Genomic DNA, 45908 nt, shown 5'->3' on the forward strand with positions numbered 1-45908 from the left:
AATCATAGTCTAGTGCCCACAAGAGATATAAGCAAATCGAAACCTAATAAAACAACACAAGGGAGCTATCCCAAAAGTAGGTTTAGTGTCAAAACTAGAAATAGCAGTGCAAGGAAGACGCCCCCTGCACCGCTTGATCCTGCCGCATTCTATGACCGTATCTCATGTGTAATAGTGTCATGATGCGGAATTCCTGAAATTGCTGCAAATGTGCAGGCTTTGATCATGTAAAGCCTCTAAATGCCCTAAATTGCTGCAAATGTGCAGGCTTTCTCTAAGGATTCTCTTCAAACTAGTCTATTCTGAACAATATTGCTGCAGTTTTGCAGGCTTTTGTTCATCCTTTCATGGCTACTTTAAAAAAACTGTATTTTTGCATCCTTTTCCTGATATCTTGCCTTTACACTACAAAAAAAAAGCGTCCCTAAAAGTTATCTAAGATAACTTTTAGGGACAGCCCCTTCTTTGCCAACAGCTTTCTATTATTGATAGCCCCAGATCATTGTAAACAAAGTACCAAATACTGTTACAAGACCAACAAACAGAGCGTACACAATGTTAGTATATAACGCCGTCTTCGAGCCGTTTTCTCCGATATGCATGAACAGAAAGAGCTGAAGCGACATTTGGATAGCAGCAGCGATAACCAGAATGGTCATTCCTACTGCTAAAGATAAATCCCAGAACACGACTGCTAGAGCGACAACCGAAAGGATAAGCGAGAAGACATATCCCATTACGTGATGAGTTGGGAATAGTTTTTTCATATCACATCAATCCTTTCAAATATACGAAGCTGAAGATGAAGATCCAGACTACGTCGAGGAAGTGCCAGTATAGCGAGAAAATAAATGATTTATTCGCTGTATCCAGCGTAAAGCCTTCACGTTTGATCTGAATCAGCAACCCGCCGCCCCATAGCAGCCCCAATGTTACGTGAGCACCGTGGGTACCCAGCAAGACAAACAAGCTGGATAAAAACGCGCTGGTCTGCAAAGTCGCACCTTCATGAACATAAGTTACGAACTCCATGATTTCCACTCCAAGGAATCCGAGACCCAGAATCAATGTGATGATGAAAAATATCATCATCGGTTTCTTTAATCCAAGTCGCATAGCATTGATCGCCAGACCAATAGTGAAGCTACTAGTAAGCAGCAAGAACGTTTCAATTAACACCGGACCAATCTCAAAAATCTCTTCCGCTGAAGGTCCATTTCCAGTACGAGTCCAGAGCGTAAAGTAGACGGCGAAGAGAGTCGCAAACAGAACAATTTCAGCACCAAGGAAAATCCAGAAACCAAAAATCCGATTGCTATTCTCTTCTGAACGATATTCTAGCGGCAGCGTATTATCTAACTTCATACCCCTTCACCCCGCAATTTAGCTTCTGTCTTTGTAATTTCTTTTACTGATATATGATGGCCATGATCACGTTCAAACGAACGAACTGCGAGCATAATAACAATACCTACACCAGCAATAATCGTTGGAATCCACCAGCTGAATACCATAAAGAATCCGAAGAACAAGAAGATCATTCCGAGAATAAACGGTTGTCCGCTGTTGTTTGGCATATGAATTTCTTCATATTGACCTTTAAACAGAGATTTACCTGTTTTCTTAGCTTCCCAGAACGGATCAAGTTCATGAACCTCTGGTACAATCGCAAAGTTGTATTCCGGAATAGGACTGTGAGTGCTCCATTCCAGTGTACGTGCATTCCATGGATCACCTGTAGTATCTCTTGGAGCATAACGGAAGCTCCAGTAGATGTTGTATACGAGCATGATAAAGCCGATCGCAAGACCAACAGCACCAATTGAAGCAATCAAGTTAAGTGGACCAAAGCCCGTGCTTTCCGAATAAGTGTACATACGACGTGTCATCCCTTTTAGACCAAGGAAGAACAGTGGCATGAACGTAACGTTGAAACTGATTGCAATCGTCCAGAACGCAGCTTTACCCTGACGTTCGTTAAGACGGAAACCGAACAATTTCGGGAACCAGTAGTAGAAACCAGCGATTACCGCAAATACAGTACCTGGGATCAGAACGTAGTGGAAGTGAGCTACCAGGAACATCGTATTGTGGTATTGGTAGTCAGCACTTGCCATCGCAAGCATAACACCTGTTACACCGCCGATCGTAAAGATCGGAATAAATGCAAGAGAATACAGCATTGGAGTCGTAAATTCGATCTTCCCCTTACGCAGCGTAAAGAGCCAGTTGAAGATTTTAACCCCTGTCGGTACGGCGATCGCCATCGTGGTAATCGAGAAAACACCATTAACCATTACGCCATGACCCATTGTATAGAAGTGATGCGCCCATACGATAAAGGACAAGAGCGAGATAACGACCATACTGTAAACCATCGATTTATAACCATACAGATTTTTGCGAGAGAACGTTGAAATAATTTCACTATAAATCCCGAAGGCTGGCAAAATAACGATGTACACCTCAGGATGGCCCCATACCCAGAACAGGTTGGCCCAGAGCATATCCATACCACCGTTGGCCATCGTAAAGAACTGTGATCCAAACAGCCGGTCGAATGTCATCAATGCCAAAGCTATTGTCAATACCGGGAATGCAAATACGATGATAACGTTAGTGATAAGTACAGACCAAGTAAACATTGGCATTTTCATCAATGTCATCCCTGGTGCACGCATTTTAAGGATTGTTGCGATAAAGTTGATACCGGTCATCAATGTACCAATACCGGAAATTTGCAGTGCGATAGCATAATAGTTATTACCAACCGTCGGACTGAACTCGATACTTGCCAATGGGAAGTAAGCAGTCCAACCTGCGTCCGGCGATCCGCCGATAACGAATGAAATGTTGAACAACATTGCCCCAGCAAAGAACAGCCAGAAGCTGACAGCGTTAAGCCGAGGAAAAGCTACGTCGCGAGCCCCGATTTGCAGCGGAATTACAACGTTCATTAATCCGATAACAAAAGGCATCGCCATAAACAGGATCATGATGACCCCGTGTGTTGTAAAGATTTCGTTGTAATGCTGACCATCAAGCAGCCCGTTTTCAGGCATAGCCAGTTGTCCCCGCATGAGCAGTCCATCGACGCCACCACGGAACAGCATTATTAATGCAGCAATAATATACATGATACCGATACGCTTATGGTCGACAGTTGTCAGCCATTCGCGCCATAGGTAGCCCCATTTTTTAAAATAAGTAAGTCCGACAACAATTGCTATCGATACAAGTACAATGCTGACCATCGCACCATAAATCATCGGCTCACCTGTGACGAAAAATTCGTCCCATTTCATGACTAGCTAACTCCCTTCTATACTTTAGTTGCCGTGCGAAGAATGATCTGAATTCTCAGAGTGCTCCATTTCAGGATGATCCATTTCGGAGTGGTCCATTTCGGAATGATCCATCTCTGTATCTGTGGAGTCTCCTCCATGGTTGTGTCCTGCATTGTCTCCCTCAGGAGCAGGGCTAAATGACAAATGTGTTGATGTATAAGTTTTTCTTCCGACATGCTTTGTTTCCAGCAGAGTATTGAATTCGTCCTCTGTCAACTCGGAAGCTGTGCTTTTAACCTCATCGACCCATTTTTCATATTCAGCAGGTGACATAGCCAAAGCTTCAAATTCCATATGTGCAAAGCCTTCACCAGAGAAGTTAGCGTTTTTGCCCATATAAGATCCCGGTTCTTCAGCTAATAAATGAAGCGTATTGACCATATCGCTCATTGCATATTTCTGACCTCCCAGCTGTGGGATCCACAAGCTTGAAATCGGGCCATAGGCATATAACTTGAATTCAATCGGACGGTGAGTTGGGATATTAACATAGTTAACTGTCTCAATACCTTCTTCCGGATAGCTAAAATGCCATTTCCAGTTTGAGGATGCAGCATAAATAACAAGCGGTTTTTCATTTTCATAGCCTTCTGCTACTTTCTCAATCGCGCTTGTTGAACGTACAGTAACCACAGATAAAATGGCCACTATAATGACCGGAATCGCGATCCACGTAAATTCCAGCCACTTATTGCCTTCCTCATGCGGCGGTTCATAATCCGGTGCCGCCTTGGAGGCTCTGTATTTGGAAAGCATAAAAACAAATAAAATGTAAACAACTAAAAGTATGATCGCCATCACCAGGATGGAGAACAAAATAACACCCGATTGCGTCTTGGCCACCGGCCCTTTCGGATCCAAAACGGTCAACGAACTACAGCCGGATAAGAGGACAAGAAGCGCTGAAAAAACAGCAAGCAGCAATCCTTTCCTTTTCATAGGATTCTGATACCCCTTTCTACATTGTGAACATCACCAAACATGGGATGATTTCAACATTCCAGATAAGATTAATGTTAGGCAAACACCAAGATGATAACAATTCATAGAGTTAGTCAAATTTGCAAATATTTTACAGTTATTTCAGCGTCATCGCCCCCTATCTATGCACCAAAAGTTGATTTAGCGTCAAATTTGATCAAAATCAGCCAAATTCGTCGATTTTGATAATTGTTCACAATGATAGAGTATTGGCGATAAGTTCGCAGAATTGTCATAATAAAATCGCTATTTTTAGATATATTGTGATTTTTATCACTTATCATTCTAAAATGACCTCATTCGAAATTGTTTGTATATACCTGCTAAAAATTAAAGTTGCCTAGGCCGTTGGATACAAGATCCTTGACCTGGCAACTTTAATTTTTTATTCAAACGACTCATTAGCGGTTTGCTGCTCAATAAGCCATTCGTCATTAATTTGCTTGATTTGTGCTTCAAATTCTCCGTCAACTTTCATTTTGCCCGCATACATCTGCTCATAAAAAAGCCTTTCTAATTTAATAATTACATTGTTAAGTCCAGGTACACTTGTAACTAATCCTGGGCCTGAAGTCACTTCATTGCTTTTGTTTAATGCTCCTTGGACAGTTTCAAAGTCTCCTGAATCTGCGAATCTCTTCTCAAAGGCATCAAATACCTTTTCATCCGAAGTAGTTGGAAGTGTTACTCCACTCCTAACCAACAGTTCTCTAGCCGCAGTATCCGTTGTTAAATATCTCAAAACTTCTAACGCTTCTTCTGGATGCTCGCTTTTGCTAGAAATCCCAAGTGATTCAATAAAACTGATCCCTTGCTGCGAGCTCGGTCCTTTTGGTAACGGAGCTACCCCATAATTAGGGACCTTTTCATATTGCATATTTAGAAATCTGGAGCTATTAACCATCATGGCTGCCGTTCCATTTTCAAAGCTAGGCACTGTCACAGCTCTCTCTGAATACGTTTCTCCTAATCTTCCATCAATTTTATTATTTCTAAATGCATTCGTTAAAAACTCGATCCCTTCTAGGGCATCTTCTTCAGCTATGGCTAGTTGTATACCATTCTCATCCTCATTTAATGTATTTCCCCCATAAGCTCCTGGAACTGAATAATAAAGAAACCCACCATTCAGTAAACCAACCACTTTGTCTTGTACACTGGTCAGACCTGCAGCCATATTTACCAAATCCTCATAGGTCCAATCTTCAGTCGGATATTGAATCTGATATTTATCAAAAAGGTCTTTATTGTAATAGATTAATGTATTATTCAATAAAAATGGAACAGTATAGAGCTCGTCATTATAACGTTGGCTTTCTAGATCGACATAAAAATCATTAAGCTTAAGGCTGTCCGAGTGCTGTTCCAGCGATTGAACATACTTGCCAGCAACCGCCTCTCCAATTCCCATGTATGATGACAGCCAAAGCAGATCGACCTGTTTATCACTTTCCTCTAGCTGCTTCAGCAATCCAACTACACTTGGCTGATTGGGTGCATTTCTAATTAAATTAACCTTAATTTCCGGATGCTCTTTATTAAATTGCTCTAATACATTTATTACAGCCTTTGCAACTTCCGGGTCCTGATTATACGTATACAGCGTTAATTCCGTTGTCTCTTTTTTCGACAATATGTTGGAAGAACAACCTGAAATAATAACAATACAAAACACTAAAAATAAAATAATCCCTTTTCTCATAGGTCACCTCAATCTCAATTATCAAATTCATCTGAAGTCATAATAATTTTGCCTTCTTCGAGTTCAAGCTTTACCTTGTTGTTCCTTACATTGATTGTTTCAAGATAGTTTCTCGGCACCTGCAAACGTCCAGCTTTATCCAAAATGGCATACTCCACATGAGTATCTTCTTCGGATTGAACCAATCCTTGCTCTATTTCTGCAAGCTCCTCGGCATAAGATTTACGACGTAACATCTCTGAGGATATTTTACCATCCCTTATTGCCACTACCCGATCAACCTTCTTGGCCAGGAGTGGATCATGTGTAACAATAACGATCGTAACTCCTATAGTCCGATTCAATTCACGAAACAAATCAAGAACCTGATCAGACATTCGCGCGTCCAAAGAACCTGTAGGTTCATCCGCTAGCAATAATTTAGGTTCGTTAGCCAGCGCAATGGCGATCGCAACCCGCTGCTGCTCTCCCCCTGACATTTCGTGAAGCTTATTATGCTTGCGATGCGACAATCCTACAGCTTCCAGCAATTCCAAAGCGCGCTCCTTGCGCCGTCTGGATTTCAACAAAATCGGCAACTCTACATTTTGAAGAGCTGTTAAATACGGAACAAGGTTACGTGCGTTATTCTGCCAGACAAAGCCGACGCTTTCCCGCTTGTACTTCACAAGATCACGTTCGCTCATCTTTAGCATGTCGTTCCCATTAACAGTGAGCTTACCCGCCGATGGGGTATCCAGCCCGCCTAACATATTCAGCAAGGTGGATTTCCCGCTCCCGCTGTTCCCGATGATCGCCATTAGTTCCCGTTCCTCAACGATAAGATCAAGACCTTGGAGGGCAAACACTTCCAGATCTGCGGATTTGTAAATTTTAACAAGTCCCTCACAATGGATCATCTGCTAATCCTCCCCTAGCTTCAGCGCTTGATGAATTCGGGTACGGGACAGCATATAACCAAGAATCGCCAACCCGATCGATAACATAATTCCAATTACGATATACAGACGCATGAAATCCACTGATTCAAATACGACACGGAAAGGTGGAACTAATAAACTCGGGTTAAACGCAATTTGAAAATTAGGCACGAACATTCTGCCCGTTATATTTCCTATTACGATACCGATCATAACAGCCACACCTGATGTAAGCAGTTGCTCGATCGCCAGCATGCCTATCAATTGCCGCAGGGATAGCCCCAACGCCCGCATTACTCCATTTTGCAGAGCTCTACCACGCAATGAGAGTACCCAATACAATAGAAAACCAACAAATGTAATAAATATGGATGAGAGGAAACCCAACGTTAACATCCCGTTAAGAGCCATTAAAAAAGGATCGTTCTTAGCCTTTACAAGCTCTTCCCTCGTGTTATGAATATTAATGATATCCAGCTTGGCCAGCTTGATAGCATCATACAATTCAGCTGTTGTTGAATCCGGACGCATTTTAAGCCAAATTTGATAAGGCTCAAGTCCCAGCTGCAGCTGTATTCTGGATAAATGTCCTACGATCAGCATAGGAATCTCTTTATCTTTGTTCTGAGGATTAGGATTGAAGGTTGGGAAATAATCAACAACGCTGTAGACGATAAATGGCTGATGATCCACACCCTCCCAACCAACCCAAATCGTATCCCCAACTTTAACCTTCTTTTGATCCGCCAGAGTCCTAGAGATGATTACTGCTCTGGAATCTGAAGCAATCAGATTAAGATGTTCATTTAGAGGATTCCTCAAAAGCAGATTCTGGAACCATGCCGTTCTTCCAAAATCGTCTGTATCGATCCCCATCAATACTGCGCTTCCCTGCGAATCTCCTATCTGAAACATTGCCTCTTCCTTCACAAAAACTTTAGCTATATCCTCAACACCCGGCAGGTTCATATATGGCTCGAAAGGAGGCTCATGATATTGGATGACATTTAGCGTAGGAGCATCCCCATTTGATGAAGAAGGTTGCGGAGCTCCAGCAGCACCAGGGCTTGATACAACAACTGGCTTATTGCTAGGCCATTCCGATTTAATCACAATATCAGATCCGCCTGAGTACAGTATTCGCTCCTCTGTATTGTTATTAATTGTTCGGGCTGCCCCTGCACTGAATACACCAGTAGCAATTGTAATGACAAAAAATATCATCAAAAATTGGTACTGGTTGCTGGAGCGACCTACCTGAATTAGCGTGGCATACCAACCCGGCGTCCAGATCTTGCTTCCAGCGCGATAGATTATCCTCAGGATTAAAGGATAGAGCCGAAGTATCAACAAACCACCCCCTACAATGAAGAGAGCAGGAACAACAAACTGTAAAGGATCGATTTGTAAATCATTAAAACTCAGGCCCAGATTTTTCATTTCCGCTAATCTCTTCTTGAACGCATAGTACCCGTATATCGAAATACCCAGCAGAAGAACATCCAGATACATTTTGTGCCAGAAAGGCAGCTTTTTTATTCTTGCCTGTCCTTGCTTATGTCCGACTATGGAGACGCGAGTAGCAAAAAAAACAGGAGTCAGTATCATCAGAAACACCGTTATTGCAGCCAATGCACCAAATTGATAGGATTGTGCATTTATATATAGAGGCAGACTGGATCTTTGGACGAATTCAAGAAAACCATTTGATGCACCCAGCATTTTCGTTAAAAGCAGGCCCAAAAACGGCCCCACCGCCCATGCAATACTGCACAGTATTGCAGCCTCAACCCCATAGGATGCCATGATTTGCAAGCGTGAGGCTCCCCTACTGCGAATTACAGCAATTTCATTCTTCTGACGATCGACGATGAGATTAGATACCATAAACATGTAAAAGCCGAGCATGATCAATACAGGCACATTAAGCGACCACATAAAGTTGGACAACCGTTTCGAACGGTTAAAATACTCTTGAATCTTATCCTCTATCGGCACCGTACTATCCACTTGAAACCGTGACGTTGCACTGATAGCCTCTTCCTTTATTTTTTGAGAAGTGCTCAGAAAGTCCCCTAGGTTACGCAGCTCCATACGAGAATAATCAAGCACAAAATACCACCAAGCAGACGATACTTTAATCTCATCATTAACCATAAAATAACGTTCGAACGTTCTTTCCGGGACAACGAACGACAAATCATAGTTTTCTAACTGAGGTGACCGAAAATATGGATCATCGACCTGCTTTTTTTCAAACATACCTACCGGTTTAACTTCAGCAACAACTTTCCCTTTCGTATTAAAGAGCTGAAGTTCCGTTCCAAGAACAACGTCTAAATTAGACATAATCTTGTTATTCACCAGGACTTCGTATACTCCGTTCACCGGTTCTTCGGCAGGCATTTTTCCATCAACTAAAACAATATGATCTTCAAATTGAGATACAGACTTAACAGACGTAATCTGTTTACGGTCTATACTATCGGCATCTATCCCTTTAGGAATTACCTGCAAGCTAGCCGTCTGAAGCTCCACCACCAAATTTTTAACTGGAATCCCAAACCCGTTCTTCTCGGTTTCTTTCATAAACTCATTTAATTTTACGATTCTTTCCTGACGTTTCTTTGTACTTTCATTTTGGAAACTCAGCTTCGTCAAATGTGCGCCAGGATATGCATTCGTTTCATTCTGAAACGCTTCCAAATCTTTGACCAGCATTCTTGACAAAATGCCCTCAGAATAGATGGGAATCGTACTAACGAGTCCAACTGTCATCAAAGTACCGAGAAATAATGTAGATACCAGCCATTTGTTCTGCAGCATTTTCCTGAGAATCATGAAGAATAAGGACACACAGAAACCTCCTACAACATATTATTGCAAAATAACAACTTGCCCTTCTTCTAGCCCTTTCACAATCTCCACCTCAGTACTGCTTTTAATCCCCGGTTCAACATCAATTTCTCTTAACTTGGAACCTTCTTCAAGAACACGGACAAAATTCCGTCCTCCAAACGATCGGAGACCCCCTTTGGGGATTTTGATAACATCATCACGTTGTTCAGTAATGATTCTTACATCGATAAGCGTACCAATATCTGCATCAGGAGGAAGCTCGTCCATTTTTATGTATACAAATCTATTATTTCGGTTTATTTGCTCTTGATTCTGAGTTATTGGTGCAGATAATGGAGATTGAACGACGATCCCATTAAAAGTTTTACTTTTATAGTTCAATAGAACATCGGACCCTACCGCCACGTTGTTATCGCTTGAATTAACCTCCAAAACCACTCTCAGTTTCGTAGGGTCTGCTACAGATACGATCGATCGGTAAGGTTCGATAAGATCGCCTTCCTTCAACGTATCAACGAAAGTAACTTTACCATTTACCTCTGAACGAATGGTTCTGCTGTCATATTGCTTACTTAAGCGATCGTACTTTTTTTGTTCCAATTTGTACTGCAGGGCTGCTAATTCGAACGTTTTTTCATCGTTTTCTTCATTCAATTTGGCTTCACGCAGGGCATATTCAGCTTTTTCCATAGCAAGCGCCTGCTCTTGTACCTGAATATCCAATCCATCGAGAAGTAGTTCAACGAGAATATCTCCCTTTTTAACTACATCACCAGATACCACATGAATTTTGCTTATTCTACCGTTCTTATCCTTATATATAGCTTCATCCTGTGCTGTCGATTCAAATCTTCCATTTCCTTTAATCTCCTGAGTAATCGTACCCTTCTCGGCTTTCGCCGTACTGTAATTCTCTTGAACAGGCTCTACAAGCGGTGGTGTTAGCGCTTCCTCTTCCTTGGGAAGTAAAGAACATCCCGATAAGACAACAGAAAATAACAGAAATAATTTAAGCACAGTTAAACGGTTACGATCGCGAGACAATAAGCCCATCCTCCAGTTCATAAACTTGATCTACAATCTCGATAATTTCCGGGTCATGACTTGTTAAAATGATAGATACGCCGTATTCATTTATTAAGTCGCGAAAAACTTTCATAATTTTAATGCCTGTAATACTATCAAGTTCCGCTGTTGGTTCATCGGCAAGAATAAGCTTGGGCTTATGAGCAATTGCTCTTGCAATCGCGATACGCTGTTGCTCTCCCCCTGACATCTCAAACGGTCTATGATGCATGCGCGAAGTCAGTCCTACTTGTTCCAATGCCTCAAGCGCAGCCTTTTTTCTCTCTTTTGCTGAATAACCTGCAATACGAAGTACAAATTCGACATTCTCATAAGCAGTCATTAACGGAATTAGTGCAAACGATTGAAATACAAGCCCTATTTGGCTACGGCGTAGCTGTTCTCGTTCCTTATCAGTCATCTCTGTAATGACTTGATTATCGATCTGAATCGATCCCTCGGTGGGTTGATCCAATGCTCCCAGCAGATTGATGAGTGTCGTTTTTCCAGAACCAGAACGTCCGATAAAAGCGGTCATTTGTCCCATAGGTATTGTCATATCTACACCTTTCAGAACCGTCACTGCACCCGATCCACGGCCAAACACTCTTGTAATGCCAACGGTCTGTATACAGCTTCTTTCATTCAACGAATCTACTCCCCCCCTTATTCCCAAATCATTATTTCCGCACAAAATCATAGGTTATGGCTAGGCATACACATATTTCCACAATACTTTATTTATAGCGTTTTTTCAACAACTCATATAGCCCAAAATTCATAAAAGCACAAGGATAATTTGACATCCATTGTGCTTTTATGACTTGACTTTTATGCATTGAAATGAAAGGCCTGAACCTACAGTAATTCTTTACGAAGCTCTTCAGGTGATTTAGGCGACAGCAATCCGAACGGAATATCAAATACTGTCTTCGCTCCGGCTTGCCCTGCTTGAGACAGCTTATATACAGCGCGAGCATAAGCCACAAGCACACTAGCTGTAAATTCAGGATTGCTATCCAGCTTTAATCCGAATTCGATAATTTGTGTGCTGTTTTCACCAGTACGTCCACTTCTCAATACAGTTCCACCATGCGGCATTGTCGAGTGGTTCTTTTTCAGCTCATCTTCATTGATAAAGTTTACAGTTGTTACATAATCAGAGAAATAGTTAGGCATTTCTTTGATTTCACGTTCTATTTTCGCCAGATCCGCGCCCTCTTCAGCAACGACGTAACATTCGCGAAGATGCTTCTCTTTTGTGCTCAGTTCTGGGTTTTCACCTTTACGCACACTTTCTACAGCAGCTTCAACCGGTATTGTGTACTGCACTCCATTTTTAACGCCTGCAACACGGCGAATCGCATCGGAGTGGCCTTGGCTAACGCCTTTACCCCAGAAAGTATACTCTTTACCTTCAGGCAGAACAGCTTCCGCCAGCAAGCGGTTTAAAGAGAACAAGCCTGGGTCCCAGCCCGTTGAAATGACGCTGACATTTCCGCCTTTAATCGCAGAAGCGTTCACTTTCTCAAAATATTCTGGAATTTTTGCATGTGTATCAAAGCTGTCTACTGTGTTAAACAATGCAGAAAGCTCAGGACCTTGCTCAGGAAGGTCGGTGGCCGAACCACCACAAAGGATCAATACGTCGATATCGCCCTTGTACTTCTCAACCTCGGAAATGTGTACAACGCCGTTGGCTGCTGCCACATCATCGGGATTTCTTCTTGAAAAGATCGCGCGTAATTCAAAATCCGGATTTTGCTGAATTGCTTTTTCCACACCACGACCTAAATTTCCATAACCTACGATACCTACTTTGATGTTCGATGCCACTAACATGTTCCTCCTTCAATTCTTGTATGACAATCATTTTATATCAGTCTTGTACATTTTTAAATATCTAACATTTGAAGTTACAAATAATACATTAAATAATACAAAGATTGTACTAAATAGTACAAATAACACGTTAAAAAACCTCCAAAACAAGTCAAAAAAACTCGTCTCAAAGGTTTGTTTTGTACTAAGTATCCCTTATCCATTCCCTATGACTTTCGACTTAGCCTCCGAAGAAGCACCGAACAGACACAAGAGTGCTAATAGCATTCCTAACGATGCACTTATGAACAACGCCGGATATCCGAAAATATCTATGAACAGTCCCAGTAGAGGAGGTGAGGATATAGCTGCAAGGGAAGAGACGAAATAATAAATCCCTGTGCGCGTCCCAATACTTTCTTCATTTCCCGTAGCCACAATCCATGGGTAGGAATTAATATTGATACATGCCCAAAAAATCCCGCCGATCACTAGTAGCAATCTAAGTATCAATGGAGAATCTACAAAAACAAGAGAGCCGAAGATGACAACCAGCCCTATCACACCGATCGTAATGATTTTTTTCTTGCCGAATTTGGACCCTAGCCATCCGCTTGGAAGAGCAAATATGAGAAATGCCAACGAGAAGAATACAAGTGAAAATGATGCGGCATCCTCTGTCATCCCGATATACTTAGTTCCATATAACGTGAATAAAGCTTCAACACCTTGATAAGAGACGAACCAGAAGAAAATTGCTGCCAAAATAAAAATCGTCGTCTTATCAAGTTGTTCCTTGATTTTTACCGGCTTGCGTGGCTTTGGATTCTCATTGCTTATAAGTGTAATGGGTTCTTTAATTACAGCCTTGAGAACAAACATCGACATCAGCATAATGATACCAGCAAACAGAAATGGCATGTATGAGCTAATACCATATAACTTAGATCCAACCCCGAATGCTAATACAGAGCCAAGTCCGCCCATAAAATTAATAACTCCATTTGCCTTCGTACGATCCCGTTCAGGTGTAATGTCCGGCATAAGAGCAACCGTTGGTGAACGGAACAAACTCATGGATAAGTTCATTAACACCATAAAGATCACTAACATTACAAATCCTGTATGTAAAGGAATGAGCGATGCAAATACCGCACCCAAGGGCATACCAATAAGCAGATAAGGCATTCTACGACCGAATCTTGTGTTCGTTTTATCGCTCCGGTGCCCAATCCATGGCTGCAGGAAGATCGCAAAGTAATTATCTATTGTCATCATAAATCCGATCATAGCAGCACTCTTTAAATAGTTGCTCAAAAATAACGGTACAAACGCATTATAGAGTGCCCAGGTCAAGCTGATACTAAAAAAACCTAGTCCCAGCAGCCATGTTTTCTTCATTCATTCACGCTCCTTAACTGGATAAGAGCTCTGCCAAACGATCAGGATAATCTGTAATAATACCAGCAACTCCCGCCTCAATAAGAGCTTTCATTTCATATTGTTCATTTACCGTAAACGGATGATATGGCACTCCTTCTTTGGCAGCAGCTGCTACCAGCTCAGGCCGCAGGGCATGCTTAAAAGCATGTAGTGCATCTGCACCAATACGTTTGGCATAATCCCATGGCTCATAGATTCCTTCCATGTACAGAATACCTGTACGAATCTCTGGAGCTATTTTCTTGCATTCCACCAAGGAGTAGTGATTGAAGCTGGAAATGATAATGCGCTCTGACAATCCGTACTGTCTCACCATCTCAATGACTTTACTTTCCAATTCAGGATAGAGCACAATTCCATTTTTTAACTCAAGATTTACAATAGTATCCTTGTCGCGAACCAGATCTAACAGCTCTTCCAAAGTTGGAATACGTTCACCTCTAAAATCATCATGATACCAAGATCCCACTTCGCGTGATTTGATATCATCCAATGTTAAATCCTTAACCCATTCAGGTGACCCTGCTGTGCGATGCAGAGTCTCATCATGAATCAGGACCAAACGACCGTCCTTTGTCATCTGCACATCCGTCTCAATCCCCGTAGCTCCAAATTCCAATGCTCGTGTAAAAGAAAACATTGTATTTTCTGGACAATGTCCCGCCGCTCCTCTATGCGCAAAATTAATAATTTCAGTCAATGGAACGTCCTCCTTGATTGTATTAGTTTAATTTTAATATTATCCATCCTCTTACTATAATCCTGCTATGTTAAGACCATATTAAGAAAAACTGAGGATTTATTAGCCATGTTGTCTAACCAACTCCAAAAAAATATCCTGTGAGTATAGTTCATTCCAGATATACTGGATGCAAACCTCCCCACAAGATACCTTAGTATTTGTTCACTTCAATTTACTATTTCATGTATCATTGTTGTCTTAATTCTTCATTAAGCCATTCAGCTTCCTTGGCAGCACGGGTATCCTTGACGATATCCCCCGGTTTGCTGGCTTGCCCAATAATATAGCCTTGAAATGGCAGATTCACAAAGTCAAACGTATATTTAAACTGCTGTATTAAAGGAAGTGCCTTTATTCTAGGCTGATCTCCCCCTACTGCAATGACATAAGCCCTTTTTTGAGCTATCAGCGCTTTGAAATCATATCGCTCATCCCTCAAACTCTGCGACCAGCGGTCAATGAAGTTTTTGAGAATCCCCGTCATTCCATACCAATAAACCGGCGTAGCAAAAATCAACACATCATGCTCCAGCACTCTCTGAATAACCTCGTCATAATCGTCTTCTACGGGACGAAATCCTCCCTCGGCATGCCGCAGATCATCAATAGGCAAAATTTTCTTATCTCTCAGCAAAATATTGTCATGCGGAATTCCTTTCAACACATGCTCAGCTAATTGTTCCGTATTTCCGTCATCCCTCGTACTTCCATGTAAAACGATAATGCTCATCCAAGCACTTCCTTTCATCGTAAGGTTATTGTAGACAATACCCGAATAAAGCTGCCTATTATGCCCTATTGTTATACTACCTTTCATTATATTTATTTATGCCAAACTATGTAATCTATATATTCCCGGCCTCCTGTCCGGGGTGCAAACCCGACTTAGGTCCAGTCTACAAACAGTCTCTGGCCTGTTACTCCACAATCTCAATCCATTTAAAATAAAGACATGAAATAACACCGGTACCGAATGAGTTCAAAATAAATTTAATGAAAAAATGAAAAAGTGAGTGGTTGCTATGAAATCATTATATCGTTCAACGACTAATAAACAGATCTCTGGATTATGCGGAGGAATTGCTGCCTGGTTAGGGATTGACTCCACTGTTGTACGTCTTATCGCTGTTGTTGGAGCTTTGATCAGCTTCGGAACTGTAGTAGCCCTTTATCTGATCGCCAGCCTAATCGTACCAAAAGAACCCGTCGGCGATTTCAGATACAACGATTATTTTACAAATTACTAATCCAAATTAAATCCAAGGAGAGATTTCAATGAGCCTATTTGATCGAATTGCCAACTTAACAAAAGCTACCCTCCACGAAGCATTAAATAAACTGGAAGACCCTGTATTAATGACTGGACAATATCTACGGAATCTTGAAGAGGAGATTCATTCTGCAGAGAAAATGCTCAAAGAACAGCAAATGACAGCATCCATTCAGCAGCGCAAAAGCGAGGATGCCGCTCAGTTAGCGAAACAAAGTGAACTGCGTGCTATTGCGTCACTCGAGAATGGAGACGACAACGCGGCACGTCATGCGGCGGCCGCCAAGATCCAGTACGAGGAACAGTCGCAGCAATATGCTGCTGAAGCTACTGCGGCTAGAGACAGAGTTCTGGAGCTTGAGCTTCGAATTAAATCTGCGAATGAAGAATATGAACGCCTTAAAGAAAAACGCAATGAACTTGCAGCGCGTGCTCGTAAAGTAAATGATAATTCCAAAATGAAAAGCAGTCATATAAGCTACGGTTTTGAGACTGGATCTGCTGCAAAAGGCTTTGAACGTATGGAAGAGAAGATTCTTGAATGGGAAGCAGGTCAACAGCTTGCAGGTGAATCCTTTGGAAATGGAACTCCTGGCAGCACATCAGGAGCTTCCGAATCAGCGGCCGTGAATGCTGAGCTCCAGCGGATGAAAGAGCAGCTTAATTCCCGTAGCAACCAGGACAATAACGCCTAAATTTATGAAAAGAGGCGGTCTGGCCGAGTCATTTCAGACCTGGCAGACCGCCCCTTACTATTCAATCCATAATTGATCTATAAAGATCGAACAATTATTTGCCTTCCTTACCTGCCTTGAACACTTCGCTTATCGCTCCAAGGCTGCCCAGCGTTTCAATAGCATTGGAAGGAATAAATACTTTGTTAGCAGGCCCTTTAGCCACTTCCTTCAAAGCTTCAAATGATTGATATGCAAGTACCTGCTCATTGAGTGCCGCATTACGGAGCATTTCAATCCGCGCTTTTTCCGCTTCAGCTACAGCCTGGATCGCTTTGGCTTCCCCAAGTGCTTCCAACTCCTGAGCCTGACGCAAACCTTCTGCTTCGCGAATACGCGCTTCTTTATCACCTTCAGCCTTGAGGATTTTACTTTGCTTATCCCCTTCTGCACGCAGAATCATATCCTGCTTTGCCGCTTCCGCTTCAAGGACAATAGCACGTTTATTACGTTCAGCCTTCATTTGTTTGTCCATCGCTTCCTGAATATCAAGAGGCGGCTTGATGTCGATGACCTCTACGCGCTCAATCCGTACTCCCCATTTTTCAGTTGCTTCATCAAGAGCAATACGGATTTCAGTAGAGATTTTTTCCCGACCGGACAACGTTTCATCCAATTCCAGCTTACCGATGATTTGACGCATCGTCGCCGTGGAAATGTTCCGAACCCCATATACATAATCGGAGATGCCGTATGTTGCTTGTTCTGGACCAACTACTTGATAGAATATGATCGTATCAATTTGTACCTGAACATTATCCTTTGTGATCACTGTTTGCGGCGGTACATTCGCCTGTTGAATCCGCAAGTCATGATTTACCCGCACTTGATCTATTACCGGGATCAGAATATTAAGCCCTGGTGTCAACAGACGATGAAATTTACCAAGACGTTCTACGACCCCTACCCGCTGTTGAGGTACAACCTTGACCGTAAGCGAAATAAATACGACAACAACAACTACAATAACAACTGTAATAGCCCAGCCCATTAAATTAATTCCTCCCATCTTTCTACTTCGATAATACTACTACCACGCTTGATTACCCTTACTAGCTCGTCTCGATCAAGCTTCTGGGTAGATGTAGCGCTCCAGGTATCTCCTCCAACCTTAACAATACCATATTGCCCTTGTTCGATTGACTCTACAACAATACCTTGCTTCCCTACAAGTTCGATACCAGTATCCTCATACCCTTTTGCACTGTGAATTTTTCGGGTAAGAGGTTTGGTAAAAATGGTAAGAACCAACGCTACCAACGAGGCTAAAATCACTTGTAGCACATATGCATCAGGAGCAAACAAAGAAATGATTCCTCCTGCAACCGCCCCAATACAAATCCAGAGGAGATAAAATGTAAGTGTCATCATTTCCAACACTAATAATATCCCGGCGGCAATCAACCAATATGCCCATGGTTCCATGTGTCAAATGCACCACCTTTTATCAGTATAATAATATATACGAGACCCACATAAAAAAGTATCAAAAAATGTGCTACTTAAGACTAACCAAGTGGATATCTCATTTTAATCATACTATGACTCTCATAATAATAAAACGTTTTCGAAAATAAAAATCAAAGAAAAATTTAATAAATTGAAAATATTAGAAGTATTCGGGTTTAAATATTGTAATAGTATTACATATCGGTTATATTTGATCGATTATGAATAAATATAGCCGTGCAAACGTTTTAACAAACTCCTGATTTTAGGTATGATGGAAAGAACAATAAATTTATTAGAAGGAAGGGATCTTGTTGTTTATTAAGAAAGCATCGCCCCTCTCTCAGCACTCATTGAAATGGTTTGGAAGCGCTACACTAGCAATTACTCTTCTGCTTTCAGGCTGCACATCGGGTCCTAATTCACAAAATGTTAACAATTCTAATGAAACGACTCCAGAAAATGTAGCTTCATTGTCCATTAATGAAAACGCATCCAAGACAAATGCAACGAACAATTCATCTCTAGACACCCAGCCCTCCAGCGGTGTATTCTATGAGATTTTTGTCCGCTCGTTCTATGACTCAGATGGAGATGGAATCGGAGACTTTAAAGGACTAACTCAAAAGCTTGATTATTTAAATGACGGTAATCCAAATACGACAGAAGATCTAGGTATCGGTGGTATTTGGCTCATGCCGATCAACCCTTCGCCCAGCTATCATGGATATGATGTAACGGATTATCGTTCCATCAATCCCGAATACGGTACCATGGATGACTTTAAAAAGTTTTTAGATGAGGCACACAAGCGGGGAATCAAAGTTGTTATGGACCTTGTAGTGAACCATAGTAGCTCAGAGCATCCATGGTTTATTGAAGCATCAGAAAACAAAGACAGCAAATATCGCGACTACTATACCTGGGCCGAGGATCAGAATATAACTGTCGGCGGATCAAGCGCTGCCGGTTCAGGAAATCCATGGCATGTATTGAATGGAAGCCACTATTTGGGTACCTTTTCACCAGTTATGCCTGACATGAATTTTGATAACCCGAAAGTTAGAGATGAATTTAAAGACATTGGCCGCTATTGGCTTGACCTCGGATTGGATGGCTTCCGTCTAGACGCTGCCAAGCATATTTATGAGAATCTATTCACGGACAAAAGTCAGGAAACAACTGATAAAAACGTTGCATGGTGGCAGGAATTTCGTAAAGCTTTACACGAGACCCATCCTGATGCATATCTAGTGGGAGAAATTTGGGATAATAGCGCTACAACAATAGCAAGTTACGTAAATGAAGCAATGGATTCAGGATTTAACTTTGGATTGTCCAGCATAATGATTCAATCAGCAAAGAGTGAAACAGACAGTAAACCTGGATTTACGCTCGAAAGAACTTACACCCTTTATTCCAAAACATCCAATGGCAACTTTGTTGATGCACCATTCTTAACCAATCATGATCTTGTCAGAATTATGACCCAGCTTGATGGGGATACCAACCATGCAAAAATGGCAGCCAGCCTTCTTCTAACACTGCCGGGAAATCCATTCATCTATTACGGTGATGAAATCGGGATGCTTGGCGCTAAACCTGATGAAAGTATTCGTGAGCCAATGCAGTGGTACAAAGGAGGCAGCGGAGAAGGGCAGACTACGTGGGAGCTTACAACCTATAATACCGGACAGCCAGGTTCCAGCGTGGAGGAGCAGACGATTGACCCCGACTCCTTGCTATCACACTACCGCATGATCATATCCTTCAGAAATACTGTTCCTGCGTTAAAGGACGGAGATATTCGCAATTACTCTTCCGGCGTAAAGGGGGTAACCACCTTTGTCCGTCTTACTGAAGTACAAAAGGTGCTCGTAGTGCACAATTTAACTGGAAGTGAGCAAATTGTCGAATTAACTGACGAACCTGAGAAATATAGTTTTAAAGATATCCTAAAGACAACAAATAAAGAGGCGAAGCTAGAAGGAAGTAAGCTCACGATTCCTGCGTATTCAACCACTATATTAGAGTAGTCGTAGTACGATATAAGAAATTAGTGTTAATACAAAATAGGACCGGACAGTGGCTATTAATCATACCACATTTGCCCGGTCCTATTTGTTATGTGATTACTCTTTATCTACTATAAAGACACTGAGTGATTCCCTCAAGGTCTCAGACAGAACCTCAAGCCGATTAGACAGCTGTACCAGTTCCTCACTGACCTTATACTGCTCTGAGGACATCGATGCCACTTCCTGAGTAGAAGCATTTGTCTCTTCCACAACAGCACTGACATTGGCGAAGAAATCTCTCAATACAGATTGAGAATTGTTCAGCTCATGGACAGATGCAGATGAACTTTGTATATCGCCTACAAAACTCTCCATCTCACTCATCACATTTTGGAAAATCTGCAGCGCTTGTTTAACAGAAACAAGTTGTTCATCAAACATCGGAGTGATAGTTGTTAGAACATTTACTGTATTCTCTATAGCTTCCTGGATTTCTTCCGTTATAGTTGATACGGTTTGAATTGAATTGTTTGATTGCACCGCAAGATTGCGAATTTCCTCAGCTATAACGACAAATCCTTTTCCGGCAGCTCCTGCTCTTGATGCCTCAATCGAAGCGTTCAGAGAAAGTATGTTAGTCTGCTTTGTCATTTCCACCATAGGCGCCAAAATATTACGAATCGAGAATGTGCTTCTGCTGAGTTTACCGGAATTTTCTTCAATCAGCCCCGTCATACGAGAAACCGCTTCCGTTTTTTCAACTAGACTAGCCATATACTCTTTACCCTGCTGGCTTACGCCTATTACCTTCTCTACCGATTTATCCATTGCAGAGTTCAAGTTCATGACGTTCTCCATTTGATGGCCAATTTGATCTGCAATATCTACACCTTTATCCGCTTCTTCGGCCAAACTGGTCGCTCCCATCGCGATTTCACTAGTAGCGGCAGCAATTTCCCCTGCATTACGTGAAGTATCCTTGGAAGCCATTGATAGGTTTTCGGCCGTATTTAGAAGTTCCTCAGCGGACAGATTCGTCCGTTCAACAAGAGCGGATATTTGCTCCATCATCCGGTTGAAGCTATGTCCTAATCGTCCTATTTCGTCATGTCCTTTGAACCGGGTACGAACATTTAAATTTCCTTTTTCGCCCTCTTCCATCAAATTACACAGCTTTTCAAGTGGCTTGCCTATAACGCGGACTAAGTATATACCAATTAACAAAGCTACAATAACTGCAAGTAAGAGAACACCTGCTGTCACATATAGCAGCTTGTCCGCTGCGCTAACAAAGTCACTCTCAGGTGCATATCCAATAACTCTCCAATCAACGGTCTTAAGCTGTCTGTAGACAACTAGCTGCGTAACCCCAGCGTCATCTGTTGTAAGGAACGAAACATCGTCACTTTCCAACTGGGCTGCATCAAGCCCAATAAAAGATTGCGATTCGATTAATGAGCTGTCCGTAGCGTGTACGATCGTACTATCATTAGTAATAACTCGTACTTCTCCTGCTTTACCAATCTTTAAATTGGACAGGATATCCGTGATAGACTTATCTTTAACCTCAATTAAAAGATAAAATTCTCCATTCGGGTTTTTTAGATTTTGCAGCAGTCTGCCCATCGTTAAGGTCGGTTCATTCGTTGAATCAAAAAAACCTTTTTTCATTGTCGGGAGCCATAACGGCTTGCCTCCAGCAGCTTCGATTTTATCGAATGCAGCCTGAGCGTACTCAGTATTTTGAGTACCGCTGGATCCTCCTGATGAATAAGCCTTTGACAGATCCTTCTTTGTAAGTCTGATCCCAAATAGACGACTGTCTGATCCTTTCATAGCGTCCAATTTACTTTTAATCCGAGTTTCAGCTTCCGTTCTTTTTACTATATCAATGCTAGAGTTAGTAACCAATTCCAGATCTGCTTTTAATGTTTGATCTACGGCTAATTGTCTGGAAATCGATTCATATTCGGTAAAGAGAAAATCCAATTTATCTGCTGCCTGCTCAATTGCCTGGGAGGAAGCTAATCCGACCTGACCACGAATAATTTCTTTTGACATCAGATACGAACTAACACCAAGAACAGTTGACACGAGAACTACCGTTGCAAACAGAATTATAAAAATTTTCATCCCGACTGACTTAAACTGAATGCGACCCCACTTCATAATTGCCACCTCTTCTTTCGTTAGGACTACGAAACATTACAGCTAATAACAAGATTCGCCAAAAACCGAGGAATACCCTGCAAATAAGGTGGCTTCTCCCTCGGATTTTATAAATATAGGCGATCAACGAAATCAACCATTCATTTTTAGCAAAAAGGTATAGTCCCTCCCCTTAAGAAAGGCTATACCTTTTTGGTGAAATCATTATCCTTTACTTGCCCCGGAAGTAAGTCCGTCTACAAGCAATCGCTGCATGAACATAAATAAAATCGTAATTGGAACTGCGATTAATACTGCACCTGCTGCAAACACCGTAAAGTTAGTGTTCTGAGCGTTATTAACCATATCCCACATCCCTACCGCTACGGTCCAGTTCGGCTTCGAACGCAGGATCAATTTGGCGAAGATAAAGTCTACCCAAGGCCCAGTAAATTGCAGAAGTGCAAGATAGGTCAAGATTGGTCTCGACAACGGTAATATAATCGAAGTAAATATTTTGAAATTACCAGCTCCATCAATCCTCGCTGCTTCATCCAGCGAACGAGGAATCGTGTCGAAGAAGCCTTTCGCAATAAGTGTTAATCCTAAAGGTGCACCAGCGGCATACACCATTATCAGGGCAAGATGCGTATCCAGCAATGACAATTCTTTAAGCAACAGGAATATGGCGATCATGCTCATAAATCCCGGGAACATACCAAGTACCAGCAATATGGACATGAAGTTCTGACGTCCACGGAAACGGAATCTTGATAAGGCATAGCTTGTCAGCAGTGTTAAAAGCACACCCAAAATCATGGAACAAATGGACACCTTCAATGTATTCATATACCATTGCGGGAACAGAATTTGTCTGGAATTGAACAGTTCACTAAAGTGATCAAGTGTCAATGTTTCAGGAAATAAAGTTTTACTATATAGCGACTTACCCGGACGTAATGCACCAAGTAAAATCCAAAGGGCTGGATATATCGCAGCAATTGCCAAAATAACTAAAATAGCGTAGCTAGACGTCAAGCGAACGACATTTCGAACTTTGCGGCTGCTCATTGGATCATATCCTCCTCTTTAAATGACTTGGTTCTGCGATAGTTGTAAATGGAGAATGAGGCGATGATCAGGAAGATAATGATACCTATTGCGGAAGCCATATTGTATCGATTGGATTGCAGAGTCAGCTTATAGAGCCAAGTAACGAGCAAATCAGTTGAACCCGCAGTTTGATATTTCCCGTTAACCGGATCGCCATTAGTAAGAAGGAAAATAGTATTAAAGTTATTAATATTTCCGGCAAATTGTGTGATTAATGTTGGAGCAGTTGTAAACAGAATCATTGGTAGGGTGACAATTTTAAATTTCTGGTAGCCCGTAGCTCCATCAACCTCCGCAGCTTCGTACATATCCTTCGGAATCGTAGTCAATACACCCATAATCAAAAGCATGGAAACAGGTATACCGACCCACATATTAACAAGGATTACCGTTACCCTTGCCCACATTGGCTCAGTCAGCCAAGGAATAGCATCTAACCCAAAGTATCGTAAATATTGATTAATTGGACCAAATTGTCCGTTAAACATATTTCTCATAACAAGCAGCGAAATAAGCTGCGGGATTGCGTAAGGAAGAATTAAAATCGTTCTCCAAAGGCCTTTTAATTTAATGCCCTTCTGATTAATGAGCAATGCGACAAGCATACCACCAAAGTATGTAGTTACAGTGGATAGTACCGCCCAGATGATCGTCCAGGTTAATACACCGTAAAAGGTATAACTCCAGCTTTTCAGAGCCAGCAAGTTTTTGAACGTATCAAATCCGACCCAGTCTACCAGCATGGCTGGAGGAATATGTTTTGGCGCCGAATAGTTCGTAAATGCGATCATTATCATGAAGATAATCGGCATAACGGTGAAGAACAGAATACCAAGTGAAGGAATAGTTAATAATGTTACTGAAAATTTATAATCCAGAACATAACGAATACTTTCCATGAAGTTATTCGCCTTTTTGCCCGATTCTCTTAGTTGACCGACCTTTCTGGCATCTTTAACGTTTAAGTAATACGCGATCAGGAAGACTATAAGATAAATCAAGGTAATCAAGCTTTGAATCAAAATAAAGATCGAATGATCATAACCTTCGTGAAGGTTAGCTGATGTTCTCGGAGTCTCACCCAATGTAGTAATTCCCCACAAAGCAAAACCTAAGTTATTGATAAAATAATAAACACTAACAGCTTCAAATGCTAGAAAGAGTAATCCTTTGGTAAATTGGCGGTTATATATTTGACCCAATCCCATGCACAGTATCGACAGTATCGTTGCTTTGTTCCGATGCTGGTCCATTTCCCTTCCTTCTCCTCTCCCTCGGAAATCAAGGTTACCCGCCGCTATTAGCGGCGGGTGAAAACAATTCCATTTGGTTAATCAGAATTATTCCGCAGCAACCCCGTTGTTCAAATCAGTAATTTGTTTAACTGCATTTTCTAAAGCAACCTTAGGATCAACATTGTTGTTCCAGATTTCAGGAAGCGCTGCGTTTGCAGGACCCCAAACGTTGTTCATTTCAGGAATAGAAGGCATTGGTTGAGAGTTTTTAGCTTGCTCTGCAAATGCAGCGATATATGGATCGTTTTTAATTTGATCAGCTTCCAAAGCTTCAAGGTTAGTAGGAACTGAACCAACTGATTTGTTCAAAAGCAATTGAGATTCTTTGCTTGAAGCAAAATCAGCATACAATTTTGCAGCATTTGGATATTTAGTAAACGAGCTTACAACATAACCTTTGATACCGGAGAACGTAATTGCAGTTTTTCCAAGCACTGTTGGAACCGGAGCAACAGCAAGGTTGTCGCCGATAGCTTCTTTATATGCTGCAAGCTCCCATGGACCGTTAATGTCCATTGCTACATCCCCAGCAGTGAAGAGACCACGTTTGATATCACCGTTGATATCGCCACTTGGTACAGGCAGGATTTCTCTCAAATCTTGGAACACCTTCATACCTGCAAGAGCTTCAGGAGTTGCAAGACCGATATCGTCTTTGTTCGTACCGTCGTTACCGAACAGGTAGCCGCCGTTACTTGCGATGAATGGGTAATTGTAATACAGGTTACCGGTTTCCCACATAAGAGCGTATTTTTTCTTAGCTTTATCAGTAAACGTTTTACCAAATGCAATTACATCTTCAAAAGTTTTTGGTGCTTCTGCAATAAGGGACTTGTTGTAATAAAGAGCTGAAGTTTCAGCCGCTCTTGGGTATCCATACAACTTACCGTCATAAGACATACCAATAGTAGAAGCTTCAGTGTTTCTCGACTTAACTTGTTCACCAAGTACATCATTCTCGAGAAGCAAACCGGAATTCACTGCATCGCCAAGATGGTCATGTGGCAGTACCAAGACGTCTGCGCCCAGTCCGGACGGACCATCAGTAACCAATCTAGCTTTTTGGTCAGGGATAGGAACTTCTTCAATGTTAACTTTAACACCGTATTTTTCTTCGAATTGTTGAGCGATTTGCTCAGTAAATACTACTTCTTCTCTACTTTCCCATACGAGAAGTTCTGCGCCTTCTTCAGGTGCCAAAGCTTCTGGTTGAGCAGCAGGGTCAGTACCAGTATTCTCTTGTGTGGTATTGGCTGGCGCTGGAGCAGCATTCCCATTGTTACCAGCATTGTTCTTGCCGCATGCTGTAATGGATACAACCAGTGACAGAGCAGCGATCAGAACTAACAGTTTTCTAAATTTCATAAAGCTAACCCCTCCTAAAATTTATACGCTTACGGAAATTTGCGCAAACGATTTCAGAGAATCCGGTTTTCTAAGTTTTTTATATGTCTCAGCTAAGAAAAAACCAGATTTTTTGATTGGAAAGCGCTTTATCCTCGAAAATATAATACAACATAGGCAATACATTGTAAAAACGTTTGCACACGTGATTATTACTATATTTACCCCCACTTTCTCTATTTTTCTCTCGAATACTCCGTATTTCGCATTTTGCACTAAAATCATATCCTTTTTTTTTGCAATTTTTAATCTAATGATAACTACAGCCTTTTAAATCTATATGATACCTTTTAAAAAAGTTGATAAAATGTTAATCACCATAAAAGTATATCATTTCAGGTGGATTTCCGTATCTTGTGCAAAGGTTTGAACAATGCTATAATCCAACATTGAAATTACAAACAACTTGCACAGTTACTATCTTGTTTCGGCTACAAAACTCGAAGGCACTGTTATCACTAAGGTACATCCTCGGCCTGTTGTGTTGGCCCTGATGTACCTTTTTTGAGTATAAGAGGTTGCTTGAACAGTCAATTGGAACATACCGATTTATGAAGTAGTTACTCAACTTTTTTTGCTCATAGCAGTGTATTAAGGAGATTTAATTGGACGAAACTGACCAATGATTAGGAGGAATTAAGAATGTTGCTTGAAGCGGTCTATCACCGTCCCAAACTAAACTGGTCTTATGCTTACGACCTTGAGACGATCCATCTTCGTCTTCGATCAAAAAGAAATGATCTAACTGAAGTTTTCGTATTTGCCGGGGACAAATATAGTTGGGATGATAGCAAAAAACTTGTGCCAATGTCCAAACTCGTATCTGATGAATTGTTTGATTACTGGGAATGTGCCATTAAACCTCCATTGCGACGGTTGAAATATGGATTTTTACTAAAATCCGGCGATGAACAAATTTGGATGACTGAGAGCGAGTTCACTAAAGACCGTCCGCAAATTCCTGAACGTTTGTATGAATTTCCATACATTAATCCCGCTGATTTATACAGTGTTCCGGAATGGGTAAAAGATACTATCTTCTATCAAATCTTCCCGGAGAGATTCGCTAATGGCGATAAGAGCAACGATCCTGAAGGTACTCTTCCGTGGGGCGGCGAGCCAACCCGTGTAAATTTCTTTGGCGGAGATCTTCAAGGTGTTATAGATCATTTAGATCATTTAAGTGAGCTCGGGATAACAGGAATTTATTTCACTCCTATTTTTGAAGGCTCAACTAATCATAAATACGATACGACTGATTACATGAAAATAGACTCGCAATTTGGCGATACAGAAACTTTAAAAAAATTGGTTCAGTCATGTCACGAACGTGGGATTAAGGTTCTGCTTGACGCGGTATTTAATCACTCCGGCAATACATTTGCTCCATTTCTCGATGTTAAAGAAAAGGGAGCAGAATCCCGTTATAAGGATTGGTTCTATATTCGTGATTATCCATTAGACATAGTTGATGGCAGCCTGACATATGATACATTCTCTTTTGAGCCACTTATGCCAAAATTAAATACTGCAAATCCGGAAGTAAAGCAATATCTACTTGGGGTGGCAGAATTCTGGATTAAAGAAATCGGCATCGACGGCTGGAGATTGGATGTAGCCAACGAGGTTGACCACCAATTCTGGAGAGATTTCCGCAAAGTTGTTAAGGGAGTTAACCCTGATGCATATATTCTCGGCGAGATCTGGCATGAATCTTCCGGCTGGCTTCAAGGCGATCAATTTGATGCAGTTATGAATTATCCGTTCACAGATGCAGTTCTTGATTTTGTTGTGCACGGAACCCTTGACGCCAAAGGATTTGCTGACGCGATCGGCAAACAAATATCCCGTTACCCGCTGCAAGCTACTGAAGTAGCCTTTAATTTGTTGGATAGCCATGATACCCCCCGCCTTCTGACGCTTTGTGAAGGTAACAAGAATAAGATGAAATTAGCTGCTCTGTTTCAATTCACTTATAGTGGAACACCTTGTATTTACTATGGCTCTGAGGTCGGTCTCGATGGAGAGATGGATCCAGGATGCCGTAAATGTATGGAGTGGGATCAGGATAAGCAGGACCGGGATTTGTTTGACTTCTACAAAAAGTTGATCTCTGTTCGTAAAGAACTTGCGCCACTTCGCACAGGAACCATTCAATTCCTCGTTGCTGAAGCAGGCGATACCAAGCTAGCTTATGAACGGAAGCTGAACGGAGAGACCGTTATCGTTCTGCTTAATAACGATGATAAAGCTCAAACCCTTGAGGTGAGGAGTCACGGTAAGTCATGGAAAGATGCAATCAGTGGACAAGCCTATGGCGAAACTGAAGGCAAGTTGAGTGTAACACTCCCATCTTATGGATTTGCGGTTCTGAGAGAAGCGTAATGATCTTCTTATTGATAAAAAAGGGCTGAGCAGGAAGTTCCTGCCCAGCCCTCTTTCTTATTTCTTACAGATCTAATTTCTCGAGGAACAAGATAATCATCGCTGCAACTTGCTCACGGGTCGAAGTAGCTGTAGGCTGGAATTTGTTCTCACCTAAACCGTTAATGATACCAAGAGCTTTAGCTGCTTTGATGCTATCCACAGCATAACCGGAAGCCGTATTCAGATCGTTAAAGGAAGCTTGCTCCGATCCTGAAATTTGTCCGAGGCTACTACCTGAAACATGAGCGTATGCTCTCATCAGCATTACGGTTATTTGTTCTCTAGTCACGGTTTGGTTCGGGCGGAACGTTCCATCGTTATAACCCGTTATGATACCCAGTTTGTTAAGAGCGGCTACATAACCTGCGTAATAAGCGCCATCTTGTATATCGCTCAATGAAGGAGCTTGTGCCGATTGATCCAAACCTAGTGCACGTCCCAAGAAGGCAGCAAATTCTGCACGGGTTACGTTGCCTTTAGGATTAAATCGCTCTGAATCTACACCTGAAGCAATATGCTTCGCAGCAAGCAATTCGATATAATCCTTAGACCATCCACTCTTCACGTCGCTGAATGTCTTATTATATTCCATTACGACAAATCGTGTGAGCGTATCCGTTGTAAACGTTATTGTGTTATCCTTCAGCTTACCACCTACATATTGGACAGTTCCATCTTCCTTAACTGCATAAACTCCAACTTTCTTCTTGTTAGCAATGCCTTTAAGTACAGCATCATCCAAAGTCAATGTCACGCTTACTTCAGCCCCTAGCTTAATTGCAGCCGTCTGCTTGCTTGCATCTACACTGGAGAGGCCGAAGATGTAAATATCGCCCACCGGTTGATAAGCTGAATCCTTGCCTTTAATTCCTTGCTTCAAAGCCTCTGCTGCATCAGTTGCAGCAACATCTTTGCTAAAAATAATATTTTCATGTGCATTAAGCTTAGCAGGAAGTCCAGTTGCTGGAATGTTAACTGTTATATCAGGGAACACTAACCGTAGTCCAACATTTTGATCACCTGCTTTGGCTACAGCTTCACCTGGAATAACAACATCTGTCGCTTCTCCTGCATTAACTCCAGATACTTTAATTTCAACAACCTTGTCACCCTTCGCTGCAGAGTCAATTGCTTTCTCTACATTCGCCAGGCTAACTTCAGCTATTTTGCGTCCGTCAGCTCCAGCTTTCGCTGCAACCTCTACAGTTCCCGGGTTCACCTGAGGTGTAGGTGCAGGAGATGGAGTTGCTGAAGATGGGGTTGTGGAATATGAACTTCCACCGCCACCGCCATCTGGTGATAATGGTTCAGGTTTTGGAGCAGTAAGCACAACCGTACCACCATCCAGACTGGAAGGCAAGCTTACGGTAACTGTACCATTACTATTAGCCGTATACGTTTTACCACTATACTCATCAGTAAATGTAGCATTTTGGTAACCTGATACAGTAAAGGTTGCTTGCTGTTCTGTATCCTTCGTATTAATACCAACAACTATACTTTCACCTTTGTAAGTCCGGGCAAATATATCGTATCCGGTTGCGTCAGAACCGCCAAGTTGTGCACGAGTTCCTTTGGAGAAAGTCTTGGAATGCTTATCCCGGATATTAAGCATTTTCTTGTAGTGATCATAGATATGATTGTAAGTTGGATCATCCAAACGTTTCCAGTCGAAGTCATAGCGGTTCTCACCCATACGACCGTTATCCATATCGGCATTCAAACCGGAATGCCCTACTTCCTCACCATAATAAATCACTGGCTGGCCCTTTGCAGTGATTTGCAAAGATGCAGCGATCTTCTGTTGACCTTGAACATTTCTCAAAGTCTCAGCTTCCAGCGTACCCTCTTTAAATTTGCTTCTCTCTTCCTCCTTAAGTAAATTCACTACAAATCCATTTTCATCGTGGCTACTGAGGAATTGACCTAGAGTAGATGCATTATCAATTCTGCTATTTTGGGATTGAAGCGCCTGTTCCGTATCAGAAATCCTGCCATTTACAAAGCTAGTCGCTGTTCCTTTAAATCCAAAATCAAGCACGGAGTCCATCGTACCTGTACGCAGGTATCCTCCATCATTATCCAGAGTTGCTCCAAAGTTTTCCCCGATCATTTTGAACTCCGGATACTTCTCAGTTAATTGATTTTTGAATGCCATCCAAGTAGTGTGCTCAACGTGTTTTATGGTATCTACACGGAAGTAATCAATTGTGTTCCCTTTAGCCGTTCTAGCTAATTCAATCCAATCCGTTTGCCACTTAATAACTTTCTCTCGCACAGCAGGATCCTCTGTCTTAAAATCAGGCAGTCCAGCTATTTTATTCTTAATTACAGGGTCCTCATTTATCTCGCGAAGCATCCCGTTAAACACGTCGCGTTCAGCCGGAGTTGGAAGATTGGTCTTTCCAGCATATCCACTGATATCATCCATTCCATACCCAGTATGGTTTAGTACAACGTCTACCATCACTTTCATGCCATTCTCATGAGCAGTATCCAGAAGATTATGGAGATCAGCCAACTCTCCTAGATGTTCATCTATTTCAGTGAAATCTTTTGCCCAATATCCATGATATCCGTATTGAGAGAATTTAGAGTTTACATTAAAGTCAATGTTATCAACAATTGGTGTAATCCAGATTGTATTCACGCCGAGCTCTTTCAGATAAGGAATTTTCTCAGTAACCCCTTTAAAATCCCCGCCGTGATAAGTTTCGAGATGATTCGTATCGTAATTCTCTCCGTTTTTATCGTCATTACTTGTATCTCCGTTAAAGAATCGGTCTGTCAGCATAAAATAAATGCGTGCTTCATCCCAATCAAAATCATCACTACCAACAACCTGACGAGTTTTCACAGTAATAGATGCATTTTGAATATGCTTGTTTCCATATACATCCACAACTGTTATGGGTAGTTGTTTGTTGCCTGTTGTTACAGTATCACTAACCGCTAGAGTTAACGACATTAGCTCTTCATCAATTGTTGTTTCTTTTTTTCCACCTAACGCAGTCAAATCAGCATAAATACTTCTGATTTCATCCTCCTGAATACCTGACAAGTTTAGGTGAAGCAATGCATTTTCATTATAAGAAATCGAATTAGGCTTAGTCTCTGCCTCAATATTTACATCCAGTACTTTGTAAGTAATTTGAGACTTATCATTCACAGTATTTTTAGGATCAAGAACCTCCGTAGTAACTCCATCAATAGTCACTAAATAGGAGTAGTCGAAAGTTCCAGGCTGAAGTCCTTTCAATGTGAAGGTGAATCGCTCATCTTCCTTGCTATAGACCATAGGATACTCGATACCATTGAATTTCAACTTCACTTCCTGAATTTTATCCATTTCATTGGATTTAAATAAACGGTAGTCTCGATAATAGAATGTTGCATTACCATCTTCAAGGAATGGTGCCGATGTACCCGGTAATACTCGGAACGGTCCTTTACCCGATTCAACAATTACCTTGGTTAACACTTCTGTTCCTGTAGTAATTTCGCGGTCATAATTCTGATCAATAACAGCCCATTCTTCTTTTCCTATACTTTTACGGATCTTGAAGCCTATCTTGTTAACGTCTGTAGTAATTGGGATAATCACACTGGACTTATTCCCATTGATATTGCCGTCAGCAAATGAAAATCCCTTATTGCTAAACCCTGTGTACCATGTCCAAACGCTCCAACCACTGAAATCGGCATCGTCCTTCACATAGGTTAACTGAACTCTACGATACTTTTCAGCCTCCAGTTTCTCAAGATCCGGTTTTTCGTAAAAGACTTCCGTAATACCTTCCACGATCCATACTTCAACACTATTATCTGTGTCAATCTGGATACTCCGTTCTGCATCCTTGTCAGCCCATTCATTTCCTTCTGTACTAAATCTTGGGATAACTCCGGTTTTCTTAAAAGGAGAATAATAGGTAACTTGCGCATATCCGTCTACAGTTTGTTTGAAATTCTTTGATCTGCTCTTTCCTTTATCCGGGGAAATTGGATATAACCAAAGATTCCACTTATCTGCCGTTCCATCAAAACGATAGAAATTAATGGTGTAGGCATTTAGATTGGTAACCAAGTTAACATCTGTAATAGTCTTGAATGTTTCATATGTTGCCACAACAGTAGCTTTCCCTACTGGTGCACTTGAATCAACTGTAAGAATGTTACCTTTGATTTCTACACCTGCTACTGGAGTTTCTAAAGACCAAGTCGGAGAAATCCGAGTGCCTTTGCCCTTTTCATCCATTAACTCCGCTTCTAACTCAAGTTCTCCACCAATTGCAGCATTTTCGTCAGAAGTAATAATAATGCCCGGTACAATTACTTTCGAATTATCACCATCACTAGGTGGGTTCAATGGATCCGTGAAACCTCCATCCCAACTACCTTGATTCGGGATAAATTTATACTCATGCGGCCCTGCATCAAGTCGAGTAGTCAGAGTAAACACACCATCAATTAAGTCTAATGGTATTGCTGTGCTATTATTCCAACTATTCATGGTCCCCACAAGGTACACAGATGTCCGATTGCCCTTCTCAACATTGAAGGTAACCGTACCATCACTATTAATAACCGGGCTCTTAAGCAGCTGACCGGTAACTTTAACTTCTCTTTCAACAGTCCAGTCTTCATATTGGGCTGCTAGCTTAATAGTGCCTTCCTCGGCATTTTGCGCGACGGTCAATTCGTTTGTTATATCATCAAATTTAACGCCGCTTAATCCCTTTGTCATAGTCAGTTTGGGTGGAATCGTTGTGTCACGATCACCAGTATAATAAACAGCACTAGTAACTGTGATAGTTTGACCCAAACCGATCTCTGTTTGAGGTTTAAATTCAATCCCCGGTACAGAAAGACCCGGATTTGTTTTATTCTTAATTTGATTTAATGGATCAGCCTTCCAATCACCATCGGCAACGATACCATATTCATACCAACCTGCATCAAAATGTCTAGAATAGGACCAGACATCATTAGCACCTTTCAGCATTGGATTTTCAGGCCAGTCTTTATCAAAACTTCCTTTTACACTTACTATTTGTTCACTGCCATCCCCTTGATAATTAAAAGTAACCTCAGCCCCAGTAGCAGTTCTAGTTCCAATCTCAGGGCTAACTAATCCACTACTAGCTCCTGCTCCCTGGTCGGACGAATCTGCTCTCGCATCTGTTAATAAGCTCCCAAACGAGCCTATAAACAAAGCGAGAATCAGCAACCGGGAGAATATTCCCTTCATTCTTTTAGCCATTGTTGTCTCTGACCTCCAGTAACTCAGTTTAGTAATCTAAAAATACAAACTAAATAAGGCCAAACCCGGTAGATTACCACCCCCAAGTAAGTATGTGCAAACGTTTCCATTTACGTTTAAGCAGATTTCAATATCATTGATGTTTTAGGAAAGTTCCCCACTAGATATATAATATATTAAGCGCTTCCATTTATTAAAACGTTTGCACAGATCATTTTTTAGACATTTCACCTACTTTCCTTTATTTTTCTAATATTTTCTCTCATTTCCCTTTGAATTCTTTATTTTTCTATAATAATTACAAGAATTTTCAAGCAATGTATGATATTAGCTCGCCAAATGCAAGATATAGCTGCTTTTCAAGGCATTATCTATTTACTTTCATCTATATTTCGATTAATATTACAATGTAAAGCAAACGGTTCCACAGAGGAGGTTTTTATGGCTGTTACCATAAAGGATGTTGCCAAAAAGGCCGGAGTATCTCCCTCTACCGTGTCCCGGGTGCTATCTAATCATCCAAGAATTAGTGTCGAAACTTCGAGAAAAGTAAAAGAAATTATGGAACAGCTTGGCTACCATCCAAACATTATGGCCAAGAGCCTGGTATCCAAGACAACGAATAGCATTTGTATCATGCTTCCTAAGTCTGCCGAGGAGTTGTTCTCAAATTTCTTCTTCATGGAATTGATACGAGGGATCGTCACTCAGGCGAGTCGTCTGGGCTATGACGTACTTATCAGTTCCGGAGCAAATGAGAAGGAAGAAGTTGAAGCCGTTTCCAGACTTCTGAATGGACGTCGCGTTGACGGTGTCATCTTGCTTTATTCGAGAAAAGACGACCCCGTTATCGATTTCCTTTATGAAAACGGTCATCATTTCGTCTTGATCGGACGGAGCGAACGATATCCAGACACATTGTCTGTAGATAACGATAACGTTCAGGCTTCCTATGATGCCGCTAAGCATTTGATCTCATTGGGACATGAAAGGATTGGATTCGTCAGCGGACCCCCAGATCTTGTATTTTCCAAAGATCGACTTAAAGGTTTCATGGATGCCTTGAATGATGCTGGATTAGAAATGCGACCTGAATGGATTGTAGAAGGGGAATTTCTACAAGATAGTGGCTATCGGGCCATGTCTTTTTTTATGAATCTTCCGGATCGTCCGACGGCTATCGTCCTAATCGATGATGTTGTTTCGTTTGGTGTTTTACGTAGTCTGCATGAGCTCAAGTACAAGGTGCCTGAAGACTTATGCTTGGTAAGTTTCAATAACATTCCGTTATCAGAGTTGTCTACACCACCACTTAGCAGTATAGATATCGGTATTTATAATTTGGGATATACCGCATCTCAGCTTCTTATACAATCGATTGAGAATGGCAACGATAAGAATTATCAGAAACGACAGATTATTCCTCATCGTCTGATGATTCGTGAATCATCCATGCATTCGATCTCGAAAAAATAAATGGTGGGTGTCAAAAAATAATCGAAGCTTCTGCTTCTTTTATTTTTTATATTTTGTTCAAACGTTTGCGCTAGCTTAAGGAGGAGAGAAAATGAGCTCAATCAAAGCATGCTTGTTCGATCTGGATGGTGTTCTGGTCGATACGGCAAAATATCACTACTTAGCTTGGAAAAGACTTGCTGAGGAGCTTGGATTCGATTTTACTGAACATGATAATGAACGTCTGAAAGGTGTCAGCAGAATGGCTTCTCTTGATATTCTGCTCAGTATTGGCGGCATTGAACTGGATGAATCCAAAAAGCAGGAACTTGCTGAAAGAAAAAATGACTGGTATTTCGAAATGATCTCTAAAATGGATGAATCGGAAATACTGCCTGGAGCACTTGAATTCTTAAAAGAATGCCGTGAGAATGGTCTAAAGGTTGCACTAGGTTCCGCTAGTAAAAATGCAATGACCATCTTAAACAATACAGGTATTACCCCTTATTTTGATGCCATCATCGATGGAACTCGCACTACAAGTGCTAAGCCTGATCCGGAAGTATTTACACTTGGTGCCACTGAAGTTGGAGTATCTCCTGAACAATGCGTCGTTTTTGAAGATGCTGAAGCAGGCGTTGAAGCTGCTCGTCGCGCAGGTATGCACTGTGTTGGTATCGGTTCACCAGAAAATCTCGCTAAAGCCGACTTCGTTGTGTCCTCTCTTGCAGATATGACGGTGAGTCGTCTGAATGATATTGTCGTTTCATAAGGGATTTATGTAGTAATTTGTGGTACTTTGTCATAGATTATTTATTAATTCAGAATGATTGAAGAAGGAGCCGGTAATCGTGAAACAATATTTAAAGGTAGATGAATGGTCCATTATTGAAGAATCCTTTGATCCTGCTACACATGAGATTTCTGAAAGTATTTTCAGTATCGGTAACGGGTACATGGGACAACGTGCTAATTTTGAAGAACAATATAGCGGTAAATCCCTGCAAGGCAGTTACATGGCAGGTGTATACTATCCCGACAAAACGCGTGTAGGCTGGTGGAAGAACGGGTATCCTGAATATTTCGCCAAAGTGCTTAACAGCACGAACTGGATCGGAATCGACGTCACCATCAATGATACTGTTCTTGATCTTGCTAATTGCGAAGTTAAAAATTTTGTTCGCGAGCTCAACATGAAAGAGGGCTATCTGTCACGCCGTTTTGTAGCTGTACTTGCTGACGGAAAAGAAGTTCAAGTTGAAGCGATCCGTTTCGTTAGTATTAAACGCCATGAAATTGGTGCGATTCGCTATGCGGTAACTCCACTCAACTTCTCTGGAACTGTTAAATTAGTATCTTACCTCGACGGTGATGTACAAAACAAAGACTCCAACTATGAAGAGAAATTCTGGCTGGAAGTTGACAAAGCGGCGGCAGCAGATGTCTCCTATCTAACCTTGAAAACGAAAAAACTGGATTTCCATGTCACTTCTGTTATGTCTTTTGATATTTTCAAAAATGGTACAAAGCTCGATGTACAACCCGCAGTAGCCGAGCGTGAAAAATACGTTTCTTCTGAAGTTGTTGTTGATGCAAATCAGGGCGAAACAGTTGCTGTATATAAATATGTAGCAAACGTGACTTCCCGTAACTTCGGATTGGGTGAGCTTGTAGAAGCAGGTAAAAAGCTTCTTGCTGATGCTAAAGCTGCAGGCTTTGACGCTTTGCTTCAAGAGCAAGTAGATGGATGGGCTTCTAAATGGAAAGAAAGTGACATCATCATCGAAGGCGATACATCAGCACAGCAGGCGATTCGATTCAATATTTTCCAACTGAATCAAACATACGACGGTTCTGACGATCGTCTGAATATCGGTCCTAAAGGGTTCACTGGTGAAAAATACGGCGGTAGCACATACTGGGACACTGAAGCATACTGCGTACCTTTCTATCTGAGTACTGCAGATTCTGAAATTTCTCGTAACCTGCTTATCTACCGTTACAAGCATTTGGAAAAAGCAAAAGAAAATGCTAAAAAGCTTGGCTTCACTAAAGGTGCATTGTACCCAATGGTAACGATGAACGGTGAAGAGTGCCATAACGAGTGGGAAATCACTTTTGAAGAAATCCATCGTAATGGTGCGATTGCTTACGCAATCTACAACTATGTGAACTACACTGGCGACAAGTCCTACTTGGGTCAATACGGTCTGGAAGTACTCGCTGAAATCTCCCGTTTCTGGGAGCAACGCGTGAACTACTCCGCTGACAAGAAGAAATACGTAATGCTTGGCGTTACTGGACCAAACGAATACGAAAACAACTCAAACAACAACTGGTACACAAACCGCATTGCGGCTTGGACTATGGAATATACGCTTGAAGTCATCGACTACTTGAAAGCTAACGAAAACGCCCGTTATCAAGAATTGGCTGGCAAGCTTGAGCTTAAAGAAGAAGAAACGAAAAAATGGCAAGATATCATCGCTAATATGTACTATCCATATGATGAAGAGCGTCAAGTATTCTTGCAACAGGATGGATTCCTTGATAAGGAATTAATCGCAGTGAAGGATCTTCCACAAGAAAATCTTCCACTGAACCAAAAATGGTCATGGGATCGTATCCTTCGTTCTTGCTTCATCAAACAAGCGGACGTATTGCAAGGATTGTATTTCCTCGGTGACCGTTATGATTTGGAAACGAAGAAACGGAACTTTGACTTCTATGAGCCGATGACTGTTCATGAATCTTCATTGTCGCCTTGCTTGCACTCCATCATCGCTTGTGAGCTTGGTTATCAGGAAAAAGCTTATGAAATGTACCTCCGTACAGCTAGACTTGACCTGGACAACTACAACAATGACACAGAAGATGGATGTCATACAACAAGTATGGCAGGAACCTGGATGTCAGTTATTCAAGGTTTCGGTGGTCTGCGCGTAGCTAATGACGAACTCGTTCTTCGTCCATTTATCCCTTCGCACTGGACATCGTTCTCCTTCAAGGTTATGTTCCGTGATTCCCGTCTGAACGTAAGCGTAACAGATGAGAACATTATCGTAACAAATGAGACTGATGTTCCAGCCGCTATTCGTATCTACGACAGCAGCTACACAGTTAACGGCAATGGCGAAGTAAAAGTTGAAAGAGCATCTACAGCAACTAAGTAAAAATGAAGCTGCCCCATAGTCAAAAATGACTTGGGGCAGCTTTATTTGTTTACTGTGGAACTGTTGAATATGATGGGTCATGCTGCGAGTGTGAATTAAGCTGCCAGATCATTGACCAGGTTCTTGATCCATTTTTTAGATCTGATCCGAGCCATACCGATTGCAAAACGAACTACTTCCTCCATGGAGAGGACGAGATAGACGAGAAAAATGGGCTGCTTCCACACAAATGACATTAGAAGACCGGACGGAACGCCGATTAACCAGGTTGCCGTCGATTCCATAACAAAGACAAATTTGCTATCTCCGCCACTATTCAATATACCTCCTGCCATAATCATGTTTCCTACTTTAACCCATAGGAAAGCAGCAAATACCCAGACTAGATAAATTCCTAATTGATGCGTCTCATCCGATACATTAAATGCGGATACATAGAGCGGGGAAATTAGTGCAATGATCGCTCCAATGACCAGAGATACGCTAATACCCAACAGAATAAACCGTTTTGCATACTGAAGCGCAATCTCCTCTTCTCCCGCTCCGAGCTTGTTCCCGACCATAACACCCCCTGCACTTGAAAGTCCCGCCAGAAGGCCTATACAGATCCCTTGAAGCGGAAATGTAATCGTCATTGCAGTCATTTCCGCGGTGCCCATCCTGCTATAAATAATAGCGTAAACGGTTTCCCCAAGGACCCAAATAAGCTCTGTTAAAATAATAGGGTACGTTGTTCGGATAAATTTGGTGACTAGTGACTTGGATGCACTAAATAAATCTTTAAAATCAGCTCCGCCCGGTAATTTGAATTTATATACGGCTCCAATAATAAGCAGACATTCTACAATTCTCGCGATCAAAGTGGCAATTGCAGAACCCTTAAGCCCCCATTCCGGGAAACCAAACTTACCGAAAATTAACAAATAGTTAAGGATGATATTCAAAACTACCGTAAAAAGACTGACAAACATTGGCAGCTTCACATGTTCTGTACTTCTCAGAATCGCAGAATACATCATGGTGAGCATCATAGGAACATATGTTAAAGCTGTAATCTGCAAGAAAATAAATCCATCCTCGATGATTCTGGCATCTGTCGTAAAAAGACTCAGACAAAGCTGTGGCTTAATGAACACAAACAAGGAGAACAGAAATGATAAACTGAACCCTACTAACAATCCGATCCCAAGTAGTCCGGAAATGCTCTTCCGATCCTGTTTACCCCAGAATTGTGCGGCGTAGACTGACACACCCATCGCTAGACCAGCCAATACTACCGAAATGATTCCATATATTTTACTGGACATTCCGACTGAAGCGATCGCAACATCACCGAGTTGACCTACCATTAACTGATCCGTAAGTGTTAAGAGCGCCATAATCAAGCTTTGTAAAGTTACTGGTATTGCTATTTTGTATACATTTCTATAGAAGTCTTTTTTTAACTCAGCGTTCATTCCTACATATCCTCCTAATCGACTACACTGCTTTCAAATAGCGTAATAAAGTAAAATTTTCCCGCGGCTGAACCTCCGCTACTTTAAACTTCTTAATGCAATCCATCTCTGTATAGCCCTCGCCGTCAACTAATGTAATATTGGTAGACCCACCAATAATGATAGGCAGCTGCATCAGAATGATCTCATCCACCAAGCCTTGGTTAAAAATGTGCCAGTTTAAGAACCCGCCTCCTTCTACCATCAAACTAGTAATTCCGAACTTATCCTCCAATTGATCGTATAGTTGTACAAAATCAACTTCTTCTTCTCCGCAAATCAGGCACTCCTTATTTCGATCACGAAGTATTTCCATTTTATCATCATTTTTACCTTTTTCAGTTGTTACAATAATGGTTTTTTCTTCATCTGTCAAAACATTACTGTTGAGAGGAATATCCATCGTTCTGGTAGGTATAATTCGAACCGGATTTTTATGCTCCTCGTATCGATTGGTTAAAAAAGGATTGTCCGTATTAATTGTATTTTTACCTACCATAATTCCATCTACATTTCCGCGAAATTTATGGATAAATTCCATATCATTGCTATCAAAAAGACTGAATAAAGGTTTACTCGACTGTCCTGCGCCCAAAGTTAGCTTACCATCAATAGAGATTTGACTAAAAATGCTGGTTTTCATATTTTCTACCCTCTTTCTATGGATTAATTAGCTTGAATACGATCACTCTGTTGCTGAAAAGCTTGTTCCATTACATTAAATGCACTAACTGCACCCTGTTTCAGCAATTGATCGAGTCCAGGAGCTATAGCATTCCATACAGTATTCATGATGCGTTCGATAGGCATAGATCGACTATCCTTCAGAAGCCCCACCAGTTGCCCCCGATTCCGTGAATATGTCGACAAAAGCTGTTCCTGAACTACAGGATGCACCGGAGTTCGTTGGACTTTGGTTCCCCACTTGCGTTGACTTTCTTCACTCAGCATAAATGTTGCAAATGAGATAATCTCTTCTCTCAGCTCGGAATCTAAATCCAGCGAATGATTAGGAAATACTAATCCAATCGTTGAAGCCATCGATATGGATGGCTTTCCGTATATTGAAGGCAGCCTGCCTATTCCAAGCCTTTCCCCCATCTGTTGATCCAAATAATTAAAAATCCATTCACCGCAATAAATAGCTCCTACCTGACCAGCAATGAACTGCTCCAGCAATTCATTAGATCCATTTAGACTTGCCAAATTGCCAGTTTCCATCTGATCACTTACAAAGTGTAGTGCCTGCTGCATTTCATGGTTAAGAAATGAAGGTGTGCCTTCATGAATTGGCCAGCCTCCAAAGGCTGTAAAGAACAGAATGAACCAATAAGGGTCCAGCAGATCAGCACCTACAGGAACGATTCCTTGATGCTTCAGCCTCTCTCCAAGCTTCTCAATTTCTTCCCATGACGCGGGCGGCTGTTCAAAAATTTCTCTGTTGTAGTATAGAACCATATGATTTCCTTTAATTACTGGCAAGCCATATTGAACAAATTCAACCTGCATGGATGCAAGATCACCTGATCCGAAGCCTTCCACTATGCTGGACAATTGTTCAGGAACTATAGAGTACAAAGCTGTATCCACAAATACTGCCATATCCGCTGGAACAAAAGCCATATGTGGTGCTTGTCCACCATTCGCTATTTCCTTCAATCGTGGCACTAGCTCTTTAATATTCATGACTTCAGGCGTTACTTTCACGTCATTTTCTTTGGAGTATTGATCACACAGCTCCTCAAGCACCTGAATAGAAGTGTCTCCAGGACCATCGAACTCATGCCAAATGATTAATTCCTTATCCTTGTCACTTGTCATCACTATTAACTCCTCTCAGGTTAAATCTGTTCATTATAGAAGATCATGCCTTGATTTGGTTGGATCTTAAATTGCTTGTACCGTCGACCTAGATGGACTGCTCCTGACTCACTATTGCTGTCTATTAATAGAACAAATCCTTCATTCACCTTATAAATAGCATCCAAATCTACATTCTGGACTGTATCGGAGCTTAAATTAAAACAGCCTACAAGCAACTCTCTTCCCTGATAATATGCATAAATCAATACTTCACCTTGATCTTCAGGAATAAAAAAATGACCTGGCTGTAAAAGCCCACTATACTGCTTCCTGCAGAGATTTAGCTGATGGAGCAAATCAACCATCGGTACAGGCTCGGTCCAGTTGATCGCCAGCTTGTTAAAAAACGCCCTTGGGATCTCGGCTCCCTGCGTATTATCCCCTAAACCGCAGTTAAGCGGCTGTTCCTCGTTGACTTCCATTCCTGTCGTTAAATATGGAATAGCATTAGGCAAGAAGTAATTAAATACGCTCATCATCCTCGCAAGCTGTACCCCCCCACGACTAGTTATTCTTGGCGTATCCGCCGTCTCGGAACAGGCAAACACATGAATCGCAAGCTCTGGCAATTCCCGCAAAAAATTTTGCAGCTTGTCCACTTTAATATCCGTCATGATGTTCCAGCCGCTGCCCAGCATAATGTTATATCCCGTCTTAGCTGCTCTTCTATGGTTTCGATTAAATAAATCCTCACTGATCAATATAGCTTGAGGTCTTAATTCTTTTATTTTCTGAAAAATTTCATCCAATAGAGCGGTAGGCAGCACATGACCGATATCAATTCTGAAACCATCGATTCCGTAAGTGTTGAGATTAAATGAGATGGCGTCGATCAGCATGTCCCATAGCTCCCGATTTGGCTCAAGTCCCGGATAATCGTTGCATTTGATCGTATCAAATAGTACGTACGGTGCTTGCTCCGGGGATACATAAGGCTTGGCCAATGGCGAAATATCCTTGTACAAGCGGTAAAAAGTAATATCTGTCCATATCGGTTGAACATCGTTAATCCAGTCAGAGTGTGCCGGTGAAGTTGTAATACCCATTTCCTTCTCTACCAGTGTTAATAGTTCTTCTCCCGTTTGCTTCGCTCTCTTTTTAAGTGCCTGCCACAGCACAGGATTCAATTCGTTAGGAGGTAATGAGAACTTGCCTAGAAAACCGGAGGTCTCTTCGCTGCGATACACTGTTTCTAATTTATCCGGGGTGCACTCCTCAAAAAAGCCCAATTCAGGAATTTGCGGTGGGCGAAATCCCTCTAATTGATCTAAATGCATCCAGTACACCCAATCAGGATGGTCCTCAATAACTGCGCTATTCTTGGCTGTTACTCTGGGAATGAAATCGACCACAACTTTAATATCGAGCAGGTGGCAGGCTTCAACAAGCGCCGCCATTTCATCGTCCAATGTAAAATCCTGCATCCCATCCAGCAAGTGATCATGTAATTGGTCATCCAGCTCGAACAGAGTATGCACCGCATACGGCGAACCGATATCTCCCTTCAGATTAAGATGACTGTAACGGGTCACAGGAAGTAAATACAGGATGTTTACACCCATTTTTTTAAGAAGGGGAAGCAGAATCATCGTTCGCAAAAAAGTCCCGGACTGCAGCTCACCTATGTGAGCATAATCCCAAGCGGTGGTGTATCTGACCAAGGAGCAATAAATGACGCTTTCGTCGAGGTTACTACGATCAGACATGTAATATTGTGACGATGAATTAAACAAATACTGGAGGTGAGAGACTATGAAATCTATAGGATGTACCTGAATCTCGCCGTCCTTTGCATCCAGAATATTCGCATATTTACTCTCATTCCATATGGCTGGTATCCATATCGGTTGTATGTCTCTACGTCTATTCGACATCAGAAATCGATGAATTTGCTTCAAACGCTCTGGTTGGTTCATCAAACCATCTCCCTTTTTTTGAAAGAAGAAGAAACTTTCATTTCAAATTTCAGAAAACAAACACGGTTTTCAAAGATTGAGACACTAAAGAAGCCCCGGTCTCGAGGTTATACCCTAGCAATTCATGTATCGCTGTCTCATAGTCCTCCAGATCGAGCTTTCTTGTAACTAACGCAGACAATTCAGGATGATTCGCCGCAAATTGCAACGACTCTTCAAAGGTCCCCAAATATTCCCCGGCTCCTATCAGCTTCACAGCATTTTGCGTATAGTGAGTAGGATGGATGGTATACTCATACTTTCCGTTAATGCCGAAAGGAATGATCCTTCCTCCTCGCTCCACCCATTGCTCTGCAACCGCCATCTGATTGCCAACGGTATCTATGACGACATCAAATTTGCCAACCCCTAGCAGTTGATTTACCCTGATATCATCCAGCTCATCAGGCAGAACTGCGACATCCGAAAACTGACGGGCAAGAGATAATCGATATGGATTACACTCGGTTGCCATCGTTACACAGCCCAAATGCTTACTCACGATCTGACACAGCAGCCCCATAGGACCTGAGCCAAGAATAAGAACACGATCTATTGCAGTAACTTCTGCTTCATTGAAATTATGAAGAACGCAAGCCAATGGCTCTATTAAAACGGCAGCCTCCCAGCTTATCGAATCAGGAAGCTTGTGTACAAATTGCTCTTTTGAAACAACATATGGAGCGAACATCCCCTGCGTATTTAATCCTGCTATCCGCATTCCTTGTCCATCTGCTCCGATACACAGGTGAAGTTGCCCCTTTTGGCAGAAGCGACATTTACCACAGCTCTGGTTCGGGTCTATCACGACACGATCACCTGCCTTAAACCGCGTTACCTTGGAACTTACCTGGATTACAGTTCCAACAGCCTCATGCCCCCGGATTACTCCTGAAATCCCGGGCTCCTTACCCGTAATAACTGCAAGATCAGTACCACATATACCCGATAACTCAACTCTTACTTTGACATCATCTTCATGGACACATTGCGGTTCCAACCTATCACACAGCTCAAGACGATTTTTCTCACTCCACTCTAGTGCCTTCACAATCCAATATCGCTCCTCTCTCTGTGTCTTTGTCTTTGTAAAAACGTATGCAGCTTGCGCAAACGTTTGAGCATATGTTATCACATATCATTGTAAAAGTAAGGAAATAAATGTCGAAATATGGTGCACCTGCGAAATATTTTTATATCTTTTAAATAAAAAAAATTTATCGATGTCCTCTTGAAGCTTATACCTTCTGAAACCTCAAAGGGGGCTGTCCCAAAAGTAGGTTTACTGTCAAAACTAGAAATAGCGGTGCAGGGAAGACGCTCCCTGCACCGCTTGATCCTGCCGCCTTCTATGACCTTATCTCATGTGTAATAGTGTCATGATGCGGAATTCCTGAAATTCCTGCAAATGTGACAAATGTGCAGGCTTTCTCTAAGATTCTTTTCAAACTAGTCTATTCTAAACAATATTCCTACATTTTATACGAAAATAAAGAGTATGCCACAAGTAATCGTGATTAGGCTCGTGTTAAACAGAAGCATCAGGGCTACAGTTGGACGTTTTCAACCTATTTTCAGCACTTCGGTAGCAATAAAGGAAAAAAGTTCCCCTATTCCATCAGGATTCGCTCAAGATCATAAACTAAAGGAACTTAATTCCTCTATTTTGGTGCTAAACGCTGATTTTTCGCATTTTAGGGCAATTTCAGTAAGGATAAAGGAAAATACTTCCTCTATTTCCTTTAAAATCATCCCATTTTCGAAAATAAAGGAGATTTTTTCCTCTACTGTGTTCGATCTGCAATCTTCTGACTTCTCACGAATAAGCTAGCTGTACTATTTCGAAAAAGCGCAATTTGGAGTATATTATTTTCATTCTAGGTGGTGACGCCTGAGCGTCATAGTTGTTTTTTCATGTTTTTCCTGATATCTTGCCTTTTTTCTGCTAAAAAGCTATCTTAGATAACT

At 41.6% G+C, this 45908-nt stretch carries 32 protein-coding genes; 7 read left to right on the forward strand and 25 right to left on the reverse strand.

Annotated features, from left to right (window positions below):
• Positions 1–482 precede the first annotated feature (482 nt).
• The 13 genes from qoxD to BLS49_RS21460 form a co-directional block, all read right to left on the reverse strand.
• Entirely contained in the window at positions 483–767 is a 285-nt protein-coding gene (gene qoxD, locus BLS49_RS21400; protein ID WP_091235616.1) for a cytochrome aa3 quinol oxidase subunit IV, read from the reverse strand.
• 1 nt (position 768) lies between these two features.
• Complete coding sequence (qoxC, locus tag BLS49_RS21405; protein ID WP_091235618.1) at positions 769–1365, reverse strand: cytochrome aa3 quinol oxidase subunit III; 597 nt, start codon at positions 1363–1365, stop codon at positions 769–771.
• The gene (gene qoxB, locus BLS49_RS21410) at positions 1362–3305 is read right to left on the reverse strand and encodes a cytochrome aa3 quinol oxidase subunit I (RefSeq protein ID WP_091235620.1); all 1944 of its coding nucleotides are present in this window, start codon (positions 3303–3305) and stop codon (positions 1362–1364) included. Before qoxB ends, qoxC begins: the two co-directional genes overlap by 4 nt.
• A gap of 24 nt (positions 3306–3329) precedes the next feature.
• Positions 3330–4286 carry a cytochrome aa3 quinol oxidase subunit II gene (qoxA, locus tag BLS49_RS21415; RefSeq protein ID WP_091235622.1) on the reverse strand — a complete coding sequence of 319 codons (957 nt, stop codon included), beginning with the start codon at positions 4284–4286 and terminating at the stop codon, positions 3330–3332.
• Positions 4287–4713: 427 nt separating this feature from the next.
• Positions 4714–6030 carry an ABC transporter substrate-binding protein gene (locus BLS49_RS21420; protein WP_091235624.1) on the reverse strand — a complete coding sequence of 439 codons (1317 nt, stop codon included), beginning with the start codon at positions 6028–6030 and terminating at the stop codon, positions 4714–4716.
• A gap of 14 nt (positions 6031–6044) precedes the next feature.
• Positions 6045–6929 (reverse strand): ABC transporter ATP-binding protein, encoded by an 885-nt coding sequence (locus BLS49_RS21425; RefSeq protein ID WP_091235626.1) that lies wholly within the window; start codon positions 6927–6929, stop codon positions 6045–6047.
• A 3-nt stretch (positions 6930–6932) separates the two neighbouring features.
• The gene (locus tag BLS49_RS21430; protein ID WP_091235629.1) at positions 6933–9806 is read right to left on the reverse strand and encodes an ABC transporter permease; all 2874 of its coding nucleotides are present in this window, start codon (positions 9804–9806) and stop codon (positions 6933–6935) included.
• A 21-nt stretch (positions 9807–9827) separates the two neighbouring features.
• Positions 9828–10853 carry an efflux RND transporter periplasmic adaptor subunit gene (locus BLS49_RS21435; RefSeq protein ID WP_175471505.1) on the reverse strand — a complete coding sequence of 342 codons (1026 nt, stop codon included), beginning with the start codon at positions 10851–10853 and terminating at the stop codon, positions 9828–9830.
• A complete protein-coding gene (locus tag BLS49_RS21440; RefSeq protein WP_245742675.1) occupies positions 10837–11523 on the reverse strand; it encodes an ABC transporter ATP-binding protein in 687 nt (228 codons plus the stop codon). Before BLS49_RS21440 ends, BLS49_RS21435 begins: the two co-directional genes overlap by 17 nt.
• Before the next feature lie 209 nt (positions 11524–11732).
• Positions 11733–12710 (reverse strand): diaminopimelate dehydrogenase, encoded by a 978-nt coding sequence (locus BLS49_RS21445; protein WP_091235635.1) that lies wholly within the window; start codon positions 12708–12710, stop codon positions 11733–11735.
• A 201-nt stretch (positions 12711–12911) separates the two neighbouring features.
• Positions 12912–14096, reverse strand: a complete 1185-nt coding sequence (locus BLS49_RS21450) for an SLC45 family MFS transporter (RefSeq protein ID WP_091235637.1) — start codon at positions 14094–14096, stop codon at positions 12912–12914.
• A 13-nt stretch (positions 14097–14109) separates the two neighbouring features.
• Positions 14110–14838: a glycerophosphodiester phosphodiesterase gene (locus tag BLS49_RS21455; RefSeq protein ID WP_091235639.1), complete on the reverse strand. Its 729-nt coding sequence runs from the start codon at positions 14836–14838 to the stop codon at positions 14110–14112.
• Between the two features lie 229 nt (positions 14839–15067).
• Positions 15068–15610 (reverse strand): flavodoxin family protein, encoded by a 543-nt coding sequence (locus BLS49_RS21460; RefSeq protein WP_091235641.1) that lies wholly within the window; start codon positions 15608–15610, stop codon positions 15068–15070.
• 292 nt (positions 15611–15902) lie between these two features.
• On the opposite strand from BLS49_RS21460, the gene BLS49_RS21465 reads away from it, so the two are divergent.
• Complete coding sequence (locus BLS49_RS21465) at positions 15903–16127, forward strand: PspC domain-containing protein (protein ID WP_091235643.1); 225 nt, start codon at positions 15903–15905, stop codon at positions 16125–16127.
• 28 nt (positions 16128–16155) lie between these two features.
• Positions 16156–16845: a PspA/IM30 family protein gene (locus BLS49_RS21470; RefSeq protein WP_091235644.1), complete on the forward strand. Its 690-nt coding sequence runs from the start codon at positions 16156–16158 to the stop codon at positions 16843–16845.
• Positions 16846–16939: 94 nt separating this feature from the next.
• Here BLS49_RS21470 and BLS49_RS21475 read toward each other — a convergent pair whose 3' ends face one another.
• Positions 16940–17875 (reverse strand): SPFH domain-containing protein, encoded by a 936-nt coding sequence (locus tag BLS49_RS21475; RefSeq protein ID WP_376769562.1) that lies wholly within the window; start codon positions 17873–17875, stop codon positions 16940–16942.
• Positions 17875–18309, reverse strand: coding sequence for an NfeD family protein (locus BLS49_RS21480; protein WP_091235648.1), 435 nt, complete (start codon positions 18307–18309; stop codon positions 17875–17877). The genes BLS49_RS21475 and BLS49_RS21480 overlap by 1 nt, the downstream gene beginning before the upstream one ends.
• 335 nt (positions 18310–18644) lie before the next feature.
• On the opposite strand from BLS49_RS21480, the gene BLS49_RS21485 reads away from it, so the two are divergent.
• Entirely contained in the window at positions 18645–20369 is a 1725-nt protein-coding gene (locus BLS49_RS21485; protein WP_342707222.1) for an alpha-amylase family glycosyl hydrolase, read from the forward strand.
• A gap of 96 nt (positions 20370–20465) precedes the next feature.
• Here the strand turns inward: BLS49_RS21485 and BLS49_RS21490 are convergent, their stop codons facing one another.
• From BLS49_RS21490 to BLS49_RS21505, 4 genes are all read right to left on the reverse strand, one after another.
• Entirely contained in the window at positions 20466–22520 is a 2055-nt protein-coding gene (locus BLS49_RS21490; RefSeq protein ID WP_245742678.1) for a methyl-accepting chemotaxis protein, read from the reverse strand.
• A gap of 204 nt (positions 22521–22724) precedes the next feature.
• Positions 22725–23570: a sugar ABC transporter permease gene (locus BLS49_RS21495; protein WP_091235651.1), complete on the reverse strand. Its 846-nt coding sequence runs from the start codon at positions 23568–23570 to the stop codon at positions 22725–22727.
• Positions 23567–24865: a sugar ABC transporter permease gene (locus tag BLS49_RS21500; protein WP_091235652.1), complete on the reverse strand. Its 1299-nt coding sequence runs from the start codon at positions 24863–24865 to the stop codon at positions 23567–23569. The genes BLS49_RS21495 and BLS49_RS21500 overlap by 4 nt, the downstream gene beginning before the upstream one ends.
• 87 nt (positions 24866–24952) lie before the next feature.
• Entirely contained in the window at positions 24953–26272 is a 1320-nt protein-coding gene (locus tag BLS49_RS21505; protein ID WP_091235654.1) for a sugar ABC transporter substrate-binding protein, read from the reverse strand.
• A 681-nt stretch (positions 26273–26953) separates the two neighbouring features.
• Here BLS49_RS21505 and BLS49_RS21510 point away from each other — a divergent pair.
• On the forward strand, positions 26954–28696 hold the full coding sequence (locus BLS49_RS21510; protein WP_091235656.1) for an alpha-glycosidase: 1743 nt from the start codon (positions 26954–26956) through the stop codon (positions 28694–28696).
• Positions 28697–28760: 64 nt separating this feature from the next.
• Here BLS49_RS21510 and BLS49_RS21515 read toward each other — a convergent pair whose 3' ends face one another.
• Positions 28761–33998 (reverse strand): alpha-amylase family glycosyl hydrolase, encoded by a 5238-nt coding sequence (locus tag BLS49_RS21515; RefSeq protein WP_091235658.1) that lies wholly within the window; start codon positions 33996–33998, stop codon positions 28761–28763.
• A 441-nt stretch (positions 33999–34439) separates the two neighbouring features.
• On the opposite strand from BLS49_RS21515, the gene BLS49_RS21520 reads away from it, so the two are divergent.
• The 3 genes from BLS49_RS21520 to BLS49_RS21530 all read left to right on the forward strand — a co-directional run bounded on the left by BLS49_RS21520 (position 34440) and on the right by BLS49_RS21530 (position 38626).
• On the forward strand, positions 34440–35474 hold the full coding sequence (locus BLS49_RS21520; protein ID WP_091235660.1) for a LacI family DNA-binding transcriptional regulator: 1035 nt from the start codon (positions 34440–34442) through the stop codon (positions 35472–35474).
• Between the two features lie 91 nt (positions 35475–35565).
• A complete protein-coding gene (gene pgmB, locus BLS49_RS21525; RefSeq protein ID WP_091235662.1) occupies positions 35566–36225 on the forward strand; it encodes a beta-phosphoglucomutase in 660 nt (219 codons plus the stop codon).
• Between the two features lie 79 nt (positions 36226–36304).
• Positions 36305–38626 (forward strand): glycoside hydrolase family 65 protein, encoded by a 2322-nt coding sequence (locus tag BLS49_RS21530; protein ID WP_091235664.1) that lies wholly within the window; start codon positions 36305–36307, stop codon positions 38624–38626.
• A 95-nt stretch (positions 38627–38721) separates the two neighbouring features.
• On the opposite strand, the gene BLS49_RS21535 is transcribed toward BLS49_RS21530, so the two are convergent.
• The 5 genes from BLS49_RS21535 to BLS49_RS21555 are packed head-to-tail and all read right to left on the reverse strand — an operon-like array spanning position 38722 to position 44991.
• The gene (locus BLS49_RS21535) at positions 38722–40083 is read right to left on the reverse strand and encodes an MATE family efflux transporter (RefSeq protein WP_091235667.1); all 1362 of its coding nucleotides are present in this window, start codon (positions 40081–40083) and stop codon (positions 38722–38724) included.
• A 22-nt stretch (positions 40084–40105) separates the two neighbouring features.
• Positions 40106–40765, reverse strand: a complete 660-nt coding sequence (locus tag BLS49_RS21540; RefSeq protein WP_091235669.1) for a dihydrofolate reductase family protein — start codon at positions 40763–40765, stop codon at positions 40106–40108.
• Positions 40766–40788: 23 nt separating this feature from the next.
• On the reverse strand, positions 40789–41943 hold the full coding sequence (locus tag BLS49_RS21545; RefSeq protein ID WP_245742680.1) for a sugar ABC transporter substrate-binding protein: 1155 nt from the start codon (positions 41941–41943) through the stop codon (positions 40789–40791).
• Positions 41944–41963: 20 nt separating this feature from the next.
• Positions 41964–43901 carry an alpha-amylase family protein gene (locus tag BLS49_RS21550; protein WP_091235672.1) on the reverse strand — a complete coding sequence of 646 codons (1938 nt, stop codon included), beginning with the start codon at positions 43899–43901 and terminating at the stop codon, positions 41964–41966.
• A gap of 49 nt (positions 43902–43950) precedes the next feature.
• Positions 43951–44991 carry a zinc-dependent alcohol dehydrogenase gene (locus BLS49_RS21555; protein ID WP_091235673.1) on the reverse strand — a complete coding sequence of 347 codons (1041 nt, stop codon included), beginning with the start codon at positions 44989–44991 and terminating at the stop codon, positions 43951–43953.
• Positions 44992–45908: the final 917 nt, after the last annotated feature.

It is taken from the genome of Fontibacillus panacisegetis, from assembly GCF_900102215.1.
GTDB lineage: Bacteria > Bacillota > Bacilli > Paenibacillales > Paenibacillaceae > Fontibacillus > Fontibacillus panacisegetis.

What these genes read in the sequence shown, in the direction of transcription:
- qoxD (WP_091235616.1), bottom strand. Translation starts at nt 767, where the DNA reads ATGAAAAAACTATTCCCAACTCATCACGTAATGGGATATGTCTTCTCG.
- qoxC (WP_091235618.1), bottom strand. Translation starts at nt 1,365, where the DNA reads ATGAAGTTAGATAATACGCTGCCGCTAGAATATCGTTCAGAAGAGAAT.
- qoxB (WP_091235620.1), bottom strand. Translation starts at nt 3,305, where the DNA reads ATGAAATGGGACGAATTTTTCGTCACAGGTGAGCCGATGATTTATGGT.
- qoxA (WP_091235622.1), bottom strand. Translation starts at nt 4,286, where the DNA reads ATGAAAAGGAAAGGATTGCTGCTTGCTGTTTTTTCAGCGCTTCTTGTC.
- BLS49_RS21420 (WP_091235624.1), bottom strand. Translation starts at nt 6,030, where the DNA reads ATGAGAAAAGGGATTATTTTATTTTTAGTGTTTTGTATTGTTATTATT.
- BLS49_RS21425 (WP_091235626.1), bottom strand. Translation starts at nt 6,929, where the DNA reads ATGATCCATTGTGAGGGACTTGTTAAAATTTACAAATCCGCAGATCTG.
- BLS49_RS21450 (WP_091235637.1), bottom strand. Translation starts at nt 14,096, where the DNA reads ATGAAGAAAACATGGCTGCTGGGACTAGGTTTTTTTAGTATCAGCTTG.
- BLS49_RS21460 (WP_091235641.1), bottom strand. Translation starts at nt 15,610, where the DNA reads ATGAGCATTATCGTTTTACATGGAAGTACGAGGGATGACGGAAATACG.
- BLS49_RS21465 (WP_091235643.1), top strand. Translation starts at nt 15,903, where the DNA reads ATGAAATCATTATATCGTTCAACGACTAATAAACAGATCTCTGGATTA.
- BLS49_RS21470 (WP_091235644.1), top strand. Translation starts at nt 16,156, where the DNA reads ATGAGCCTATTTGATCGAATTGCCAACTTAACAAAAGCTACCCTCCAC.
- BLS49_RS21475 (WP_376769562.1), bottom strand. Translation starts at nt 17,875, where the DNA reads ATGGGCTGGGCTATTACAGTTGTTATTGTAGTTGTTGTTGTCGTATTT.
- BLS49_RS21480 (WP_091235648.1), bottom strand. Translation starts at nt 18,309, where the DNA reads ATGGAACCATGGGCATATTGGTTGATTGCCGCCGGGATATTATTAGTG.
- BLS49_RS21490 (WP_245742678.1), bottom strand. Translation starts at nt 22,520, where the DNA reads ATGAAGTGGGGTCGCATTCAGTTTAAGTCAGTCGGGATGAAAATTTTT.
- BLS49_RS21495 (WP_091235651.1), bottom strand. Translation starts at nt 23,570, where the DNA reads ATGAGCAGCCGCAAAGTTCGAAATGTCGTTCGCTTGACGTCTAGCTAC.
- BLS49_RS21500 (WP_091235652.1), bottom strand. Translation starts at nt 24,865, where the DNA reads ATGGACCAGCATCGGAACAAAGCAACGATACTGTCGATACTGTGCATG.
- BLS49_RS21505 (WP_091235654.1), bottom strand. Translation starts at nt 26,272, where the DNA reads ATGAAATTTAGAAAACTGTTAGTTCTGATCGCTGCTCTGTCACTGGTT.
- BLS49_RS21510 (WP_091235656.1), top strand. Translation starts at nt 26,954, where the DNA reads ATGTTGCTTGAAGCGGTCTATCACCGTCCCAAACTAAACTGGTCTTAT.
- BLS49_RS21515 (WP_091235658.1), bottom strand. Translation starts at nt 33,998, where the DNA reads ATGGCTAAAAGAATGAAGGGAATATTCTCCCGGTTGCTGATTCTCGCT.
- BLS49_RS21520 (WP_091235660.1), top strand. Translation starts at nt 34,440, where the DNA reads ATGGCTGTTACCATAAAGGATGTTGCCAAAAAGGCCGGAGTATCTCCC.
- pgmB (WP_091235662.1), top strand. Translation starts at nt 35,566, where the DNA reads ATGAGCTCAATCAAAGCATGCTTGTTCGATCTGGATGGTGTTCTGGTC.
- BLS49_RS21535 (WP_091235667.1), bottom strand. Translation starts at nt 40,083, where the DNA reads ATGAACGCTGAGTTAAAAAAAGACTTCTATAGAAATGTATACAAAATA.
- BLS49_RS21540 (WP_091235669.1), bottom strand. Translation starts at nt 40,765, where the DNA reads ATGAAAACCAGCATTTTTAGTCAAATCTCTATTGATGGTAAGCTAACT.
- BLS49_RS21545 (WP_245742680.1), bottom strand. Translation starts at nt 41,943, where the DNA reads ATGACAAGTGACAAGGATAAGGAATTAATCATTTGGCATGAGTTCGAT.
- BLS49_RS21550 (WP_091235672.1), bottom strand. Translation starts at nt 43,901, where the DNA reads ATGAACCAACCAGAGCGTTTGAAGCAAATTCATCGATTTCTGATGTCG.